General features: G+C 42.3%; 66 protein-coding genes (2 of these 66 cut by a window edge). 59 read left to right on the top strand and 7 right to left on the bottom strand.

Going from position 1 to position 57,350, the window contains the following annotated elements; translation table 11 throughout:
* The 3 genes from MHB79_RS11260 to MHB79_RS11250 form a co-directional block, all read left to right on the top strand.
* Positions 1-469: the 3' portion of a lipoate--protein ligase family protein gene (locus MHB79_RS11260; protein ID WP_003216009.1), read on the top strand. It extends 368 nt beyond the left edge of the window; 469 of the gene's 837 nt are visible here — the last part of the coding sequence; its start codon lies off the left edge, out of view; it ends in the stop codon at positions 467-469.
* Between the two features lie 85 nt (positions 470-554).
* Entirely contained in the window at positions 555-989 is a 435-nt protein-coding gene (gene mntR / locus MHB79_RS11255; protein WP_003215946.1) for a transcriptional regulator MntR, read from the top strand.
* Between the two features lie 103 nt (positions 990-1,092).
* A complete protein-coding gene (locus MHB79_RS11250) occupies positions 1,093-1,968 on the top strand; it encodes a patatin-like phospholipase family protein (RefSeq protein ID WP_003215585.1) in 876 nt (291 codons plus the stop codon).
* On the opposite strand, the gene MHB79_RS11245 is transcribed toward MHB79_RS11250, so the two are convergent.
* Entirely contained in the window at positions 1,965-2,360 is a 396-nt protein-coding gene (locus tag MHB79_RS11245) for an SA1362 family protein (protein ID WP_003215754.1), read from the bottom strand. The two genes, MHB79_RS11250 and MHB79_RS11245, sit on opposite strands and share 4 nt — an antisense overlap.
* Positions 2,361-2,398: 38 nt before the next feature.
* Positions 2,399-3,355 (bottom strand): DUF1385 domain-containing protein, encoded by a 957-nt coding sequence (locus tag MHB79_RS11240; protein WP_003215983.1) that lies wholly within the window; start codon positions 3,353-3,355, stop codon positions 2,399-2,401.
* Between the two features lie 222 nt (positions 3,356-3,577).
* Between MHB79_RS11240 and MHB79_RS11235 the strand changes: the two genes are divergently transcribed.
* From MHB79_RS11235 to MHB79_RS11095, 29 genes are all read left to right on the top strand, one after another.
* Positions 3,578-4,105 carry a YqhR family membrane protein gene (locus tag MHB79_RS11235; protein WP_003215963.1) on the top strand — a complete coding sequence of 176 codons (528 nt, stop codon included), beginning with the start codon at positions 3,578-3,580 and terminating at the stop codon, positions 4,103-4,105.
* Positions 4,106-4,213: 108 nt separating this feature from the next.
* Positions 4,214-4,657 (top strand): type II 3-dehydroquinate dehydratase, encoded by a 444-nt coding sequence (gene aroQ / locus MHB79_RS11230; protein ID WP_003215787.1) that lies wholly within the window; start codon positions 4,214-4,216, stop codon positions 4,655-4,657.
* Positions 4,651-5,715 (top strand): M24 family metallopeptidase, encoded by a 1,065-nt coding sequence (locus tag MHB79_RS11225; protein WP_340990595.1) that lies wholly within the window; start codon positions 4,651-4,653, stop codon positions 5,713-5,715. The genes aroQ and MHB79_RS11225 overlap by 7 nt, the downstream gene beginning before the upstream one ends.
* Positions 5,716-5,740: 25 nt before the next feature.
* Positions 5,741-6,298 carry an elongation factor P gene (gene efp, locus MHB79_RS11220; protein ID WP_003215497.1) on the top strand — a complete coding sequence of 186 codons (558 nt, stop codon included), beginning with the start codon at positions 5,741-5,743 and terminating at the stop codon, positions 6,296-6,298.
* Positions 6,299-6,475: 177 nt separating this feature from the next.
* Complete coding sequence (locus tag MHB79_RS11215; RefSeq protein ID WP_050943774.1) at positions 6,476-6,757, top strand: YqhV family protein; 282 nt, start codon at positions 6,476-6,478, stop codon at positions 6,755-6,757.
* Between the two features lie 66 nt (positions 6,758-6,823).
* Positions 6,824-7,747 (top strand): stage III sporulation protein AA, encoded by a 924-nt coding sequence (gene spoIIIAA / locus MHB79_RS11210; RefSeq protein WP_310426212.1) that lies wholly within the window; start codon positions 6,824-6,826, stop codon positions 7,745-7,747.
* The gene (spoIIIAB, locus tag MHB79_RS11205) at positions 7,741-8,256 is read left to right on the top strand and encodes a stage III sporulation protein SpoIIIAB (RefSeq protein WP_340989774.1); all 516 of its coding nucleotides are present in this window, start codon (positions 7,741-7,743) and stop codon (positions 8,254-8,256) included. Before spoIIIAA ends, spoIIIAB begins: the two co-directional genes overlap by 7 nt.
* A gap of 19 nt (positions 8,257-8,275) precedes the next feature.
* Positions 8,276-8,482 (top strand): stage III sporulation protein AC, encoded by a 207-nt coding sequence (gene spoIIIAC / locus MHB79_RS11200; RefSeq protein ID WP_003153142.1) that lies wholly within the window; start codon positions 8,276-8,278, stop codon positions 8,480-8,482.
* Positions 8,479-8,892, top strand: a complete 414-nt coding sequence (gene spoIIIAD, locus MHB79_RS11195) for a stage III sporulation protein AD (protein ID WP_095117840.1) — start codon at positions 8,479-8,481, stop codon at positions 8,890-8,892. The genes spoIIIAC and spoIIIAD overlap by 4 nt, the downstream gene beginning before the upstream one ends.
* 19 nt (positions 8,893-8,911) lie before the next feature.
* Entirely contained in the window at positions 8,912-10,105 is a 1,194-nt protein-coding gene (gene spoIIIAE / locus MHB79_RS11190; protein WP_003215689.1) for a stage III sporulation protein AE, read from the top strand.
* A 14-nt stretch (positions 10,106-10,119) separates the two neighbouring features.
* Entirely contained in the window at positions 10,120-10,752 is a 633-nt protein-coding gene (gene spoIIIAF / locus MHB79_RS11185; RefSeq protein WP_340989772.1) for a stage III sporulation protein AF, read from the top strand.
* Positions 10,745-11,416, top strand: a complete 672-nt coding sequence (gene spoIIIAG / locus MHB79_RS11180; protein WP_012010535.1) for a stage III sporulation protein AG — start codon at positions 10,745-10,747, stop codon at positions 11,414-11,416. The genes spoIIIAF and spoIIIAG overlap by 8 nt, the downstream gene beginning before the upstream one ends.
* Positions 11,416-12,048: a SpoIIIAH-like family protein gene (locus MHB79_RS11175; protein WP_003216063.1), complete on the top strand. Its 633-nt coding sequence runs from the start codon at positions 11,416-11,418 to the stop codon at positions 12,046-12,048. The genes spoIIIAG and MHB79_RS11175 overlap by 1 nt, the downstream gene beginning before the upstream one ends.
* 196 nt (positions 12,049-12,244) lie before the next feature.
* Positions 12,245-12,721 (top strand): acetyl-CoA carboxylase biotin carboxyl carrier protein, encoded by a 477-nt coding sequence (accB, locus tag MHB79_RS11170; RefSeq protein ID WP_003215926.1) that lies wholly within the window; start codon positions 12,245-12,247, stop codon positions 12,719-12,721.
* A gap of 11 nt (positions 12,722-12,732) precedes the next feature.
* Positions 12,733-14,082, top strand: a complete 1,350-nt coding sequence (gene accC / locus MHB79_RS11165; protein WP_003215702.1) for an acetyl-CoA carboxylase biotin carboxylase subunit — start codon at positions 12,733-12,735, stop codon at positions 14,080-14,082.
* A 25-nt stretch (positions 14,083-14,107) separates the two neighbouring features.
* Positions 14,108-14,515 carry an Asp23/Gls24 family envelope stress response protein gene (locus MHB79_RS11160; protein WP_034620383.1) on the top strand — a complete coding sequence of 136 codons (408 nt, stop codon included), beginning with the start codon at positions 14,108-14,110 and terminating at the stop codon, positions 14,513-14,515.
* A 211-nt stretch (positions 14,516-14,726) separates the two neighbouring features.
* Entirely contained in the window at positions 14,727-15,122 is a 396-nt protein-coding gene (gene nusB / locus MHB79_RS11155) for a transcription antitermination factor NusB (RefSeq protein ID WP_003216031.1), read from the top strand.
* An 11-nt stretch (positions 15,123-15,133) separates the two neighbouring features.
* Positions 15,134-15,985, top strand: coding sequence for a bifunctional methylenetetrahydrofolate dehydrogenase/methenyltetrahydrofolate cyclohydrolase FolD (gene folD / locus MHB79_RS11150; RefSeq protein WP_003215670.1), 852 nt, complete (start codon positions 15,134-15,136; stop codon positions 15,983-15,985).
* Positions 15,986-16,055: 70 nt separating this feature from the next.
* Positions 16,056-17,402 (top strand): exodeoxyribonuclease VII large subunit, encoded by a 1,347-nt coding sequence (xseA, locus tag MHB79_RS11145; protein WP_003215822.1) that lies wholly within the window; start codon positions 16,056-16,058, stop codon positions 17,400-17,402.
* Complete coding sequence (locus MHB79_RS11140) at positions 17,399-17,659, top strand: exodeoxyribonuclease VII small subunit (RefSeq protein WP_310426207.1); 261 nt, start codon at positions 17,399-17,401, stop codon at positions 17,657-17,659. Before xseA ends, MHB79_RS11140 begins: the two co-directional genes overlap by 4 nt.
* On the top strand, positions 17,643-18,539 hold the full coding sequence (locus tag MHB79_RS11135) for a polyprenyl synthetase family protein (protein WP_278254569.1): 897 nt from the start codon (positions 17,643-17,645) through the stop codon (positions 18,537-18,539). Before MHB79_RS11140 ends, MHB79_RS11135 begins: the two co-directional genes overlap by 17 nt.
* Before the next feature lie 150 nt (positions 18,540-18,689).
* The gene (gene dxs, locus MHB79_RS11130) at positions 18,690-20,591 is read left to right on the top strand and encodes a 1-deoxy-D-xylulose-5-phosphate synthase (protein ID WP_340989769.1); all 1,902 of its coding nucleotides are present in this window, start codon (positions 18,690-18,692) and stop codon (positions 20,589-20,591) included.
* The gene (locus tag MHB79_RS11125) at positions 20,588-21,442 is read left to right on the top strand and encodes a TlyA family RNA methyltransferase (RefSeq protein ID WP_106029159.1); all 855 of its coding nucleotides are present in this window, start codon (positions 20,588-20,590) and stop codon (positions 21,440-21,442) included. Before dxs ends, MHB79_RS11125 begins: the two co-directional genes overlap by 4 nt.
* A gap of 159 nt (positions 21,443-21,601) precedes the next feature.
* Entirely contained in the window at positions 21,602-22,051 is a 450-nt protein-coding gene (ahrC, locus tag MHB79_RS11120) for a transcriptional regulator AhrC/ArgR (protein WP_003215836.1), read from the top strand.
* A 33-nt stretch (positions 22,052-22,084) separates the two neighbouring features.
* Positions 22,085-23,821, top strand: a complete 1,737-nt coding sequence (gene recN / locus MHB79_RS11115) for a DNA repair protein RecN (protein ID WP_003215540.1) — start codon at positions 22,085-22,087, stop codon at positions 23,819-23,821.
* 198 nt (positions 23,822-24,019) lie between these two features.
* Positions 24,020-25,297 carry a SpoIVB peptidase gene (gene spoIVB / locus MHB79_RS11110; protein WP_340989767.1) on the top strand — a complete coding sequence of 426 codons (1,278 nt, stop codon included), beginning with the start codon at positions 24,020-24,022 and terminating at the stop codon, positions 25,295-25,297.
* A 285-nt stretch (positions 25,298-25,582) separates the two neighbouring features.
* The gene (gene spo0A, locus MHB79_RS11105; protein WP_003215740.1) at positions 25,583-26,386 is read left to right on the top strand and encodes a sporulation transcription factor Spo0A; all 804 of its coding nucleotides are present in this window, start codon (positions 25,583-25,585) and stop codon (positions 26,384-26,386) included.
* A 456-nt stretch (positions 26,387-26,842) separates the two neighbouring features.
* A complete protein-coding gene (locus tag MHB79_RS11100; protein ID WP_003215741.1) occupies positions 26,843-27,943 on the top strand; it encodes a Rap family tetratricopeptide repeat protein in 1,101 nt (366 codons plus the stop codon).
* A 225-nt stretch (positions 27,944-28,168) separates the two neighbouring features.
* Entirely contained in the window at positions 28,169-28,906 is a 738-nt protein-coding gene (locus MHB79_RS11095) for a glycerophosphodiester phosphodiesterase (protein WP_335349900.1), read from the top strand.
* A 34-nt stretch (positions 28,907-28,940) separates the two neighbouring features.
* On the opposite strand, the gene MHB79_RS11090 is transcribed toward MHB79_RS11095, so the two are convergent.
* A complete protein-coding gene (locus MHB79_RS11090; RefSeq protein ID WP_050943781.1) occupies positions 28,941-29,177 on the bottom strand; it encodes a DUF2627 domain-containing protein in 237 nt (78 codons plus the stop codon).
* Between the two features lie 149 nt (positions 29,178-29,326).
* Between MHB79_RS11090 and MHB79_RS11085 the strand changes: the two genes are divergently transcribed.
* The 9 genes from MHB79_RS11085 (at position 29,327) to MHB79_RS11045 (ending at position 39,748) form a co-directional block, all read left to right on the top strand.
* Positions 29,327-31,399: a sigma-54-dependent Fis family transcriptional regulator gene (locus tag MHB79_RS11085; RefSeq protein ID WP_340989762.1), complete on the top strand. Its 2,073-nt coding sequence runs from the start codon at positions 29,327-29,329 to the stop codon at positions 31,397-31,399.
* A gap of 42 nt (positions 31,400-31,441) precedes the next feature.
* Complete coding sequence (yqiS, locus tag MHB79_RS11080; protein ID WP_223251154.1) at positions 31,442-32,419, top strand: phosphate butyryltransferase; 978 nt, start codon at positions 31,442-31,444, stop codon at positions 32,417-32,419.
* A 25-nt stretch (positions 32,420-32,444) separates the two neighbouring features.
* Positions 32,445-33,539, top strand: coding sequence for a branched-chain amino acid dehydrogenase (bcd, locus tag MHB79_RS11075; protein ID WP_003215658.1), 1,095 nt, complete (start codon positions 32,445-32,447; stop codon positions 33,537-33,539).
* Between the two features lie 33 nt (positions 33,540-33,572).
* Positions 33,573-34,694 carry a butyrate kinase gene (gene buk, locus MHB79_RS11070; RefSeq protein ID WP_003215820.1) on the top strand — a complete coding sequence of 374 codons (1,122 nt, stop codon included), beginning with the start codon at positions 33,573-33,575 and terminating at the stop codon, positions 34,692-34,694.
* A complete protein-coding gene (gene lpdA, locus MHB79_RS11065) occupies positions 34,684-36,108 on the top strand; it encodes a dihydrolipoyl dehydrogenase (RefSeq protein WP_340989760.1) in 1,425 nt (474 codons plus the stop codon). The genes buk and lpdA overlap by 11 nt, the downstream gene beginning before the upstream one ends.
* A 17-nt stretch (positions 36,109-36,125) precedes the next feature.
* On the top strand, positions 36,126-37,118 hold the full coding sequence (locus MHB79_RS11060; protein ID WP_050943786.1) for a thiamine pyrophosphate-dependent dehydrogenase E1 component subunit alpha: 993 nt from the start codon (positions 36,126-36,128) through the stop codon (positions 37,116-37,118).
* Between the two features lie 12 nt (positions 37,119-37,130).
* Positions 37,131-38,114: an alpha-ketoacid dehydrogenase subunit beta gene (locus tag MHB79_RS11055; RefSeq protein ID WP_113767408.1), complete on the top strand. Its 984-nt coding sequence runs from the start codon at positions 37,131-37,133 to the stop codon at positions 38,112-38,114.
* Positions 38,115-38,132: 18 nt separating this feature from the next.
* The gene (locus tag MHB79_RS11050; RefSeq protein WP_340989758.1) at positions 38,133-39,389 is read left to right on the top strand and encodes a dihydrolipoamide acetyltransferase family protein; all 1,257 of its coding nucleotides are present in this window, start codon (positions 38,133-38,135) and stop codon (positions 39,387-39,389) included.
* A 65-nt stretch (positions 39,390-39,454) separates the two neighbouring features.
* On the top strand, positions 39,455-39,748 hold the full coding sequence (locus MHB79_RS11045; RefSeq protein WP_050943788.1) for a YesK-like family protein: 294 nt from the start codon (positions 39,455-39,457) through the stop codon (positions 39,746-39,748).
* 15 nt (positions 39,749-39,763) lie between these two features.
* On the opposite strand, the gene MHB79_RS11040 is transcribed toward MHB79_RS11045, so the two are convergent.
* A complete protein-coding gene (locus MHB79_RS11040) occupies positions 39,764-40,657 on the bottom strand; it encodes a YegS/Rv2252/BmrU family lipid kinase (protein ID WP_340989756.1) in 894 nt (297 codons plus the stop codon).
* Between the two features lie 170 nt (positions 40,658-40,827).
* Here MHB79_RS11040 and MHB79_RS11035 point away from each other — a divergent pair, with 170 nt between their 5' ends.
* The 6 genes from MHB79_RS11035 to MHB79_RS11010 all read left to right on the top strand — a co-directional run bounded on the left by MHB79_RS11035 (position 40,828) and on the right by MHB79_RS11010 (position 45,359).
* Positions 40,828-41,265 carry a BrxA/BrxB family bacilliredoxin gene (locus MHB79_RS11035; protein WP_003215907.1) on the top strand — a complete coding sequence of 146 codons (438 nt, stop codon included), beginning with the start codon at positions 40,828-40,830 and terminating at the stop codon, positions 41,263-41,265.
* A 195-nt stretch (positions 41,266-41,460) separates the two neighbouring features.
* Positions 41,461-42,225 carry a transporter substrate-binding domain-containing protein gene (locus MHB79_RS11030; protein ID WP_340989754.1) on the top strand — a complete coding sequence of 255 codons (765 nt, stop codon included), beginning with the start codon at positions 41,461-41,463 and terminating at the stop codon, positions 42,223-42,225.
* Between the two features lie 126 nt (positions 42,226-42,351).
* Positions 42,352-43,008, top strand: a complete 657-nt coding sequence (locus tag MHB79_RS11025; RefSeq protein WP_284907014.1) for an amino acid ABC transporter permease — start codon at positions 42,352-42,354, stop codon at positions 43,006-43,008.
* Positions 43,001-43,723, top strand: a complete 723-nt coding sequence (locus tag MHB79_RS11020) for an amino acid ABC transporter ATP-binding protein (protein ID WP_003215712.1) — start codon at positions 43,001-43,003, stop codon at positions 43,721-43,723. The genes MHB79_RS11025 and MHB79_RS11020 overlap by 8 nt, the downstream gene beginning before the upstream one ends.
* Before the next feature lie 120 nt (positions 43,724-43,843).
* Positions 43,844-44,797 carry an aromatic acid exporter family protein gene (locus MHB79_RS11015; protein WP_003216109.1) on the top strand — a complete coding sequence of 318 codons (954 nt, stop codon included), beginning with the start codon at positions 43,844-43,846 and terminating at the stop codon, positions 44,795-44,797.
* Positions 44,798-44,849: 52 nt separating this feature from the next.
* Positions 44,850-45,359: a L,D-transpeptidase gene (locus MHB79_RS11010; protein ID WP_340989751.1), complete on the top strand. Its 510-nt coding sequence runs from the start codon at positions 44,850-44,852 to the stop codon at positions 45,357-45,359.
* A 38-nt stretch (positions 45,360-45,397) separates the two neighbouring features.
* On the opposite strand, the gene MHB79_RS11005 is transcribed toward MHB79_RS11010, so the two are convergent.
* Positions 45,398-45,478 carry a hypothetical protein gene (locus MHB79_RS11005; RefSeq protein WP_257736823.1) on the bottom strand — a complete coding sequence of 27 codons (81 nt, stop codon included), beginning with the start codon at positions 45,476-45,478 and terminating at the stop codon, positions 45,398-45,400.
* Between the two features lie 114 nt (positions 45,479-45,592).
* Here MHB79_RS11005 and mce point away from each other — a divergent pair, with 114 nt between their 5' ends.
* From mce to MHB79_RS10985, 4 genes are read left to right on the top strand one after another with little or no spacing between them, the layout of a single operon-like run.
* Entirely contained in the window at positions 45,593-46,012 is a 420-nt protein-coding gene (gene mce / locus MHB79_RS11000) for a methylmalonyl-CoA epimerase (RefSeq protein WP_340989749.1), read from the top strand.
* On the top strand, positions 46,009-47,472 hold the full coding sequence (locus tag MHB79_RS10995) for an acyl-CoA carboxylase subunit beta (RefSeq protein ID WP_340989747.1): 1,464 nt from the start codon (positions 46,009-46,011) through the stop codon (positions 47,470-47,472). Before mce ends, MHB79_RS10995 begins: the two co-directional genes overlap by 4 nt.
* A gap of 16 nt (positions 47,473-47,488) precedes the next feature.
* Positions 47,489-48,610, top strand: a complete 1,122-nt coding sequence (locus tag MHB79_RS10990; protein WP_050943793.1) for a M20/M25/M40 family metallo-hydrolase — start codon at positions 47,489-47,491, stop codon at positions 48,608-48,610.
* 14 nt (positions 48,611-48,624) lie between these two features.
* Complete coding sequence (locus MHB79_RS10985; RefSeq protein ID WP_003215942.1) at positions 48,625-49,089, top strand: chemotaxis protein CheW; 465 nt, start codon at positions 48,625-48,627, stop codon at positions 49,087-49,089.
* Between the two features lie 36 nt (positions 49,090-49,125).
* Here the strand turns inward: MHB79_RS10985 and MHB79_RS10980 are convergent, their stop codons facing one another.
* Positions 49,126-49,947: a membrane protein insertase YidC gene (locus tag MHB79_RS10980; RefSeq protein WP_050943794.1), complete on the bottom strand. Its 822-nt coding sequence runs from the start codon at positions 49,945-49,947 to the stop codon at positions 49,126-49,128.
* A 27-nt stretch (positions 49,948-49,974) separates the two neighbouring features.
* A complete protein-coding gene (locus MHB79_RS10975) occupies positions 49,975-50,256 on the bottom strand; it encodes a hypothetical protein (RefSeq protein WP_003215677.1) in 282 nt (93 codons plus the stop codon).
* Between the two features lie 97 nt (positions 50,257-50,353).
* Between MHB79_RS10975 and MHB79_RS10970 the strand changes: the two genes are divergently transcribed.
* From MHB79_RS10970 to MHB79_RS10935, 8 genes are all read left to right on the top strand, one after another.
* Entirely contained in the window at positions 50,354-51,610 is a 1,257-nt protein-coding gene (locus tag MHB79_RS10970) for a DNA polymerase IV (protein ID WP_340989745.1), read from the top strand.
* Positions 51,611-51,708: 98 nt separating this feature from the next.
* Positions 51,709-53,118, top strand: coding sequence for an NADP-dependent phosphogluconate dehydrogenase (gene gndA, locus MHB79_RS10965; protein ID WP_106029174.1), 1,410 nt, complete (start codon positions 51,709-51,711; stop codon positions 53,116-53,118).
* Positions 53,119-53,290: 172 nt separating this feature from the next.
* Complete coding sequence (locus tag MHB79_RS10960) at positions 53,291-54,139, top strand: GRP family sugar transporter (RefSeq protein WP_170966017.1); 849 nt, start codon at positions 53,291-53,293, stop codon at positions 54,137-54,139.
* 12 nt (positions 54,140-54,151) lie between these two features.
* Positions 54,152-54,937, top strand: a complete 786-nt coding sequence (locus MHB79_RS10955) for an SDR family oxidoreductase (protein WP_003215568.1) — start codon at positions 54,152-54,154, stop codon at positions 54,935-54,937.
* Positions 54,938-55,080: 143 nt separating this feature from the next.
* Positions 55,081-55,392, top strand: a complete 312-nt coding sequence (locus MHB79_RS10950) for a PTS sugar transporter subunit IIB (protein ID WP_003215713.1) — start codon at positions 55,081-55,083, stop codon at positions 55,390-55,392.
* 3 nt (positions 55,393-55,395) lie between these two features.
* Positions 55,396-55,728, top strand: a complete 333-nt coding sequence (locus tag MHB79_RS10945; protein WP_012010488.1) for a PTS lactose/cellobiose transporter subunit IIA — start codon at positions 55,396-55,398, stop codon at positions 55,726-55,728.
* Between the two features lie 25 nt (positions 55,729-55,753).
* Positions 55,754-57,100 carry a PTS cellobiose transporter subunit IIC gene (celB, locus tag MHB79_RS10940; RefSeq protein ID WP_050943798.1) on the top strand — a complete coding sequence of 449 codons (1,347 nt, stop codon included), beginning with the start codon at positions 55,754-55,756 and terminating at the stop codon, positions 57,098-57,100.
* Positions 57,084-57,350, top strand: partial view of a glycoside hydrolase family 1 protein gene (locus tag MHB79_RS10935; RefSeq protein WP_277552007.1) — the 5' portion only. The gene runs 1,140 nt beyond the window's last position; the window shows 267 of its 1,407 coding nt (coding positions 1-267); it begins with the start codon at positions 57,084-57,086; its stop codon lies beyond the right edge, outside the window. The genes celB and MHB79_RS10935 overlap by 17 nt, the downstream gene beginning before the upstream one ends.

Genomic DNA, 57,350 nt, shown 5'->3' with positions numbered 1-57,350 from the left:
ACTGGGACTCGATGCGTATTTTGCCATTCCTCGAACAGATAAAGAAAAAGAAAGCTTAAAAAATCCAAGATCGTCTGTATGCTTTGATGCCCCTTCCTGGTACGAGCTTGTCGTAGAAGGCAGAAAGGTAGCAGGCAGTGCTCAAACGAGACAAAAAGGAGTGATCCTCCAGCACGGCTCCATCTTAATTGACCTTGATGAGGACAAACTGTTCGATTTATTTCTTTATCCAAACGACCGTGTGAGAGAGCGGATGCAGAGAAGCTTTAAAAACAAAGCGGTCGCCATCAATGAAATCTCAGACCGAACTTGTACAATAGACGATGCGCGTGTGGCGTTTAAACGAGGATTTGAAAAAGGATTAAATATTGAGCTTGTGCCTTATGAGCTGACAGATGAAGAGTTAGCATTTGTCCACCATCTTGCCAAAACGAAATATGCCTCAGACGAGTGGAATTACAAGCGTTAGGACAAAGGACACTCCTTGTTTTTTTAAGGGCGATGGTGTAGAATTGTTATGATTATTAAGTAAAGGTGCATTATGGAGGGGTTTTATGACTACACCTAGTATGGAAGATTACATTGAACAAATATATATGCTGATAGAAGAAAAAGGATATGCCAGAGTCTCTGATATTGCAGAAGCACTCGCTGTCCATCCCTCCTCTGTAACAAAAATGGTTCAGAAGCTAGATAAAGATGAATACCTCATTTATGAGAAGTATCGTGGTCTAATTTTAACCCCGAAAGGCAAAAAAATTGGAAAACGTCTCGTATACAGACATGAACTGCTAGAGCAATTTTTAAGAATCATTGGTGTAGACGAAGAGAAAATTTATGATGATGTAGAAGGCATTGAACATCATCTCAGCTGGAACAGCATTGACCGCATCGGCGATCTCGTTCAATTCTTTGAAGAAAACGACGAGCGATCTGTTCAGCTGAAAGCGATTCAAAAGAAAAACGAACAAACAAATCAAGAATCTTAAGAAAAAGGACACCCATGCAGAGGGTGTCCTTTTTGATTAAAGTTCTAATTGAAAGCATATGCTCTTACACTATTAATAGCGTGATATCAAAGGGGGCTCCTTGATGAAGATAGATGGTGTGTTCTCAGGTGGAGGCATTAAAGGGGCAGCACTTGCGGGTGCCTATGAAGCGCTTGAAGCAAGAGGATATCAATTTGTCCGCCTTGCTGGTACAAGTGCTGGAGCGATCATTGCTTCACTCATCGCAGCAGGCTTTACAAGTCAGGAGATTCGGGAGCTTTTAGATGAAATGGATGAACATCACTTGCTTGATAGGAGATGTCAATTCATTCCGTTTAAAATGCTTAGGTGGGTCTCCATTTACTGGCGCCTCGGTCTGTACAAAGGCGACCGGCTGGAAAAATGGCTGACAGATGTGTTGAAACGAAAGGGGGTCACCGTATTTGGGGATCTCAAAAAAGATTCGCTGAAAATTGTTGCCTCTGATTTAACAAATGGGAAAATCCTCGTTCTGCCAGACGACCTTCCTTCATACGGCTTAAATCCAGAGCGCTTTTCTGTTGCAAGGGCAATCCGGATGAGTTGCAGTCTGCCGTATTTTTTCGAGCCTGTCAAACTAAAGTCATCAAAAGGCATTTGTACCATTGTAGATGGAGGCGTGCTTAGCAATTTTCCAATTTGGTTGTTTGCCGAAGAGAAAAAAAGACCATTCGTCGGTGTCACATTAACTCCAAACGAAAAAGAACGCCCTCAACACTCCATCCGCAATGCGTTTGAACTGTTTGGCGCTCTTTTTGAAACGATGCGTGGTGCTCATGACGAAAGACACATTGCTACAAAACACGAACGTCATGTTATTTTTATTCCAGTAGAACACGTCATTGCCACTGATTTTCAGCTGATGACAGAAAAGAAAAAGGCGCTCGTCGATCTAGGCAGACAGAAGGCCGAGCAATTTTTAAAAAGCTGGACATTTTAAAACAAAGCGCGATTCTTCTTTTTGTTTTTCTTGCCTTCAATCACAGTTAACTGTGTTTGGCTTTTCTTTTTGAGAAGGACGGGCTTAGACTTGTGGTCAGTCGGCACGCTTCGCAAATGAGTGACCCGATTTTTCATCTGGCTTTTCGTTTTTGGTTTAGGCTGCTGGTAGCGACGTTTTGATTGTTTGACTGCTTTACGATAAAGATTGCCTTCTGTTCCAGTTCTTCGATTCATCAGCCATCTAAATAGGAAAAACATAACCGCTCCAATGATCACAACTGATAGCAGCATTGTAAAAAGTCTGCCTGGATTCGTTGTGAGTAAATACACAAATCCCAAAACACCTAAAGCGAAAATAATGGTAAAAGCAGGATGTACTCGGCGATTCATAACTGTCCACCTCCGAAGGAATTTACCGGATTTATAAGTTAGATCACTTGATGAGCAGAATCTGACGCTTGTTTCTCAGATGCTTCCTCTAAACGAAGAAGTTCATTAAAACTTGCAATGGCTACCTCGACTTGATCGTCAGAGGGTTCTTTTGTTGTGAGCAATTGCAGCCAAAGGCCAGGATAGCCAAGCGCTTTCAGCACAGGCACTTCTCGGAGTTTGTTCGTCAGCTGAAGCACTTCAAATGAAATGCCGAGAACAACCGGAATGAGCGCCAAGCGATTCAGAACTCTCACCCATAAAGGATCTGTCGGTACGAGTAAATAGACGAACATTCCGACAATGACAGTGAATAAAATAAAGCTGCTACCGCATCGATAATGAAGCCGTGATTGTTTTTGGACATTTTCCACTGTGATGTCAAGATTCTGTTCATAGCAGTTTATGACTTTATGTTCTGCGCCATGATATTGAAATACCCTTTTAATTAAAGGGGTCATGGAAATAAAGTAAATATAGCCTAATAACAGGACCAGTTTAAAGAATGTCTCCACTGCGATTTGTGCGAAATTCCCTGAAAAGACGGGCCGCACAAGTTCAGCTAAAAAGACAGGTACTAGGGTAAAGACAAATTTACTAAAGAGAAGAGAGAGAACTCCGATCACAGCAATGCCGAAAATCATAGATAATTTCGAGCTTTTTTGTTCTTTTTCAAGAGTATGATCTTCTGAAGGATCTAAGTCATAGCGCTCGCTGGAGAAGTTCAAGTGCTTACTGCCATTTGCGCTTGCTTCAACAAGTGCAGCAACACCCCTGACAAAGGGGATTTTCTTGAGAAAGGCGGTTCGTTTATTGGAGGTCCGGGGAAGCTTTAAAAACTCAATGGACTGATCCTTACGCCGAATCGCTGTCACATAGTTCTTTTTACCTCCGAACATGACACCTTCGACAACTGCCTGCCCTCCATATGCTGGAGGTTTTGTTTGATTGGACATATTTCATCAACCTGCCTGTTTCCTGTAATTTACATGCATTTCCTTATACCTTTATTGTACAGGAAATGAGGGGAAATCACTAGCGCACAGGTCGATTATCTACTAGAATTCTATCTACCTCTTTTTAGCCAGTATACCCTGTTATAAAAATTTTACACTCACGGATGGAAATCCTTTTTTTTATGACATTTTGGACATACTACTTGCTGGAGGTGTTCACAAATGAAACGTGATGAAAAGAAAAACCAAGAAGAAAAAAATCAGGCTGTACAAACGTCATCGCTATTGGCAAGAGCAGCTGCGACAGGCTTTGTTGGCGGTGTTTTTTGGGGCTTTATCGGGTTTCTGACCCATATGTTTCATTTCTCAGAGGTGAGTCCCAATATGCTCCTTCAGCCTTTTGTGCTCGGAGAGTGGAAAAAGGGCGGACTTGGTACTTTTATCAGCATTGTGCTTTTAGGGGTTTTATCGATCGGAGCAGCCTTTATTTATTATGGGCTTTTGAAACGGATCAAAGGCTATTGGATGGGGCTGATATATGGCGCGCTTTTATGGCTGCTCGTTTTTTACGTATTTAATCCCATTTTCCCAGATGTAAAGCAAGTCCAGGATTTGCAGCAAAGCACCATCGTCACGACATTTTGCCTATATATTTTATACGGTATGTTTGTCGGATACAGTATTTCGTTTGAATATAATGAATTAACGAGTCAAAAGCTTGCGAGGGCACTCGGGAAAAAGACAGAATAAAGTGTAAATCACCTATTCATATGATAAAATATTTTTGGAAACGAAAGGTTTCTAAGGAAAAAGAAACAGATCTCGATATAGATTGAATTAGGGTGAAGGAGTGGTTGTATGCCTCATTTTCTTGTACTGAATGGGCCCAATTTAAATAGGCTTGGCAAAAGAGAGCCGGCTGTTTACGGAAGTAAGACGCTGACAGATTTAGAGACAGATTTGTTCCAGTTTGCAGAAAGAGCCAATATCCAGTTAACGTTCTTTCAATCAAATCACGAAGGAGATTTGATTGATGCGCTCCACGAAGCAGAAGACCAGTACGATGGAGTCGTGTTTAACCCGGGGGCTTTTACACACTACAGCTATGCCCTGAGAGATGCCATTGCAAGTATTTCTTTATCCGTCGTTGAAGTACATATCTCAAATGTTCATAAGAGAGAGGAATTCCGCCATCATTCTGTACTTGCTCCAGTATGCCAAGGGCAAATCGTTGGTCTTGGTTTAGAAGGGTATAAATTGGCGATTCGTTATTTAGTGAGTGAAGGGGGAGCAGTATCATGAAACTTGAAAAGTTAAGAACACTTTTATCTGAATTAGAGATCGATGGTCTAGTCATTACGAGCAGCTTTAATTTACAGTACATGACCAGCTTTACTGGCTCAGCCGGTCTCGCCGTTGTTTCAAAGGACCGGGCAGCTTTTATCACGGATTTCCGTTATACAGAGCAAGCGAAGGACCAAGTAAAAGCCTTCGACATTATTGAACATAAAGGAAACATCGTAGAAACCGCAGCTCAAACGGCAAAGGAATTTGGGATCAAACGCCTTGGGTTTGAACAAAACCATATGACATTTGCCACTTACCAGCAGTATGCAGGTAAAGCAGGTGATATTGAGCTTGTTCCGGTCTCAGAATCAGTTGAAAAGTTGCGCTTGATTAAGTCTAGTGAAGAGATTAAGATATTAGAGGAAGCTGCGAAGATTGCAGATCACGCCTTTGATCATATTCTCACTTACATCAAGCCGGGCTTGACGGAAATTGCTGTCATGAACGAGCTTGAATTTTTCATGAGAAAAGAAGGCGCTGAAGGATCTTCATTCGATATGATTGTCGCCTCAGGTGTTCGTTCAAGCCTGCCGCACGGAAGAGCGAGTGAAAAGGTGATTGAATCTGGTGATTTAGTCACACTCGATTTCGGTGCTTACTATAAAGGATATTGCTCTGATATGACAAGAACGATCGCTGTTGGCACACCGAGCGATAAGCTAAAGGAAATTTATCATATCGTATTAGAAGCAGAAAACGCTGGTGTGGATAGAATCAAGCCTGGCTTAACAGGAAAAGAAGCTGATCGCATCACACGTGACATCATTGAAAAGTATGGCTATGGTCAATACTTCGGGCATTCAACTGGCCACGGGCTAGGGATGGAAGTGCATGAAGCGCCAGGCCTTTCCTCACGATCAGAGGTCGTCTTAGAAAAAGGAATGGTCGTGACAGTTGAGCCGGGAATTTACTTACCGGATGTCGGCGGCGTGAGAATTGAGGATGATATTGTCCTGACAGCTGACGGCAATAAACGATTGACCCACTCACCGAAAGAACTTATCATATTATGATGGTGAAATGTAGGAGGATGACAAAATGATTTCAGTAAACGATTTTCGTACAGGCCTGACAATTGAAGTGGACGGCGGTATTTGGCGTGTAGTGGATTTCCAACACGTAAAGCCAGGGAAAGGCGCAGCGTTTGTTCGTTCGAAACTGCGTAACCTGCGTACTGGTGCTATTCAAGAAAAAACATTCCGTGCAGGCGAAAAAGTAGCGAAAGCTCAAATCGAAACAAAAACAATGCAATACTTGTATGCAAATGGCGACCAGCATGTCTTCATGGATACAAGTTCTTATGAGCAGCTTGAACTAAGTGAAACACAAATTAAAGATGAGCTGAAATATTTGCTAGAAAATATGTCGGTTCATATTGTGATGTACGGTGCTGAAACACTTGGAGTAGAACTTCCAAACACGGTAGAACTAGAAGTAGTAGAAACAGAGCCTGGTATTAAAGGCGACACAACATCAGGCGGATCAAAACCTGCAAAAACAGAAACTGGTTTAATCGTCAACGTTCCTTTCTTTGTGAACCAAGGAGATAAACTAGTCATTAATACATCAGACGGTTCATACGTGTCAAGAGCGTAATGAACGAAGAAAGACTGTAAACCTCGTGTTTACAGTCTTTTTTTATTGTAAAACATGTAAGACTCCCCAAAAGGCAGGCCTTCTCTCAATTCTCTCATTCATCTCTTTTCCTTCCTGAAAAACAAGACTACTTCCAGCTAGACAAGCATATAGTGTAAAAAAAACTGGAGGTTCTATATGAAACAATTTCTCCCAGGTCTACATCCATCAGTCGCTGCGATGGCAGGCATGAGGTTTTTATCGGCAGCGATTGAACTGACGGCCGCCATCCTCATTTTAGTCACAAATGACGTTCGAAAAGCGGTTGTCATCAATAGTATATTGGCGATCATTGGGCCGCTCATTTTTATTATCACGATGACGATTGGAATCTATCAAATCGCAGGGCAGTTATCCTATGCCAAGCTCGTCTTTATTTTCATTGGTGTCGTATTTATTCTTGTTGGGATCTATAAGTAAAACGGCTTGGCATAATTAACGTCTCCCATCATACATTTTAGAGAAGAAAAAAAGGAGGGGAATTCGTTGCGGAGTTTGTTGGATATTCTCCCGCACTCGATTGGACAAGAACTTAGACTGCTAAAAGAAGCAGAATGGGATCAAATAGAAGAAATCCGCATTCGCACGGATCGTCCTATTGAATTAATGCAAAGAGGAAAACCGCGCTTTCTTTCTTATCGCACAACAGGAGAAGATGCGTCTCAGCTATTAGGCAGGCTGAGCAATTATAGTATGTACACACTTGAAGAAGAGCTAAAGCAAGGATACATCACCATTTCAGGCGGACACCGGGTGGGACTTGCAGGAAAGGTGATCGTTGAAAACGGCATTGTCAAAGGATTAAGAGATATCTCTTCATTTAATATCCGCATCGCAAAAGAAAAAGTCGGGATTGCGCTTCCCTTTCTTCCCTATTTATATGACGAGCACTGGTGCAATACACTGATCATCGGTCCACCGCAAACAGGGAAAACGACATTATTGCGCGATATAGCAAGACTGGCTAGTACAGGTACAAAAGCAATTCCTCCTAAAAAAACAGGCATTATAGATGAGCGTTCAGAAATCGCTGGGTGTATAAGAGGGGTGCCGCAGCACCAGTTTGGACACCGGGTTGACGTGCTCGATGCATGTCCAAAAGCTGAGGGCTTGATGATGATGATTCGGTCTATGAGTCCAGAGGTCATGATCGTCGATGAAATCGGAAAAAGCGAGGATGTGCAGGCACTTTTAGAAGCGATTCATGCTGGGGTCACCATTATCGTTTCCGTTCATGGCTATTCACTTGAAAATGTGTATAAACGTCCATCATTGAAGCCGTTATGGGAGCTTCGAGTGTTTGAACGTTATGTTGAATTAAATCGCAAGGACGGTCCCGGCACGATCGGGCGGATATATGACCAAGGCGGACAAGAGATGAAATGGAGGCGGGGAGTGGACGTATGTTAAAGCTCATTGGCGCTATCTTGATTGTCGCGGCTACGACTTGGGGAGGGTTCGAGTTTGCCAAACGATATAGCGACCGGCCGAAACAAATTCGGCAGCTCCGGTTTGCGCTCCAGTCTCTTGAAGCTGAAATTATGTATGGTCAAACACCGCTAGCGCGTGCAGCAGAGCAAATTGCGTCGCAAGTAGGTCCTCCTGTGAATCGGTTATTTGAACAATTTGCAGAAAAGCTGAAAGTCGGAACCTTTTCCGCGCGGTATGCATGGAATGAGAGTCTTGAGGATGTTTGGAAAAAAACCGTCTTAAAAAAAGGCGAATATGAGGCACTGAAGCACTTTGGAGAAACACTTGGCCAGCATGATGTCACGTCTCAGCAAAAATATATCAAGCTTGCTTTAGGTCATTTGGAATCGGAGGAGAAGGAAGCTGAAATCGCCCAAGCCAAAAATGAAAAAATGGTCAGAAGCCTCGGATTTTTAAGCGGATTACTACTGATTCTTTTATTGATGTGAGAGGAAGGGAGTCGAGAGCATGGGCGTTGATGTAAACGTCATTTTTCAAATTGCGGGAGTAGGCATCGTTGTGGCATTCCTCCATACGATTTTAGATCAAATGGGGAAAAAGGAGTACGCTCAGTGGGTCACGCTGCTTGGGTTTATCTACATTTTGTTTATGGTGGCAACCATTGTAGATGATTTGTTTAAAAAGATTAAAGCCGTATTTCTATTTCAAGGATAGGGGAGGGCTTACAAATCGACATCATACAAATTGTTGGACTTGGTTTAATCGCTACTTTTTTAGCCTTAATCGTCAAAGAACAAAAGCCAACCTTCGCCTTTATGCTTGTTGTATTTACAGGGTGTGTGATCTTTCTTTATTTAATAGATCAAATCTATGCCATTATCTCGATGATAGAAAAAATTGCGGCAAGTGCCGGCGTCAATATGAAGTATGTTGAAACCATTTTAAAAATTATCGGCATTGCCTATATTGCGGAATTCGGCGCCCAGCTGACAAAAGATGCTGGACAAGGCGCCATTGCATCAAAAATAGAGCTTGGCGGCAAAATTCTCATCTTGGTCATGGCAGTCCCCATTTTAACAGTCATCATTGAGACCATCTTAGGTATGATCCCGTCCATGACTTAATTGAAAAGAGGTGATGACAATGAAACGGGTGACAGCTGTTATGGGACTGATGCTTTTCTTCTGGCTGTTCGCTCCGCACGCAGGTGCAGAAGAAAAAGAGCCGTTATCAAATGAAGCACCAGCAGCAGAAGAAGTGGCGACTGGACAGGCTGATGCACTTGAGCTTCATTCCATTAGTGACTTTTGGGAAACCATATTGGACGAGTATGGCGGCTTTCTGCCAGAAAGCCAAAAAGGAACAGTGAAGGAAATGATTGATGGCGATAAAGAGCTGTCTCCCCAGACATGGCTGAAAGCCTTTGTTCATTATCTTTTTCACGAGGTCATCGCAAACGGAAAGCTCCTTGGTACACTGATTTTACTCACCATCTTTTGTTCGCTTTTACAGCTTTTGCAGAATGCATTTGAACAAAGCACTGTCAGTAAAGTCGCATACGCACTTGTTTATATGGTGCTGATCATTATTGCACTCAACAGCTTTCATGTGGCGATTTCTTATGCAACAGAAGCGATTCAAACGATGACCAGTTTTATTCTTGCTCTTATTCCTCTGTTATTAGCACTGATTGCTTCATCAGGCGGGCTTGTCTCAGCCGGATTCTTTCATCCTGTTATCTTATTTTTAATGAATACGAGCGGCGTTTTTATTCAATATGTCGTTCTTCCGCTTATTTTTTTATCAGCGATATTGAGCATTGTCAGTACGCTGACTGAACAATACAAGGTTACCCAGCTTGCCCAGCTGTTAAGAAATGTGGCGATAGGCGGGTTAGCCGTTTTTTTAACTGTCTTTCTTGGCGTCATTTCTGTGCAAGGTGCATCTGCTGCGGTTACGGATGGTATCGCACTTCGTACAGCCAAATTTATTACCGGAAATTTCATCCCCGTCCTTGGCAGAATGTTTACAGATGCGACGGATACCGTCATCAGTGCCTCTGTATTACTTAAAAATACGGTCGGACTTGTTGGCGTTGCTATTCTCATTTCAATTGCCGCTTTCCCTGCGATCAAAGTGCTCTCGCTAGCCCTTATATATAAGCTTGCCGCAGCCATTCTTCAGCCATTAGGAGGCGGACCGATTATCAGCTGCCTTGATGTCATTTCAAAAAGTGTGCTTTATATCTTTGCTGCACTTGCTGTCGTGTCGCTCATGTTCTTTTTAAGCATTACCGTCATTATCACTGCTGGCAACCTGACCATGATGATGAAGTAAGGAGGGGACACCTTTTGAGTTTTCTCACGGAATGGATCACAAGTATTATTCTCTTTATCTTATTTGCGATTGTCATTGATCTTCTGCTTCCCAATTCAAGCATGCAAAGATATGCCAAAATGGTCGTCAGCCTCCTGTTGATTGTGGTGATGCTCAATCCGATTTTTGCTTTATTTCGGGCAGACCCTGACCAAATTTTCTCAGAATTGATGAAGGGAAAGGAAGAAGCACAGTCAGAAGAAATAAAAAATCAGATGAATTTAGAAAAAAAAGAAATACAAGCCTCTCAGCGTGCATATATTTTAAAGCAAATGGCTGTCCAACTAGAAAAAAGCGCAAAGGAGCCACTGGAGAAGGAGAGCTACGAAATGAAACACGTAGAAGTGCTGGCAGATGAAGAGCAGCTGGATCAGAATATGGAGGCGGATCAATTTCGCATCAAAGCAGTTCTTTCCCCGCTCACAGGTGATGCTGTAGAAACGGTGGCAAAGGTGGACATTGATCTCTCCAGGAAAAAGGAGGAAAGCGCTGGATCTTCTAGCAAAGAGATCAAGAGGGTGAAAGAGACGCTTGCTGATGTTTGGAATACGAGTCCTGAGCACATTGCGCTGAACATTGAGGGAGGTGACGCAGCAGATCATGAATAACAAGGACTGGAAACAAAAGCTGAAATCATTCTTGCAGCCGCCTGAAAAAGGTGAAGGGAAACCAAAATTAACGAAGCACCATTACTTGCTGCTTGTATTCATCATCGGCGTATCTTTCATGTTAGTCAGTCAGATCTTGTCACCGCCATCAAGCAAAGAACAAGCTGCTGTTCCTGCTTCTAAAAAAACAACCTCACAAGAGCAGGAGGTATTCAAGCCGGCATCGTCAAGTAAATCAAAGAATTCGATTGAAGATGTGGAGCAAGAATACGAAAATCAGCTGAAAGAAATTTTAGAGACCATTATTGGCGTTGAGGATGTATCGATTGTGGTCAATGTAGACGCAACTTCTTTAAAAGTGTTTGAAAAAAACAAATCCAATAAAAGCACAACGACCGAAGAAACAGATAAAGAAGGCGGCGTGCGAAGTGTCACCGATCAAACAAAAGAAGAAGAAATCGTCATCATCAAAAATGGCAATGAAGAAACGCCAGTCGTGGTGCAAACGAAAAAACCAGATATTCGAGGTGTTCTCGTTGTTGCTCAAGGAGTAGACAACGTTCAAATAAAGAAAACCATCATTGAAGCGGTTACACGAGTGCTTGACGTACCGAGCCATAGAGTGGCTGTTGCCCCTAAAAAAATCAAGGAGGATTCGGAATGATGTTAAAAAAACAAACGGTTTGGCTATTAACGATGCTAAGTTTAGTTGTCGTCTTAAGTGTGTACTATATCATGTCTCCACAAGGTGAAAATGCAGTGACAGTAGAAGAGATGAAATCAAAAGGAACGGAAGAGAAAAAGACTGAACCAGAAAAAGGGATGGACAAAGGAACGGAAAAAGGCGCTGATGAGAAGTCCACTGACAAAGAAACAAATGGTAAACAAGAGGATATCGAAACAAGCGGTGAAGAAGGAAAGGCTGTGTCAGAGCAAACAGACGATGAGCTTTTTACAACATACAGATTAGAGCTTGAAGATAAACGAAGCAAACAGCGTGAAGAGTTCAACGAAATCGTATCCAGTGATGATGCAACAGCACAAGAAAAAAGCGAAGCTTATGACCAAATGACAGCGCTTAGTGAAGCAGAAGGAACGGAGCGTCAGCTCGAAACCTTAATTAAAACAAAAGGTTATAAAGATGCGCTAGTGAGTGCAGAGGGAGATAAAGTGAGCATCACAGTTCGTTCTGACAAAAAATCAAAGTCCCAAGCGGCCGATATTATTGATATGGTCACAAAAGAAATGAGAGGTCTTGATAACGTAGCGGTCACTTTTGAGCCCTCCAATGAATAAAAAATGAACAGGCGCCCTTTGCCGTAAAGGGCGTTTTTTGATGCGGTTTGGTGCCCTCTCCAAGGTGCTCTCACAAAGCGCTTCGCCACAATAGTAGTTGAATTCAATGAAATCCTCCTGTAAGATGGTTATAGTATGTACTTTTAGTACTAGCCTATAAAGAAAAAGATAAATCCATACATAGGGGTGCAAATCCATGTTAAAAATTGAAGAAATTCATGAACTGATTAAATTAATTGACGAATCAACAATTGATGAATTTACGTACGAAAACGAAGGTGCAAAAATCAAACTGAAGAAAAATAAAGAAGTCGTTCAGCAAGTAGCGGCACCAGTGGCTCCTGTCCAAGCAGCTCCAGCTCAACAAGCTCCTAAAGCACAAGCTCCAGCTCAGACCGAAGCCCCTGCACAAGAGGCAGCTGCGTCTGAAAATCTGCATAAAATCACATCCCCAATGGTTGGCACATTTTATGCTTCATCTTCACCAGAAGCAGATCCATATGTGACATCAGGTTCTAAGGTGAAGGAAAACACAGTTGTGTGCATCGTAGAAGCGATGAAACTGTTTAATGAAATCGAAGCAGAAGTAAAAGGTGAAATCGTCGAAGTATTAGCTGAGAACGGTCAGCTTGTAGAATTCGGACAACCCCTCTTTCTAGTGAAAGCAGAGTAAGGAGTACGATCATGATTAAAAAGCTATTAATTGCAAACAGAGGAGAAATCGCAGTTAGAATTATCCGCGCTTGTAAAGAGCTTGGAATTGAAACAGTTGCGGTATTTTCTGAAGCGGATCGCGATGCGCTTCATGTTCAAATGGCTGATGAAGCATATTGCATCGGACCGACTGCTTCAAAAGATAGTTATTTAAATGTCACGAATATTGTTAGTGTAGCCAAATTAACAGGGACAGATGCCATCCATCCAGGATACGGCTTCCTTGCTGAAAATGCAGACTTCGCAGAGCTTTGCGAGGAATGCAATGTCATCTTTGTTGGGCCAACTGCGTCAGCGATTTCCAAAATGGGAACGAAAGATGTCGCAAGGGAAACAATGAAAGATGCTGGCGTTCCGATTGTTCCTGGTTCTCAAGGAATTGTAAAAGATCTTGATGATGCTGTTTCAACAGCAGCAAGTATTGGGTATCCTGTGATTATAAAAGCAACTGCCGGCGGCGGTGGTAAAGGAATCCGTGTAGCTCGTACCGAAGAAGAGCTTATTAACGGTGTCACCATCACGCAGCAGGAAGCAGCGCAAAACTTTGGTAACCCTGGCGTCTATTTAGAAAAGTTCATTGAAGACTTTAGACACGTTGAAATCCAAGTGCTTGCAGATCAGCATGGCAATACCATTCATTTAGGAGAGCGTGATTGCTCGATTCAAAGAAGAATGCAAAAGCTTCTTGAAGAAACGCCATCACCAGCGCTGAATGCAGACATCCGTGAGCAAATGGGTGAAGCAGCCGTAAAAGCTGCAGAAGCTGTTGAATACACTGGTGCTGGAACAGTCGAATTCATTTATGATTATAATGAAGAGAAGTTCTACTTCATGGAAATGAATACCCGTATTCAAGTAGAGCATCCTGTAACAGAAATGGTCACAGGTGTTGACTTGATCAAAGAACAAATTAAAGTCGCATCAGGTGAGAAGCTTTCTCTTACACAAGAGGATGTCGTATATGAAGGATGGGCAATCGAATGCCGTATTAATGCAGAGAACCCAGAGAAAAATTTCATGCCTTCAGCTGGTGAAATTAAAATGTATCTTCCGCCAGGCGGTCTAGGAGTACGTGTTGATTCTGCCGCTTATCCGGGCTATGTGATTCCGCCATATTACGATAGTATGATTGCAAAGGTGATCACATATGGTAAGACGAGAGAAGAAGCGATTGCGAGAATGAAACGCTCGCTTCAAGAATTCGTCATTGAAGGAGTCTACACAACGATCCCATTCCATCTAAGATTGCTTGAGCATGAAACATTTGTGAGTGGTAATTTTAATACGAAGTTTTTAGAAACATACCAAATCATGAAATAATCACAGCTTTCGGAGGTGAATGATCGTGTCAGAAAACAATTTGCTTGAAATGAACCTTGATGAAGATCAATTGGGAAAAGTGCAAATTGCACCAGAAGTGATTGAGGTCATTGCTGGGATCGCCGCTTCAGAAGTCGAAGGCATTGCCGAAATGCGCGGCAATTTCGCTGCTGATGTAGCAGAACGCTTTGGTAAGAAAAATCACCGTAAAGGTGTGAAAGTAGATGTCTCTGATGAAGGCATCACAATCGATGTATATTGTGTGGTTGAATTTGGCCTATCCATTCCAAAGGTATCCACTGCTGTACAAGAAAATATCCGTCAAACTCTTTTGAACATGACTGCTTTAACGATTAATGAAATCAATATTCATGTCGTTGGTATTCAATTTGATACTAAAGCATCTGAGGCTGAAGTAGATCAAGAAATGTAAAAAAAGAGTTCAAGTGAAACCAAGGAGGCATTGCCTCTTTGGTTTTTTAAAGCCCATTTTTGGGTCATTTCCGAATAATAATGATCTCACACGTTGATTGATTCGTTTTTCGTCACAGCTCGCATGGATCTTGGTGCGACCACGGTCAAAATATGTTATGATCTCTGTATGGCTTAACGACAAGCGGATAAAGTGGTTAAAGGAGTAAATAATGAAAAGAAGAACTGCAAGAGAAAAGGCGCTACAAACATTATTTCAAATTGATGTGAGCAATATTGATCCGAAAGAGGCCATTACACATGCGCTGGATGAACAAGAATCAGATCCTTTTTTCGAGGAGCTGGTTTTCGGTGTGCTTGAACAAAAGGACAAGCTCGATGACATGATTTCACAGCATCTAGTGAATTGGAAACTCGATCGTATTGCAAACGTAGACAGAGCCATTTTAAGGCTGTCTGTGTACGAGATGGTGTATCAAGAAGATATCCCGGTTAGTGTCTCAATGAATGAAGCGATTGAACTGGCCAAATTATTCGGTGACGATAAAGCATCGAAATTTGTAAATGGAGTACTTTCAAACATTAAAAACGACCTAAAGCAGCAATAGGAGGATTCGACATGACAGCAACAATCATCGATGGGAAAGAAACAGCAAAAGAAAAGCGTGAGCAATTAGCAAAAGAAGTAGAAGAGCTAAAACAAAAAGGTGTCACACCTGGTCTTGCCGTTATTCTAATCGGTGATGATCCGGCTTCACTTTCTTACGTACGCGGGAAGAAAAAAGCAGCAGAAGCAATGGGGATGCATTTCCAGCTAGATCATTTAGATGCTTCTTTAACAGAAGAAGCATTGCTTCAGCTGATTGATCAGTACAATGCGAACGATCAATTCCACGGGATTCTTGTTCAGCTTCCACTGCCAAAACATATTTCTGAAAAAGCCGTGATTGAACGTATTTCGCCTGAAAAAGATGTTGATGGTTTCCATCCATTGAATATCGGGAAAATGCTCCTTGGGGAAGACACATTCCTTCCATGCACACCAGCAGGCATTGTTGAATTACTAAATAAAACGGGCGTCAGTCTTTCTGGAAAAGAAGTCGTTGTTGTCGGACGTAGCAATATTGTCGGTAAACCAGTAGGACAATTACTGTTAAACGAAAACGCAACGGTTACTTATTGCCATTCAAGAACAGCGAATATTTCAGAACATACGTTGAAAGCGGATATTTTAGTTGTTGCCGTCGGTCGAGCAAACTTTATTAAAGCTGACCAAATTAAAGAAGGCGCTATTGTGATCGATGTAGGAGTCAATCGGTTGGATAATGGAAAGCTTGTTGGAGATGTTGATTTTGAAGAGGCAAAAGAAAAAGCTTCTTATATCACACCAGTCCCTGGCGGAGTCGGTCCAATGACGATTACGATGCTTGCACATAATACGGTTAAATCAGCAAAACGTACATTAGCATAAGCTTTATCCATTCATCCACCTGCATGCTGCTGGTGGATGAATGTGCGTTTTTGAAGAGGAGGAATACGTCATGAGTGAAAAAGCCTTTGTGACGGTCACAGCCCTTACAAAATACATAAAAAGAAAATTTGATGTTGATCCGCATTTAGAAGATATTTGGATCAAAGGTGAGCTATCCAATGTCAAGATTCATTCAAGAGGACATGTGTACTTCACCTTAAAAGACGAAAACGCACGCATGCAAGCTGTCATGTTTCAGCGCTCTGCGGCGAAGCTGCCTTTTTCACCTAAGAGTGGAATGAAGGTGTTTGTACGCGGCGGAATTCAAGTCTATGAACCAAGCGGCAACTATCAATTATATGCAAAAGAAATGCAGCCTGATGGTGTTGGTGCTCTTCATCTCGCTTATGAAGAGCTGAAGAAAAAGCTAGCAAGTGAAGGCTTATTTGATGCGCGCTATAAAAAGCCAATCCCTGAATATCCAGAGGTTGTTGGTGTCATTACGTCTCCAACAGGAGCGGCTGTTCGAGATGTCATTACGACCATTAATCGGCGCTATCAGCAGGCGAAAATCATTGTGCTTCCGGCGCTCGTTCAAGGTGAGCATGCGACCCGTTCCATCGTAGAGCGGATTAAGGAAGCGAATGAAAAACAGCTCTGTGATGTCTTGATTGTCGGAAGAGGAGGCGGTTCGATTGAAGAGCTTTGGGCTTTTAATGAAGAAGCTGTCGCAAGAGCCATCTTCGCATCAGACATTCCAATCATATCTGCAGTTGGACACGAAACAGACTTTACGATCAGTGATTTCACTGCAGATATGAGAGCACCCACACCAACAGGAGCAGCCGAACTTGCTGTTCCAAGCACGACCGATTTAATTGAACGAATCAAATCAATCGATATACGGCTAACAAGAGCGGTAAAGAATCGAACCTCACAAGCGAAGGATCGTCTTGTGGCGCTGCAATCCTCTTATGCCTTCCGTTTTCCAAAACGATTACAGGAGCAAAAAGAGCAGCAATTCGATTTGGTATTTGACCGTTTTCAAAAACAGCTATCGAGGCAAATTGAGCTAAAACGCAGTCAGCTAGACCGCCAGACATACAGGCTGAAGCCGCTTCACCCTAAAGAGCAGCTGCTTCAAGCGAAAAAACGCCACGCCAATGAAACAGAACAGCTCATTCGCAGTATGAATGTGCAAATGAAAACAATTCATTCGCAGTTCCAATCGGTTCTTGGTAAACTAAATGCATTAAATCCACTTCAAGTGATGGAAAGAGGCTATAGCTTAGCCTATAAAGAAGATGAACTAATAAAAAGTGTGAACCAAGTAGAGACGCAGGATCAGCTGACCATCACGATGAAGGATGGACGTCTGATTTGTGAGGTTATTGAGAAGGAGGGGCAATCAACATGACAGAATCCAATAAACAAAAAGAAGAACAAATGACATTTGAAGAGGCGATGAAAGGTCTTGAGAAGATTGTGGGAAAGCTCGAAGAAGGAGATGTACCACTTGAGCAGGCCATTCATTATTTCCAAGAAGGGATGACCCTTTCGAAGCTTTGTCATGAAAAATTACAGCATGTTGAAAAGCAAATGGATTTCATTTTAAAAGAGGACGGTGAGCTAGCTCCCTTCTCAGTGAAGGAGGCCGATGCTGGTGACAAGTAATTTAAATGAATTTTTAACAACACGAAAACAGACCATTGAAGATTATTTATTTACATATGTTCAGGAATTGACGATTCCTGAAGACCTGAAATCTTCTATGCTCTATTCTCTTAAAGCGGGCGGGAAAAGGCTTCGACCTGTTCTCGTTCTTGCTCTTCTAAATGCCTACGGTAAAAACGAAGAAGACGGTATACCTGTCGGCTGTGCGGTTGAGATGATTCATACGTATTCATTGATACATGATGACCTTCCTTGCATGGACGACGATGACCTTCGCAGAGGAAAACCGACAAATCATAAAGTGTACGGAGAAGCAACAGCGGTTCTCGCAGGTGATGCCCTTTTAACAGAAAGCTTCCGCCTGATTACATCTCAGCTGTCTAGCAGCGTCTCTGCTGACAAAAAGCTCAGAATTGTGGATGAGCTTGTAAAGTCAGCAGGTGCTCTAGGAATGGTTGGCGGTCAATTTGACGACATGGAAGCAGAGCAAAAGCAAGTATCGCTTGCTGAACTAGAATCCATTCACGCCCGTAAAACAGGAAAACTCCTTACGTTCAGCGTCGCAGCAGGTGCAATGCTAGCAGGAGCATCAGATGACGATATCGAAAAGCTAAGGGAATTTAGCTATCATATTGGCATTGCGTTTCAAATCCGTGATGATATTTTAGATCTCGAAGGAAGCGAAGAAAAAATCGGAAAACGGGTCGGCTCTGATACAGCAAATGAAAAGTCGACATATCCTTCTTTATTAACGCTTTCAGGAGCAAAAGAAAAGCTGCATGAGCACATCACACGTGCAAAAGAAATTGTCTCAAATCTTCAATTAGAGCAGCAATTGTTGCATGATTTATGTGATCTAATTGCCTCAAGAGATCATTAAAAACAGCCTAGATTTGAGGGTCCTCGAGCAATTGTGGTAAACTGTAAACAGTTTATTATGATGAGACAACTCTTATTCCCTATTGGTTTTCAAAGGAATGAGGCATTATAGATGTATATAGAAATTTTGTTGAAAGCGAGTTGATCCTAATTGGATCTTTTATCAATAAAAAATCCAACGTTTCTAAAAGGAATGTCAAATGCAGAATTAGAGGAGCTTAGCGCTGACATTCGCATGTTTTTAATTGAGTCCTTAGCTAACTCTGGTGGGCATATCGGTCCGAACCTAGGAGTCGTTGAACTGACTGTTGCGCTTCATAAAGTATTTGACAGCCCAAAAGACAAATTCCTCTGGGATGTTGGACATCAGTCTTACGTTCATAAGCTGTTAACGGGAAGAGGGGCGGAGTTTGATACACTTCGTCAATATAAAGGGCTTTGCGGTTTTCCTAAACGAAATGAAAGCGAGCATGATGTGTGGGAGACAGGTCACAGTTCAACCTCGTTATCTGGCGCGATGGGTATGGCGGCAGCGCGTGATATCAAAGGGACAGATGAATATATCCTGCCGATAATCGGAGACGGTGCACTAACCGGAGGTATGGCGCTAGAAGCTTTGAATCATATCGGTGATGAAAAGAAAGATATGATTGTCATATTAAACGACAATGAAATGAGTATTGCACCAAACGTCGGTGCGATTCACACAATGCTTGGCAGATTACGTACAGCTGGCAAATACCAATGGGTAAAGGACGAGCTTGAATATTTATTCAAGCGCATTCCAGCTGTAGGTGGAAAGCTTGCTGCCACAGCAGAGCGTATCAAAGACAGCCTCAAATATCTACTTGTATCTGGCATGTTCTTTGAGGAAATGGGATTTACCTACTTAGGTCCTGTCGATGGACATTCGTATGAAGATCTTTTTGAAAATCTTGAATATGCAAAGAAAACAAAAGGTCCGGTTCTTCTGCATGTCATCACGAAAAAAGGAAAAGGCTATCAGCCGGCAGAATCCGATAAAATCGGGACTTGGCACGGTACAGGTCCATACAAAATTGATACAGGTGATTTTGTAAAACCGGCAGCAGCAGCTCCTTCTTGGAGTGGTCTCGTTAGTGAAACGGTCAGAAAGCTGGCGCGGGAAGATGAGCGGATTGTTGCGATCACGCCTGCGATGCCTGTTGGTTCAAAGCTTGAAGGCTTTGCGAAGGAATTTCCAGAGCGGATGTTTGATGTAGGAATTGCCGAGCAGCATGCAGCCACAATGGCAGCTGGGCTTGCGACGCAGGACATGAAGCCATTTTTAGCGATTTATTCAACGTTCCTGCAAAGAGCCTATGACCAAGTGCTACACGATATTTGCCGTCAGAACCTTAATGTATTTATTGGCATTGACCGTGCGGGACTTGTCGGTGCAGATGGAGAAACCCATCAAGGTGTGTTTGATATTGCCTTTATACGTCATATGCCGAATATGGTGCTCATGATGCCAAAAGATGAAAATGAAGGACAGCACATGGTCAATACAGCCATTCAGTATGATGACGGTCCTATTGCTATGCGCTTCCCGCGCGGTAATGGGCTAGGTGTCAAAATGGATGATCAGCTGAAAACCATTCCGATTGGGTCCTGGGAGGTTCTTCGTCCAGGGAAGGATGCTGTGATTTTAACATTTGGTACGACAATTAAAATGGCGCTCCAAGCTGCAGAAGAACTTCAAAAAGAAGGGAAATCGGTTCGTGTTGTCAATGCTCGTTTTATTAAGCCTCTTGATGAAGCGATGTTAAATGACATTTTTTCTGAAGGTATTCCAATTTTAACGATTGAAGAAGCTGTGCTCCAAGGCGGATTTGGCAGCAGCGTCTTAGAATATATACACGATAAGAAAGCATGTCATATAAAAGTAGAACGTATGGGCATTCCAGATGAATTTATTGAGCATGGAAGTGTTGATGCCCTGCTTGAAGAAATTGGTTTGACGAAAGCACAGGTTGCTGACACTTTACGTGACCTGCTTCCCGCAGCACCAAGAAAAGGAATTGGATCATGACATCAAAGAAAGAACGACTTGACGTTTTATTAGTCGAACAAGGACTAATGGAAACGAGAGAGAAAGCAAAGCGTGCCATTATGGCAGGGATCGTTTACTCAAATGAAAACCGTTTGGATAAACCAGGAGAGAAAATCGCTCGTGATACACCGCTCACTGTGAAAGGGAACCCTCTGAAATATGTGAGCCGCGGCGGATTAAAGCTGGAAAAAGCGCTAAAAGAATTCGACTTAACCGTTGAAGGGAAATTGCTAATTGATATTGGTTCATCAACAGGTGGATTTACAGATTGTGCGCTTCAAAATGGAGCAGTCAAATCATATGCTGTTGATGTTGGCTACAATCAGCTTGCGTGGAAATTAAGGCAGGATGACAGGGTAATCGTCATGGAGCGCACCAATTTCCGTCATTCCGTCCCAGCAGATTTTACTGAAGGATTGCCAGAAGTAGCGTCAATTGATGTCTCTTTTATTTCACTTAAACTCATCCTTCCGGCTTTAAAGCACATTCTTGTCCCGGGCGGAGACTGTATTGCACTCGTCAAGCCTCAATTTGAAGCAGGCAGAGAGCTTGTTGGGAAAAAAGGCATCGTGCGAGATCCATCGGTCCACCTTGGTGTACTCGAAGAGATGAATGAATTTGCTGCAAAAGAAGGCTATGATGTGAAGGATGTATCATTTTCGCCTATTACTGGCGGAGACGGGAATATTGAGTTCCTTCTCCATTTAGTGCTTCATCCCGATCAAGAAGAGAATGCGGCACTTCCGGTTTCAGAGCTTGAAAAGATCGTCAAGGAAGCCCATTCTGTATTGAAAGAAAAGAAAAACAGTCCTGAGCCGGCTGACACATGAGGTTGAAACAAAAGGAATAATAGCTCGCTATTATTCCTTTTTACATGGCCAAAAGATGAGAGTTGACCGTTTCTCACGTAACGCTTGTTTTTTGAACTGTGGTTCATATAACATAGAACGTAAAGACAAACTGAGATCAAACGCCTAGGGGGGTCAAAAATGAATAAAGGTCAAAGGCATATCAAGATTAGAGAAATCATCGCGAGCCAAGAGATTGAAACACAAGATGAACTAGTCGATATTTTAAAATCCGATGGATATAACATTACACAAGCGACCGTTTCAAGAGATATTAAAGAATTGCATTTAGTGAAAGTGCCAACGAACAATGGAACATATAAATACAGCCTTCCAGCGGATCAGCGGTTTAATCCGCTGTCTAAACTAAAGCGATCCTTAATGGATGCATTTATTAAAATGGATGCTGCCAGTCATTTAATCGTCCTCAAAACCATGCCGGGTAATGCACAGGCTATTGGGGCTTTAATGGATAATTTAGATTGGGAAGAAATCATGGGAACCATTTGCGGAGATGACACCATTTTGATCATTTGCCGCACTCCAGATGATACGGAAACAGTTTCAAGCAAAATTTTAGAGCTTCTATAAAGAATCAGGTTTACAAAAAGAGGTGTCAAATGAGTGTTAGCAGAACTAACCATTAAAAACTTTGCAATCATTGAAGAGTTAACAGTTTCATTTGAAAAAGGACTCACAGTCCTAACAGGGGAAACAGGTGCAGGGAAATCCATCATGATTGATGCTGTCTCACTTCTTGTGGGAGGTAGAGGGTCGTCTGAATTTGTTCGTTATGGTGAGAAAAAGGCTGAGTTGGAGGGGCTTTTTCTTGTACCAGCAGCTGACCACCCTGTATTTGCTTTATGCGAAGAGCATGGAATTGACGCAACGGATGAAATGATGATTCTTCGCCGTGATATGAACAATAACGGGAAAAGCATATGCCGCATTAATGGCAAGCTCGTTACAATCTCACTTTTACGCGAAGTAGGACGCCTTTTGCTCGATATACATGGACAGCACGATAACCAGTTATTGATGGAGGATGAAAATCATCTGCATTTACTCGATCAATTTGGAGCAGAAGAAATTGCACCTGCTCTGTCACAATATCAAGAAGCATATGAGCAATATACAAAGACAGCCCAAAAGCTAAAACAGCTCTCTGAGAATGAGCAGGAAATGGTGCACCGGTTAGATTTACTGCAATTTCAGCTAGAAGAGATTGAAGCGGCACAATTAGAGCCGGGAGAAGATGAGAAGCTTCAAGAAGAGCGCCATCAGATCAGCAACTACGAAAAAATCTTTTCCTCACTCCAAAACGCCTATAATGCCTTGCGCAATGAGCAGGGGGGACTTGATTGGGTTGGCATGTCATCGAGCGAGCTCGAGCAGGTTTCTGAGATCAACGACGATCTGAAAAAGCTATCAGAACAAGTGTCGAACTCTTACTATTTATTAGAGGATTCGACGTTCCAAATGCGAAGCATGCTGGATCAATTAGAGTTCGACCCAGCACGTCTTGATTTAATTGAGTCTAGGCTGAATGAAATGAAGCAGTTAAAACGAAAGTACGGGACAACGGTTGAGGAAATTTTGGAGTATGCGGCGAAGATTGAAGAAGAAATCGATCAAATTCAAAATCGAGACAGTCACCTGCAGACGCTTAAAAACAAACTGGATGCAATGAGCCGTGACGCCCTGCTTGAAGCACTTAACGTTTCGGAGCTTCGTAAAAAATGGGCCAAAAAGCTAGCGAAGCAAATTCAAACAGAACTAAAGGATTTGTATATGGAAAAATCAACGTTTGATACATCCTTTTCCATTCGGTATGCGCCTTTTAGCAGCACGGATAATCCGCTGCTAGATGGAAAGCCCGTCCAGCTTGGAAAAAACGGAATCGACCAAGCTCAATTTGTGATTTCTACTAATCCTGGCGAACCGATGAAATCTTTATCAAAAGTTGCCTCGGGTGGAGAAATTTCACGTGTTATGCTCGCCGTGAAAAGTATCTTCTCGGCCAAACAAGAAGTCACTTCCATTATTTTCGATGAGGTCGATACGGGCGTAAGCGGCAGAGTTGCACAGGCGATTGCCGAAAAAATTTACAAAGTGGCGGCTGGCTCACAAGTGCTCTGCATTACGCACCTCCCGCAAGTAGCAGCAATGGCTGACACGCACCTCTTCATTTCTAAACGCTCTAAAGCAGGCAGAACACTGACAAGCGTCAAACCATTAAGTCATGAAGAAAAAGTGAGTGAAATTGGCAGGATGATTGCGGGTGTGGAAGTCACTGAACTGACAAAACAGCACGCAAAAGAATTGCTGCATCAAGCAAATGATGTCAAAACAACAGGGTAGCTGAAAAACCAGCTGCCTTTTTTATATTGTGTCAAAATCGCTGTATATACGCACGAAATCGTCTTTTTCTTTTATCAATTTATCCAATCATTTTCTATAGCTGCCGGTTATAAATCAAAGCGAAGAAGGCAAAAGTAAAGATGTAGCCAAAACATGAGTGTTCTGGTGTGGGTAAGGAGCGAGGAGAGTGAAAAATGAATGCCCGAAAAGATGAGAAAAGCCATTGGTGTGATTCTCCTTGTTTCTTTAATAAGTACAGGGTTTATGAGCATAGTGAAGGAATACATCAGCATTCCAACAAATGTTGCTGTATTTGAAAAACAGAAGCACTCAATTGACACATCAATAGAAGCGTCAGCCAATGCTTCTTCACAAGCCTTTAGTCTTTCAGAGAAAAAGAATCAGCTTGAAGTAACAGGACAAAAGGCGGGAAAAGCCGAAATTGTTTATGATTTTAAAGGATTTCCTATTAAGAAAACAAAAGTCGACGTTCTCCCTGAATTAAAAGTCGTTCCTGGAGGACAATCCATTGGCGTCAAGCTCCACTCTGTAGGAGTTCTCGTTGTAGGTTTTCATCAAATCACAACAGTAGACGGCAAAAAATCACCAGGCGAAGCCGCAGGCATTCAATCAGGGGATATGATCATTGAAATCAATGGTCAAAAGATGGAGAAAATGAATGACCTCACCCCATTTATCCAGAAAGCAGGGAAAACAGGTGAAACGCTTCGTTTACTCTTAAAAAGAGACCATAAAACTTTTCAAACAACATTAACACCCGCAAAAGATGCAAGTGAAGGCACCTATCGAATTGGTCTTTACATTCGAGATTCCGCAGCAGGAATCGGCACGATGACCTTCTTTGAACCATCTTCTAAAAAATATGGTGCCCTAGGGCATGTCATTTCTGACATGGATACAAAAAAACCAATTGTTGTCGACAATGGTGAAATTGTCAGATCAACCGTAACATCGATTGAAAAAGGCACAGGAGGCAATCCTGGAGAAAAATTGGCAAGATTCTCTTCCGAACGAAAAACGATAGGGGATATATCCCGCAACAGCCCATTTGGTATCTTTGGTAAGTTAACCGAAAAGCTTGAAAATCATGTATCAGATAAACCGCTTCCAGTCGCTTTATCAAATGAAGTAAAAGAAGGTCCAGCAGAAATTTTAACCGTTGTGGATCATGATAAAGTGGAGAAGTTTGATATTAAAATCGTCAGCACGACTCCGCAGAAATTCCCGGCAACAAAAGGGATGGTATTGAAGGTAACAGATGAGCGTCTTTTAAGTAAAACGGGCGGTATCGTCCAAGGCATGAGCGGAAGCCCTATCATCCAAAACGGAAAAGTCATCGGGGCGGTCACACACGTTTTCGTCAATGACCCGACAAGCGGCTACGGCGTACACATTGAATGGATGTTGTCAGAAGCAGGCATCGATCTTTATCAAAAAAACAAAAAAGCAAGCTGATCATCAAACTGCCGCGAATCTTCCGGCAGTTTTTTTCTTCCCTTTCTTTCTCTGCCATCATGTTATAAAATAAGGAAAAAGAGATTTTTCGACAAAATGGAAAATGGTATGTTGTCAAATTGCAATAATCGTCGATTCGTTAAGAAAAACGTAGAAAAAGCTAGATAATGCTCTATTATTCGGAAAATTAAAGTTTTTTAAAGGGGATGGCATGGTTTTGTCGAATTGAACACTCAGAAGAGAAATGCAAAAGACTAAAGGAATCGACATTGGGGAGGAAAGAACGTGGAGAAAATTAAAGTGTGTGTAGCTGATGACAATCGAGAGCTTGTTGGCCTTTTGACAGAGTATATTGAGGGACAGGAAGATATGGAAGTACTTGGCGTGGCGTATAATGGTCAGGAATGTCTAACATTATTTAAAGATAAAGAGCCCGACGTTCTCCTCTTAGATATTATCATGCCTCATTTAGACGGTCTTGCTGTACTGGAACGCCTCCGTGAAAACAATGACATGACCAAACAGCCAAGTGTGATTATGCTAACGGCGTTTGGACAAGAAGATGTCACGAAAAAAGCAGTTGATCTAGGCGCATCTTATTTCATCTTAAAGCCATTTGATATGGAAAACCTAGTCGGTCATATTCGTCAAGTCAGTGGAAACGGCACACAAGTCACCCATCGATCTTCATCTATCCAAAACAGTGTCCTTCGAAACAAACCTGAACCGAAACGCAGAAACTTAGATGCGAGCATTACAACGATTATTCATGAGATTGGCGTCCCGGCTCATATTAAAGGTTACTTATACTTAAGAGAAGCCATTTCGATGGTGTACAATGACATCGAGCTTCTCGGAAGCATCACAAAAGTGTTGTATCCAGACATCGCGAAGAAATTTAACACGACCGCGAGCAGAGTAGAACGAGCGATTCGTCATGCGATTGAAGTGGCTTGGAGCAGAGGAAACATTGATTCCATTTCCTCACTCTTTGGTTATACAGTCAGCATGTCTAAAGCAAAACCAACCAATTCTGAATTTATCGCAATGGTGGCTGATCGTCTGCGCTTAGAGCATAGAGCAAGCTAGTTCATTTTCATAAAAAAACGTTTCTTCAAAGAGACGTTTTTTTATTTTGAAAAATATTGTCAAAAATTGGTTGTATTGATACAATCATCTTATTGTCTCATTTAAACAACTCAGCTTGATTTATTTTCAGAATAAAATGAACAATAAAGCATGAAAGAAATGGGTATGACATAAATTAGTGGTAATCAGCTACGCCAATCAATTGTTTGGTCTTCAAAATAGAAGAAAGAAACGCTCATTCTTAAGAAAAAAGATGAGAGGAAAAGGTCTGATGGATTTGGTAAATAAAGCAAATGAGATCGAAAGTTCTATTTCTATTGACCTGATTGGTTGGCGTTTTAAAGTCACTGGCTTCTTAGAGATTGTGCCATTTGAACTGAATATTCCCATTGTCGAATTTAATAATTTTCACATTCTTTTACTATGCTATAATAATGAAAAGAAGAGGGTGAGGTTATGGGAAAGCTGAAAATCCACTCTGCTGAGGTAGCGAACGAAATTAGCAAGTGGACGAGGGTCATTTCTCAAAATGACCTAGAAAAATCTGCTATCTATAAAGAGAAAATTCAGAATTTGCTAAAAAATACAGATGAAGACCGCGAAGTTCTCCTGTATTATCAGCTTGTGAATGGCCGACATGAAATGTTGCTTGGAAATATTGAAAAAGCCAATCACATTATGAAGAGTGTCGGAACGCTCGATGAGAAAGCAGATGACATTATTAATTTTTATTTTTACTTTTACAAAGGCCAATATGCTGCATATGTGAAAAAGTATGATGAAGCCATCAGCTTTTACAAAATTGCAGAACAGCGTCTAAAGCGTGTGAATGAGGACCTTGAAGTAGGGACTTTTCATCATAAGGTTGCTTCAATCTATTACGAACTGAAACAAAATTTCATATCCATTAATCATATTAAAAAAGCCATCGATACGTTCAAAGCGCATGAAGAATATACAGCGCAGGCGATTGACAGCTTGATTTTACATGCAAGTAATTGTATCGATTTGATCCAATTTGACGAAGCGGAGGAAAAATACCAAGAAGCACTTGAGAAAAGTAAGCGCATTAACAATGAAGTGCTGATTGGGAAATGCTATCATAATTTAGCCGTTCTTTATTATGCGAAGCATGATTACGAAAAAAGCGCACAATATGCCAAAAAAGGGATGGGCATTCAAATGCACCGTGACAATAGCCATTATTACATCCAATCTTTATATGTTCTGGCAAATGCCTTGGTTCATCTAGGAGATCAAGTGGCGAAAGAATATATTAAAGAGGGCATTCAGTATAGCTGCGATATCCAAAATAATGAATATATAGTAAAATTTGAAATTTTAGATTTAATGTGCGAAAATAGTGGAGCAGCAGACGTATTCTCTGAAAAATTAGACTACATAGAAAAAAATAGATTATATGTGGAGCTTGAGGATTTGTCTGAACAAATATCGAAATACTTCAAGGAACGAAATGATTATCAAAACGCCATTCGTTTTCTTGAAAAGAAATTCGATGCACAAATACTTCAAAAGAAAGTGGAGGTTATCTTATGAAAAAGTTGTTGTTAGGTTTAACCGTCGTTACAGCAGTCGCAGTTGTTTCTTCCCTTTTTGCTCTTGACGCAGAGACGACAGAGCAAGCCATCAGAGCGATTACGTGATCGAATTTATACAGAACCTCTTCGTACGAATCAGAAGAGGTTTTTTTATGTGCTTAAACTGGAAAAACGAAAAGAGACACGTCATAATGAAAGGAAGCATCATACTTAGAGGTGACCTATGACGAAAATTTTTGCACACAGAGGTTTTAAAGGAATCTACCCTGAAAATACCATGATAGCCTTTGAGCATGCACTCCATTCTGGAGCTGACGGAATTGAGCTGGATGTTCAGCTGACGAAAGATGGCAGGCTTGCTGTCATTCACGATGAGAAGCTGAATAGAACAACGAATATGAAAGGCTTAGTGAAAGACTATACATATGAAGAGTTAAAAGCAGGAGATGCGAGTCATTCTTTTTATGAAGAAACCGGTGCTGTATCCATTCCTCTTTTGGAGGAAGTATTGGAGCTCGTCACGCAGCAATCATCACTCATCATCAATATTGAACTGAAAAACTCTATTTATCGATATCCTGGTATTGAAGAGAAGGTAAAGGAGCAAATTGAACACTTTCAAATAGAAGATCGTGTACTTGTCTCATCGTTTCATCACGGCAGTTTAGCTCTTTTTCACAAGCTGATGCCGCAAGTTGAGCTTGCTGTTCTCACAATGGATGTCATTCATCAGCCAGAGATGTATATAAAAACAGTACCTGCAAGAGGTTATCACCCGAATATAAAGGGCGCAGGGGTAACAAAAGAAGTCGTATCGGCTCTCCATGCCGCCCAGCAAGTGATCAGACCATTTACAGTAAACAGTGAAAAGCAAATGAAAAGCATGTTTTCCTTAGGTGTCGACGGAATTTTCACTGATTTTCCTGATAGAGCCGTCAAAATAAGAGAAGAAATGAAATAAAGACCTGCGATCAACAGCGGGTCTTTTTTCATGTTTATCTCTGTTTAAAGCGGGTGGTCACTTTATTTCGTTTGCGGTCTCTATATAAAATAAAGCCAGCGACTACGTAAAGACCTCCTCCTAAAAAAAACAACCCTGCAATTCCTTGCAGCCATAAAAATGGAAATGGTGCAATGATGATACCGAAAACAGTGTCACGCAAAAGCTTAATCCCAAGTGCAGCAAGCGCCCCAGGTATTAAAATAATCACTAATGCAAGTATTCTCCCCATCAAATGTCCCCTTAAACGTCATTTACTTCCATTGTCTAATTCAAAAAATATTTTGTCAAGAAAGGAAAACGTGGTAATATAAGAGTTGTGCAATTTTTTGCAACGGAAAAATATGGTGTGCAAATTTTTTCATATAAAGGGGTAACGGGATGCAGAGAGTCTTGATTGTCGGTGCAGGACAGGGTGGATCAGCTTTGCTTGAAACATTGCTGAAAACAAATATGATTCAAATCGTTGCAATCGCCGACCTTGATCTTGAGGCACCGGGGATGGTAGAAGCGAAAAAGAATGGAATTGATACGACAACGGATTGGAAAGAATACATAAAAGATGACATTGATATCATCATTGAAACAACGGGCAGTTCAGCTGTGCTGAAAGAACTGATGGAAGAAAAAGCAGAGCAGTCTGTCATTGTTCCAAGTTCGATGGCATACGTCATATCAGAATTAATGTCAGAAAAGCATCAGCTTATACAAATATTAAAGGAACAAACCTATAAACATGACCGCATTTTTAATGCAACGAACGATGGCATGATTTTTATTAATATGGATGAAGAAGTCGTTCTGTTTAATCGATCGGCTGCCAAAATGGTTGGACGTTCGCAAAAAGATGCGATTGGCCGGCACATACGTGAAGTGATCCCGAATACAAAACTCCCCGATATTTTAAGATCGAGGGAGCCAGAATTTCATCAAAAACAATTTCTGAATCAGCAAATACAAATTGTCACAACGCGTTTACCGATTATTGATGACGCAGGAAGAATGCTAGGCGCTCTATCCATTTTTAAAGATATTACAGATGCAGTGGAGCTTGCGGAAGAAGTCACAAACCTGAAAGAAGTGCGCACAATGCTTGAGGCCATCATTCAATCATCAGATGAAGCGATATCCGTCGTAGATGAGCAAGGGAAAGGAATTTTAATCAACCGAGCTTACACGAAAATGACGGGGTTAACAGACAAAGAGGTTGTGGGCAAACCAGCAGGTGCGGATATTTCTGAAGGGGAAAGCATGCATTTGAAGGTGCTTGAAACAAGAAGGCCGGTTCGAGGCGTCAGAATGAAAGTCGGACCTAATAAGAAGGATGTGATCGTCAACGTAGCGCCAGTGATCGTTGATGGTATTTTAAAAGGCAGCGTCGGCGTCATTCATGACGTATCAGAAATTCAATCACTCACGAATGAATTAAATAAAGCAAGACAGCTCATCCGGACACTTGAAGCAAAGTACACTTTTGAAGACATTATTGGAGAAAGTGAGCAAATGCTTGTGGCGCTTGAGCAGGCAAAGCTAGGGGCTAAAACCCCAGCCACCATTTTACTCAGGGGAGAATCAGGTACTGGGAAAGAGCTATTTGCACACGCTATACACAATGAAAGTGACCGGAAATATAATCGCTTTGTAAGAGTCAACTGTGCTGCCTTATCAGAAACTCTTTTAGAGTCAGAGCTTTTTGGCTATGAGGAAGGCGCATTTTCTGGTGCGAGGCGCGGCGGGAAGAAAGGGCTGTTTGAAGAAGCGAATCACGGCAGCATCTTTTTAGATGAAATTGGTGAAATGACGCCAAGTACACAAGCGAAATTATTACGCGTGATGCAGGAGAAAGAAATTGTTAGAGTAGGCGGAACAAAAGCGATACCAGTTGATGTGCGTGTGATTACCGCAACAAATGTCAATATTGAAAAAGCGATGGCAGAAGGGAAGTTCAGAGAGGACTTATATTATCGGATGAACAGATATCCGATTTCGATTCCGCCACTAAGGCAGCGACTTGAAGATATTGACTCCTTAAGTAAACGCCTTATTCAGAAAATCAATTTAGACTATGGTCGAAATGTGAGCGGCTTAACGGAAGGGGCGCTCGATAGACTTCGATCCTACAGCTGGCCTGGGAACGTAAGAGAACTGGAAAATGTCCTTGGACGAGCCATGATCTTTTTGAATCCGCAAGAAGAATGGATCGATGAAGATCATATTTCCTTCATGGAATCAGAAGAGCAGGAAGAAAAAGAGCAGCAGGAACTGTCTGTCAGTCAATTTGAGGGAGAGACCCTTTCGGATGCTGTTGAAGCGTTTGAAGCGCAGCTCATTAAACAAACCCTTGAAAAGCATCAATTCAACCGCACGAAAACAGCGAAAACGTTAGGGATTAGCATTCGGAATCTTTACTATAAAATGGATAAATATCAACTTGCAAAAGATAGCATGCAATAAAATGCACGTTACCTGCAAAAAGCTGCATGTATTTCATGCGAAATGCCTTATTTCGCTGCGTTTCAAGCTGGCATAGAACTTGCATATAAAAACCATGAACCCGAGCATAAGGAAAGGTGGGCATATATGAAGCTTGACGATCTGATTATGAAAGCCGCCCAGTTGCAGAATAAAACTGCTGCTGTGGCTCATGCAGAAGACGAAGAAGTGCTTCATGCCATCAAGATGGCAATTGAACGAAAGGTCGCTCGCTTCCTGCTGGTTGGGAACAAGCGCAACCTGAAGGAGCTGGTGAAACAGCATGAGATCAATGAAGACTGGATAGATATTATTCATTCGGATTCTCCTGAAGAATCAGCCAAAATTGCCGTGCAGGCAGTGAGTGAGAAGCATGCAGATATATTGATGAAGGGGCATGTCACGACAGCCGTTCTATTAAAAGCGGTGCTGAATAAAGAGTACGGGCTGCGGACGGCGAGTGTACTATCACATGTCGCGGCATTCGAAGTGCCGGGCTTTGATCGGTTTATTTATGTCACAGATTCTGGGATGAACATCGCGCCCGATTTAAACATGTTCAAAGAGATTACGATCAATGCTGTTCAAGTAGCGCAAGCTGTTGGAAATGACATGCCAAAGGTGGCCGTGTTATCTGCGGTAGAGGTCGTGAACCCGGCAATGGATTCCACTTTGACAGCGGCAAGCCTGGCGCAAATGAATAAGCGAGGTCAAATTTCTGGCTGCCTCATTGACGGGCCTCTGGCATTAGACAATGCCATTTCTCAAACAGCAGCTTCTCATAAAAATATTACGAGTGATGTCGCCGGTCATGCAGATATTTTGCTTGTGCCAACGATTGAAGCAGGGAACATTCTTTATAAATCTCTCATCTACTTTGCACATGCAAAGGTGGGAGCTGTGGTGGCAGGAGCGAAGGCACCGATTGCTTTAACAAGCCGGTCGGATACAGCCGAAAGTAAGCTTTATTCAATTGCACTTGCCATCTGTACATCAAATTAAGCGAAAGTTATAGGAGGAATAAACAATGGAACTTTTTAAATATATGGAACGATACGATTATGAGCAGCTTGTATTTTGTCAGGATGAACAATCTGGCTTAAAAGCGATTATTGCCATTCATGATACAACACTTGGCCCAGCACTAGGCGGGACAAGAATGTGGACGTATGAAAACGAAGAAGCAGCAATCGAAGATGCACTTCGTCTAGCAAGAGGCATGACTTATAAAAACGCAGCAGCAGGCCTGAATCTTGGCGGCGGGAAAACAGTCATCATCGGTGACCCGAGAAAAGATAAAAATGAAGAAATGTTCCGTGCGTTTGGACGCTACATACAAGGATTAAATGGCCGCTATATCACAGCGGAGGATGTCGGTACAACGGTAGAAGACATGGATCTGATTCATGAAGAAACAGACTTTGTGACAGGTATTTCTCCTGCATTTGGTTCATCCGGAAACCCGTCTCCTGTTACGGCTTACGGTGTATATAAAGGGATGAAAGCTGCTGCCAAAGCTGCATTTGGAACCGACTCACTAGAAGGAAAAACGATTGCAGTCCAAGGTGTTGGGAATGTCGCCTACAATTTGTGTAAACATCTGCACGAAGAAGGCGCACAGCTAATTGTCACAGATATCAACAAAGACTCTGTAAAACGAGCTGTAGAAGACTTTGGTGCAAAAGCTGTAGATCCTGACGATATTTATGATCAAGCATGTGATATTTATGCCCCTTGTGCACTTGGTGCAACGATTAATGATGTAACGATTCCTAAGTTGAAAGCAAAGGTCATCGCAGGTGCAGCGAATAACCAGCTGAGAGAAACGCATCACGGCGATCTGATTCATGAAATGGGTATTGTGTATGCACCTGATTATGTGATCAATGCAGGCGGTGTGATTAACGTTGCTGATGAGCTTTATGGCTATAATGCAGATCGTGCGATGAAAAAGGTAGAAGGTATTTACCAAAATATTGAACGCGTGATTGAAATTTCAAACCGTGATGCCATTCCAACTTATAAAGCGGCAGACCGATTGGCGGAGGAGCGAATTGAAAGAATGCGCAAATCAAGAAGTCAATTCCTGCAAAATGGCCAACATATTTTAAGTCGTCGCTAATTTGAAGAATGAGTTGAAACGGAGGTTTTGTTTTTGCTGACAAAAGAATGGCGTATTCTCACAATTAATCCTGGCTCTACTTCAACAAAAATTGGTGTGTTTCACAATGAACGATCTATTTTTGAAACGACACTCAGACATACAGATGAGGAATTAAAGCAGTTTCCTCATATCATTGATCAGTTTTCATTTCGTCAAGAAACAATCCTGAAGACGCTGCATGAACAAGGGATGAACATCTCAAAGTTTGATGCAGTTTGTGCGCGCGGCGGTCTTCTTCGTCCGATTGAAGGTGGCACATATGAAGTCAATGAGCAAATGGTGCAAGACTTGAAAGAAGGATATGCTGGCCAGCATGCATCAAATCTGGGCGGTATCATTGCACGAGAAATTGCACTTGGTTTGAACATCCCAGCTTTTATTGTCGATCCAGTTGTAGTGGATGAGCTAAAGCCAATTGCTCGTATTTCAGGGCTGCCAACGATTGAAAGAAAAAGCATCTTCCATGCATTAAATCAAAAAGCAGTCGCAAGAAAAACAGCTGCATCCTTTGGGAAGCGCTACGAAGATTTGAATATGATTATTACACATATGGGCGGCGGCATCACCATTGGTGTCCATGAAAAAGGTAAAGTCATTGATGTCAATAACGGACTGCATGGCGAAGGACCTTTCAGTCCGGAGCGAGCGGGGACCCTGCCAACAGGTGACCTCGTCAATCTTTGCTTTTCTGGTCAGTACAGCCAAGAGGAAATGCTGAAACGCATTATTGGTGAAGGTGGTCTTGCGGGCTACCTTGGTACGACAGATGCTGTGAAAGTTGAGCGCATGATTGAAGCAGGCGATGAACGGGCGGCGCTGATTTATGAAGCGATGTGCTATCAAATTGCCAAGGAAATCGGTGCGGCTAGTGCTGTCTTAAAAGGCGCAGTTGACGTCATTGTGTTAACAGGCGGACTTGCGTACAGCAAACAAATTACATCAAGTATTAGAGGTCACATTGACTGGATTTCAGATGTTGTCGTGTATCCAGGCGAAAATGAACTGCAATCCTTAGCAGAAGGTGCACTTCGTATTTTAAAAGAAGAAGAATCTCCGAAAGAATACCCAAATGATCAACGGATGAAGAAAGGAGTGACTAGTCATGGCAACTGAATATGACCTCGTCATTCTTGGTGGAGGCACAGGCGGCTATGTAGCGGCCATTCGTGCCTCACAGCTTGGATTGAAAACAGCAGTTGTAGAAAAAGAAAAGCTTGGCGGAACTTGTCTGCATAAAGGATGCATTCCGTCTAAAGCGCTGCTTAGAAGTGCTGAAGTCTATCAAACCGTCAAACGTGCTGCTGATTTTGGTGTTGAGGCAAATGGCATCGCCTTGCAGTTTGCCATTGTGCAGAAAAGAAAAGCAGAGATTGTAGAGAAACTAGCAGGCGGCGTCAAACATTTAATGAAACAAGGGAAAATTGATGTTTATGAAGGGATCGGCCGTATTCTTGGTCCATCTATCTTTTCGCCAATGCCAGGAACCATCTCCGTAGAAATGGCAAATGGAGATGAAAATGAAATGCTTATTCCAAAGCAGGTTATCATTGCGACAGGTTCAAGACCGCGTGTGCTGCCTGGACTTGAAGCAGATGGGACGCATATTCTTACATCAGATGATGCACTTGAACTGCCAGAGCTTCCGCAGTCGATGCTCATTGTCGGCGGCGGGGTGATCGGAATCGAGTGGGCTTCCATGCTCAACGATTTCGGTGTGAAAGTGACTGTGATTGAATTTGCAGACCGCATATTGCCAACAGAGGATCATGACATTTCTAAAGAAATGGAAAAGCTTTTATCTAAAAAAGGCATCACCTTTGTGACAAATGCGAAAGTACTGCCAGATACCGTTAAAAAGCTGGAGAATCTCGTGACGATTCAAGCAGAAAAGGATGGAGACATTCAGACGTTTGAAGCGGAAAAACTTCTTCTATCAGTCGGCAGAGTACCAAATATTGAAGGCATTGGTCTTGAAAACACGGAGATCCAAACAGAAAAACAAGGCATTGTCGTGAATGAACATTATCAAACGAAAGAATCGCATATTTATGCAATAGGAGATGTCATTGGTGGGCTTCAGCTGGCACATGTGGCTTCACACGAAGGCATGATTGCTGTGGAGCATATGGCTGGTCAAGATCCAAAGCCGCTCGATGAAACACTCGTTTCTAAATGTGTTTACTCTCACCCGGAAACCGCGAGTGTTGGACTCACTGAACAGGCGGCAAAAGAGCAAGGCTTCGAGGTCAAAATGGGGAAATTCCCATTTATGGCGATCGGAAAAGCACTTGTGTACGGGGAGTCAGATGGATTCGTCAAAATCATTGCTGATCAAAAGACAGATGATATTTTAGGGATTCATATGATTGGTCCTCATGTCACAGATATGATATCTGAAGCTGGATTAGCCAAAGTACTTGATGCAACGCCGTGGGAAGTCGGGCAAACAATTCACCCGCACCCAACCTTATCAGAGGCGATTGGCGAGGCTGCCCTTGCTGTTGACGGGAAAGCGATCCATTTTTAATCAAGGAGGGAAATAAGATGAGTAACATGCGTCATCATGAATTAGGATTATCTGATGAACAAGCAATTGATATATATAGAACAATGCTTCTAGCAAGAAAAATTGATGAACGGATGTGGCTTTTAAACCGTTCAGGTAAAATTCCATTCGTCATTTCTTGTCAAGGGCAGGAAGCGCAGCAAGTCGGTGCTGCTTTCGCTCTCAATAGAGAAGAGGATTACGTCTTACCTTACTACCGTGATATGGGGGTTGTCCTCGCATTTGGAATGACAGCAAAAGATTTAATGATGTCAGGTTTCGCAAAACAAGACGATCCAAACTCAGGCGGAAGACAGATGCCAGGGCATTTTGGACAGAAATCAAATCGAATTGTGACAGGATCTTCACCTGTTACAACGCAGGTTCCTCATGCAGTGGGGATTGCACTTGCTGGACGACTAGATCAGAAAAACTTTGTCAGCTTTGTCACGTTCGGTGAGGGCTCTTCAAACCAAGGTGATTTCCACGAAGGCGCTAACTTTGCTGCTGTGCATAAGCTGCCTGTTATTTTCATGTGTGAAAACAATAAGTACGCGATTTCCGTGCCGTATGACAAACAAGTAGCATGTGAACGCATTTCAGATCGTGCGATTGGGTACGGAATGCCTGGTGTAACCGTTGATGGCAATGATCCGCTTGAAGTATATGCCGCTGTCAAAGAAGCGAGAGACCGTGCAGCAAGAGGCGAAGGACCAACGTTGATTGAAACGATCTCTTACCGTTTAACTGCGCATTCAAGTGATGACGATGATTCAAGCTATCGAGAAAAAGAAGAAGTGCTCGAAGCGAGAAAGAAAGATCCGCTCATCCAATATGAAACGTATTTAACCGAAGGAAACGTCATGACTTCAGAAATGAAAGAAGAGATGACAAAAGAAATCATGCAAATCGTAAACGAAGCTACTGATGAAGCGGAAAACGCTGCTTATGCTGATGCTGAAAGCGCACTTCGTTACGTGTATGCGGAGTAAGGGGGAAGAAAAATGCCTGTTATGTCATATATAGACGCCATTACACTGGCGATGAAAGAAGAAATGGAGCGAGATCCGAAAGTGTTTGTGCTCGGAGAGGATGTCGGGAAAAAGGGCGGCGTATTTAAAGCGACAGCGGGTCTCTATGAGCAATTCGGAGAAGCGCGCGTCATGGATACACCTCTTGCAGAATCAGCTATTGCTGGTGTAGGGATTGGAGCAGCGATGTATGGAATGCGCCCAATTGCTGAGATGCAATTTGCGGATTTTATCATGCCTGCTATTAACCAAATCATTTCAGAGGCTGCGAAAATTAGATACCGCTCAAATAACGATTGGAGCTGTCCAATGGTCATCCGCGCACCTTATGGGGGCGGAGTTCACGGGGCGCTTTATCATTCACAATCAGTTGAAGCGATTTTTGCCAACCAGCCTGGTTTGAAGATTGTCATGCCTTCTACGCCTTATGATGTAAAAGGTCTTTTAAAAGCTGCGGTGCGTGATCCAGATCCTGTATTGTTCTTTGAACACAAACGTGCCTACCGTCTCATTAAAGGAGAAGTACCTGAAGATGATTACACACTCCCTATTGGAAAAGCAGATGTGAAACGTGAAGGCGATGATATCACGGTCATTACATATGGCCTCTGCGTCCATTTTGCGTTGCAAGCAGCAGACCGCCTTGCAAAAGATGGCATTTCTGCGCATATTCTCGATTTGAGAACAGTGTACCCGCTTGATCAGGAAGCCATTATTGAAGCGGCATCAAAAACAGGCAAAGTGCTTCTTTTAACGGAAGATACAAAAGAGGGCAGCATCATGAGTGAGGTAGCGGCGATCATATCAGAGCATTGCTTATTTGATTTAGACGCACCAATCAAACGTCTAGCCGGACCAGAAATCCCGGCAATGCCTTATGCACCGACGATGGAAAAATTCTTCATGGTCAACCCAGATAAGGTTGAAGCTGAAATGAGAGAGCTAGCGGCGTTTTAAGAAAGAGGAGGGTTTCAAGTGGCAATTGAACAAATGAAAATGCCTCAGTTAGGTGAAAGTGTAACAGAAGGAACCATCAGCAAATGGCTCGTTTCACCTGGCGATCATGTGAATAAATACGATCCTATTGCGGAAGTTATGACGGATAAAGTGAACGCAGAAGTCCCGTCATCTTTTACAGGAACGATTACAAAGCTATCGGCTGAAGAAGGCGATACACTGCAAGTAGGAGAAGTGTTCTGTGAAATTGAAGTAGAAGGTAGCTCACAGCAGAGTGCGAAAGAAGAAGCGGCACCTGAGCAAAGTGAAGCACCTGAAGCAGATCAAACAAGAGAGAATCAAAGTCAAAAGAAACGCTACTCTCCAGCAGTCCTTCGGTTAGCAGATGAGCACAGCATTGATTTAGCGGCAGTGCAAGGAACGGGAGCAGGCGGACGAATCACAAGAAAAGATTTACTTCAGCTCATTGAAAACGGCGGCATGCAAGAGAAGACAGCACCTGGCAATGAACAGGCGGTCAAGCCAGAGCCTGTGCAGCCATCAAAACCAAAAGCGGCGCCTTCCATCTCTACAATGCCTGGTGATGTTGAAGTGCCAGTCACGCCAATCAGACAGGCGATTGCGGCAAATATGCTGAGAAGCAAACATGAAATTCCGCATGCATGGACGATGATGGAAGTTGATGTGACAAACCTTGTGACTAGAAGAAATCAGCTCAAGGACCAATTTAAAGCAAAAGAAGGCTTTAATTTGACGTTCTTTGCGTTCTTTGTCAAAGCAGTGGCTCAGAGCTTAAAGGAATTCCCAGAAATGAACAGCATGTGGGCTGGAGATAAAATTGTGCAAAAGAAAGCGATCAATGTCTCGATTGCTGTTGCGACTGATGACGCTCTTTTTGTTCCAGTTATTAAGGATGCAGATGAAAAAACGATTAAAGGCATCGCCAAGGAAATTCATGAGCTTGCTTCCAAGGTGAGACAAGGTACGCTGAAGCAAAGTGACATGGAAGGCGGCACCTTCACTGTAAACAACACGGGATCATTTGGTTCTGTACAATCTATGGGAATCATCAATTATCCGCAAGCGGCGATTTTACAAGTAGAATCGATCGTGAAGCGTCCGGTGATTGTAAATGGTATGATTGCAGCAAGAGACATGGTCAACCTTTGTCTCTCATTAGATCACAGAGTTCTTGATGGTCTTGTATGCGGCAGATTCCTTCAACGGATTAAACAAATCCTTGAAGGCATTGATGAGCAAACATCTGTTTACTAAAACAAGAATGTCCCCCTCCCGCTAAGGAGAGGGGGATTTCCACATGATGAGAAAGGAGCGATGGTATGTCTGGACTAGACTTTTTTGCGTTTTTAACGATTGGACTCATGTTTATCACAGCAATTGCGTTCGCTTTTCTTCGATATATTTCTAAATCACGCAATCATCCTGAAAGATTACTACTGATCATATCAATCGTTTCAATTATTCAAGTTTTGTATTGCTTGCTGATTGTCGGTGGATTTAAAGGAGCAGCGAATAGCCTCTTAGGAATTTCTCTTCTTGCCGGGACGCTGCTTGGCTATGCACTTGAATATTTATACAGACGCTATATCAAAAAAACGCCCGAAAAAGAATGATCTCGGGCGTTTTCTTTATTCTGCTGGAACAATAAAGGTCAAATGTTGTTTTAACACTTCTAAAGAAGCAGGGGCTGTCATGTACACTTCGCCATCTGTATCAGCATCCATTTCCTCTTTTGTGTGAATCTGAATATTGGATGCTTGAATGAGAGACAGATCGCCGGTGAAATCCTCCAGCTCTTCCCGGTTCATAGAAAAGATTTCTTTTAGAGCAGAGAAGCTCGTATTTCTGCAAATTAAGATTTCTGCTTTCCCATCATCAATCGCTGCACTCGGCAAATCAATTTTATTTGTCCCGATGAAATGTCCATTCATGACAAGAACGATGACAGCGTCCTCTTCCCAGCTTTCCTCCTCTGTTTCAATTCGTACGTGAAAAGGATCTGTTTGCTGTAAGGTGCGCAAGGCACTTGTGAAGTAGCTAATTTTGCCGAGTACAGCTTTTTCCTTGTCATTAATATTGTTGGATGTGTCTGCAATCAGCCCGATGCCCCAAAAGTTTAACAAGTATCGATCTCCTGCTTTGATTAAGTCGACTTTTTTTTCTACGCCGTCTACAATCATTTGAGCGGCTTTCTGCATTTGTTGCGGAATACCAAGCGTTCTAGAAAAGTCATTGCATGTCCCGCCTGGTAAAATCGCTACAGCTGGCCTTTTTTCTAAACCACCGATGCCATTCATGCATTCATGCACGGTTCCATCTCCGCCTAATATGATAAGCAATTCTATCGTCTCATCAATTGTGCGACAGAATTCATAAGCATGATTTGGCTGCTTTGTTGGTTTAAGAATGAGTTCATCAATATGTAGAGAAAGAAGAGGTACTGTTTGACCGAGAACTTTTTCCATGTTTTTTTGTCCAGCATTTCCATTATAAATGAGCATCGCTTTTTTGAATTGTGCCATCACGCAGTTCTCCCTTTCATCTCTTTATCATCACTTTTCCCCAATTTCGCGGCGTATAAACGATGTTCAGAAAAAGTGGGGAATGAAAAGACAACACATTTGCCCGCAGGCGTTTTCCTTGATATGATGTTGTTAAAATGGTTTTGGCATGCTAAAGGAGTGGACGGACAATGAATATTGATTTTAATTTATTTATGAATGATATTGTGAAACAAGCGAGAGAAGAGATCAAACAGGCTGGCTATAATGAGCTTACATCAGCTGAAGAAGTGGATGAAGCCCTGTCTAAAGAAGGCACGGCACTTGTGATGGTGAATTCAGTATGCGGATGTGCTGGTGGTATTGCAAGACCAGCTGCAGGCTATTCTGTTCATTACGATAAGCGTCCAGATCAATTGCTGACAGTGTTTGCTGGACAAGACAAAGAGGCAACCGCAAGAGCCCGTGAATACTTTGAAGGCTTCCCGCCATCTTCACCATCCTTTGCATTATTAAAAGATGGAAAAATCATTAAAATGGTCGAACGTCATGAAATTGAAGGGCACGAACCAATGGAAGTCGTGTCAAAGCTTCAAGCTGCATTCGATGAGCATTGCAAAGAAATTTAACATGTGACGTTTGAATGATGACATATAAAGCAGCCCGGTCTTTAGATCGGTCTGCTTTTTGTTATATAAGACCATTGAATCAAAATAATTTTAGCGAAATACTATTGCATCTTAAAAAGAAAGTGTTTAAAATACATTATAGTGAATAAATATTCAAAACAATACATGATTTTAAATACTAGGAGGCACTATCTTATGAAAAAGTGGTTATTATTACTTATGACAGCTGGTCTTGCAGCTGCACTCGCAGCTTGCGGAACTTCTTCTAATAATTCAAACGCATCAGGAGATGACAAAACACTCGTTATGGCGACATCAGCAGATTATCCGCCATTTGAATCAAAAGACGGAGATGAAATTGTCGGTTTTGATGTTGATCTTGCAACAGCACTAGCGAAAAAGAACGGCTACAAGCTAGAAATTCAAGATATGGATTTCGCAAGCCTTGTATCCGCCCTTAAAACAAACAAAGCTGATATTGTCCTAGCAGGCATGACCCCTACAGAAAAACGCAAAAAACAATTAGATTTCTCTGATGTTTATTACAATGCAAAAAACTTAGTTGTTTCAAAGAAATCTAACGGGATGAAAACAGAGAAAGACTTAAAAGATAAAACAGTCGGCGTTCAATTAGGTTCAATCCAGCAGGATGAAGCAAACGGTTTGCAAAAGAAATATAACTTAAAAGTGGAAGACCGTAATAAAATCTCAGATATCATTCAAGAAATCAAAGCAGGTCGTTTTGATGCAGCCATTATTGAAGATAAAGTAGCTGCTGGTTATTTGAAAAAAGAAAAAGACTTCCAAGCATTTGGATTGAATAGTTCAAATGAAGGTTCAGCCATTGCATTCAAGAAAAATAGCGACTTAACAGCTAAATTTAATAAATCATTAAAAGAAATGCAAGACAATGGCGAACTTGATAAATTAATTAAAAAATGGTTTGCTGATGAAAAATAAGTCAGGAAAAGGATCAGCGTCATTCACGAAAATTCAGTAGAAAGCGCTGAAAAGTTCAACTCATGTTGAACTTTTTTCCTGTTTTATTTTTTGATTTCGTATGAAGGCATAAAAAAGGAGACTGTCATGTTAGATTTTAAAGATGTAATACCTCAGATGCCCTTTATTTTAGAAGGGCTTAAGGTCACACTTTCTATTGTAGTGGTATCACTTTTTCTTGGATTTATTTTAGGGATTTTATTAACGCTTTGCAAAATTAGTGTATTTAAGCCGCTCATTTGGCTTGCAGATTTTTATACATCCATCTTCCGAGGCACACCGCTTGTGCTTCAATTGCTCATTATTTATTTCGGTCTGCCTCAGCTTCTTGGGTTTCAAATCGATCAATACTGGGCTGCTGTAGCGGCATTTTCACTAAACTCTGCGGCTTACGTATCTGAAATTATTCGCGCTGGTATTAATGCCATTGATAAAGGTCAAAAAGAAGCAGCCGTTGCTTTAGGCATCCCTTATGCTAAAATGATGAAGGACTTATTGCTTCCGCAGGCATTTAAAAATATTTCACCTGCACTTGTGAACGAAACGATTACACTGACAAAAGAATCTGCTATTGTGACAGTCATTGGACTGGGAGATGTCATGAGACGAGCCTATCAAGCAGGTGCCGTCACGTATAATTATCTTGAACCGCTTATTTTTGCGGGTCTCATCTATTATATCATCGTGCTTGTTCTCACCTTTGTCGGCAAGTCGGTGGAAAGGAAGTTAAAATCAAATGATTAACATAGAGAAACTCACAAAATCTTTTGGCAAAAATGAAGTATTAAAAGGGATCGACACCACCATTAAAGAAGGGGAAGTTGTCGCAGTCATTGGACCATCTGGTTCAGGAAAATCGACGTTTCTTCGCTGCATCAACTTGCTCGAAAAGCCGACTTCTGGTGTCATTACGATTCAGGATACCGAAATCACAAACCCAAAAACCAATGCACTCAAAGTGCGTGAGAACATCGGAATGGTGTTTCAGCATTTTCACCTGTTCCCGCATAAAACGGTGCTGGAAAATATCACATATGCGCCAATGAATGTGAAGAATCAATCGAAGGAAGACAGCATCAAACAAGCTGAAGATCTGCTGAAAAAAGTAGGGCTTTTAGAGAAAAAAGATGATTTTCCGAATCGCTTGTCAGGTGGTCAAAAGCAGCGTGTCGCAATTGCACGTGCGCTTGCAATGACACCAGACATCATGCTGTTTGACGAGCCAACGTCTGCACTAGATCCAGAAATGGTCAAGGAAGTGCTAGAGGTCATGAAAGAGCTGGCTCAATCTGGTATGACACTTGTGATCGTCACACATGAAATGGGCTTTGCAAAAGAAGTGGCTGACCGCGTGATCTTTATGGACGATGGGAAAATTGTAGAGGATGCAAACCCTGTGCAATTCTTTGAATCACCGTCATCACAGCGCGCGAAAGACTTCTTACAAAAAATATTATAAAGAAAAAAGAGAGGGAGACTTAACATCTCCTTCTTTTTTTGATTATAATGGGGAAAGTAAAAAAGTTCACCATTTCACAATAAGTGAATAGAAACAAGACAGAAAAGAGTGACTCATATCATGTTTAAAATCGGCTACCGAACGCTGAAAACAGCATTAGGAACAGCGATCGCCATTTATATTGCGCAACTGCTTGGCCTTCAAAATTATTCCGCTGCCGGGATTATTACGATTCTGTGTATTCAGGTGACAAAGAAACGGTCGCTTCTTGCATCAGGCGCCCGCTTTGCCGCATGCAGTCTTGCCATTTTATTTTCTTATCTATTTTTCGATCTGATTGGGTATCATCCTTTTGTGATTGGTCTGATGCTGCTTGTCTTTATTCCGACAACCGTATTGCTCCGCATTAAAGAAGGGATTGTCACAAGTTCAGTCATCATCCTCCATTTATACATGTCGGGCGGGATTACCCTTCACCTCATCTGGAATGAGCTGCTGCTGATTACGATTGGTGTTGGCGTGGCACTAATCATGAACCTGTATATGCCAAGTGTCGATAAAAAGCTCAAACGCTACAGCGAACAGATTGAAGACAACTTTGCAAAAATTTTTGAAGAAATCGAGCAATACTTAATGACAGGGAAACAAGACTGGACAGGCAAAGAAATACCAGAGACACATCAATTGATTAAAGAAGCGAAAGCTCTCGCATATCGTGATGTTGAAAACCATGTCTTAAGACATGAAAACCTGTATTATCATTATTTCAATATGAGGCAAAAGCAGTTCGAAATCATCGAGCGTGTGCTTCCGAAGATCACGTCCATTTCCATTACAACAGAGCATGGACAAATCATTGCAGAATACATTAGAGACTTACGCGAACATATTCACCCAGGGAACACGGCGCATAAGTTTTTAAGGCGCCTCATTGATATGAAAGAAGAGTTCGATAAGCTACCGCTGCCGCAAACAAGAGAAGAGTTTGAGGCAAGAGCTGCACTGTTTCATTTCCTCGGAGAAATGGAACAATATTTAGTATTGAAAAGCTATTTTAAAGGGATGAAAGAATAGAGACGCATGAGTTCCTCCTTCATTGGTCAATCTAATGAAAAAGGAGGAGCCTATGCGTCTTTTATTTTATACCGTATTGACCATGTCCCTTTCACCTATCTGGCCGCTCGGACAAAACCCGCTTCCAGGAGACCCTTATGTCATTATTAATAAACAAACAAATGAACTTGCCTATATTGATCAAGGACAAATCCAAAAAATATATCCTGCTTCTACAGGGAAAACGTCCGATTTAACGCCAGAAGGGGAATTTACCATTATGATCAAAGCGAAAGATCCCTATTACAGAAAAAAGAATATCGAAGGCGGTGCGAAGAATAACCCTCTTGGCAGAAGATGGATTGGATTTGATGCACGAGGAACAGATGGTAGAACATACGGAATTCATGGGACGAGTGACGAAACATCGATAGGGAAATTTATCACGGCAGGCTGTGTGAGACTTCATAATCAAGATGTAGAGCTTCTATTTGACCAGCTTTCGGTTGGGACAAAAGTGTGGATTACAACATCAACCGATTCATTTGAAAAGCTTGCCAAAGACAAACAGGCCATTCGTTGATTGAACGAATCACCTGCTTGTCTGCTTTTATTGAAACCTTATAAAAAGGTTGCGGCTCCTGCTAAAAGTGAAGATATTAGCAGCAGGCTAATCATGAGCAATACCATGAATTTCATCATTTTCTGAGACATATCGCACCCCTATAACCGAAGATTTTTTGCGACGAACGCACTTTTCTTTATTTTAGCTCGTTTTTTCAAATGCGACAAGTGATCAACAAAGGAAGTGAACGGATGAATCAAATCGACCATATTGCCATTGCGGTCTTTTCTATAAAAAACACATCTCGAATTCTTCAACAGCTGTTTAACTGGCATTTTTCAGACATACAAGAAATTCCTGAGCAGGAGATTAAAGCGTCCTTCGCTTCACTTGATCATGTGCACATTGAATTAATTGAACCGATGTCCGGTAGCAGCGAACTACATACCTTTTTAACAAAAAGAGGAGAGGGACTCCATCATATTGCGCTAAAGTCAGGTGACATACAGGCGGACCTTAACCGTCTTGATCATCTTGGCGTGGAGCTTCTCCAACAATCAGCACAGATAGGCGCGAGCGGGAAGCGGATTGCTTTTATTTCACCGAAAGAAACGTCCGGTGTGTTATTCGAATTGTGCGAGCCCTTGAAAGGAGAGGAACATTTGCAATGAATGAATCGTTCAATGACTTGGCTACATGGCGCGAAAAAGCATTCATGGGCGGCGGCGTGAAACGTGCAGCTGCGCACCGGAACAAAGGAAAACTAACGGTTCGTCAGCGGCTGCATGAACTTCTTGACGGGGGCAGTTTCATGGAAATTCAAGGATTTGCAACAGGCCGCATGTCAGAGCATGTCGGTGATGGTGTCGTCACTGGAACTGGACTCATTCATGGAAAGCCGGTATGTGTTTATGCACAAGATGCAACAGTGCATGGAGGGTCTTTAGGCGAAATACATGCCAAAAAAATTGCTTCTCTAATGGATCTCGCAGCTAAAAATCAGATGGCGGTCATCGGTCTAAAAGACTCAGGTGGTGCGAGAATTCAAGAGGGTGTGGTATCATTAGAAGGATACGGACAGATTTTTAAACGGAATGTGCTGTACTCTGGTCAAATCCCGCAAATATCCGTTATTTTAGGCTCTTGTGCTGGAGGAGCAGTCTATTCTCCTGCCTTGACTGATTTTGTGTTCATGACAGAACAGACAGCTCATATGTTTTTAACAGGTCCGAAAGTCATAGAAAAGGCAACAGGAGAAACGGTCTGTCCTGACCGTCTTGGCGGTGCAAGTGTTCAGCATCAGACAAGCGGGAATGTGCACTATACTGGCAAAGATGAGAAAGACGTGTTAAAAGCGGTTCGAACACTTTTAACGTACATACCAACGAAACAACAGACTGTCATGGACGCTGAAACGAGTAAGCAAGACGCAGCTGATCCAGGCAACATCTTGCCGAAGGATCCATCACGCACCTATGATGTCAAACAAGTGGTGACAGCGATCATCGATTCAGGCTCATTCTTTGAGACACAACCTTGTTTCTCAAAAAATATCGTCACAGGGTTTGCCAGATTACAAGGGGCTTCAATTGGTATAGTTGCCAATCAGCCAAAGGTGCTGGCAGGAAGCCTTGACCTTGATGCTGCTGATAAAGCGGCCAGGTTTATTCGATTTTGCGATGCGTTTCATATTCCGCTCTTAACACTTGTAGACGTCCCTGGTTTTTTACCAGGTGAGAAAGCCGAGCATGCGGGAATTATCCGTCACGGCGCAAAGCTTTTATATGCGTACGCTGAAGCGACCGTTCCAAAAATCACGGTGATTTTAAGAAAGGCGTATGGCGGTGCGTATGTCGCAATGAATAGCAAGGGATTAGGCGCTGACTTTGTTTATGCATGGCCAGCGGCAGAAATTGATGTCATGGGGAAAACGTTCGCTGACGAAATCGTTCATCCTGCTTCGCGCAAGGTTGAAACGGAGCCAAGTGTATTCAAAGCGGCTCAGGCAGGGCTGATAGACGATATTTTCATGCCGTCTGAAACGAGAGAACGATTGATTCGCTCATTTGATTTGCTACGCAGGAAGGAAGAAGATAGACCGTTAAAAAAGCATGGCAACATGCCGCTATAAGAGGAGGAGCATCATCATGATCAATGAAAAACGTTTACTAGACGAATTTTTAGAACTAGTTCAGATTGATTCGGAAACAAAACACGAAGAGAAAATTGTGGAAGTCTTAAAAGAAAAATTCTCGCAGCTTGGACTAAAAGTGGTGGAAGACGACTCAAAAGCGAAAACAGGCCACGGTGCAGGCAACCTCATCTGTACGCTGGAAGGCACTCAAGAGGCTGATACCATCTATTTCACGTCTCATATGGACACAGTTGTTCCGGGCAATGGCGTAAAACCAGTCATTGAAGACGGCTATGTGAAAACAGATGGAACAACCATTCTTGGTGCTGACGATAAGACAGGACTTGCGGCAATGTTTGAAGCGATCCGTGTGCTGAAAGAGAAGAATTTACCGCATGGAACGATTGAATTTGTCATCACAGCAGGTGAGGAATCAGGACTTGTCGGAGCAAAAGCGTTAGATCCGAAGTTGATGACAGCGGCATATGGCTATGCCCTTGATTCAGATGGCAAGGTCGGAACCATTATCGTTGCAGCGCCAACACAGGCAAAAGTACGCGCAACCATTTACGGGAAAACAGCTCACGCAGGTGTCGCGCCTGAAAAAGGTGTGTCTGCGATTACCATTGCATCAAAAGCCATTGCTAGTATGCCGCTTGGCCGAATTGATGAAGAAACAACGGCGAATATCGGTCGTTTTGAAGGCGGAACGCAAACGAATATTGTGTGCGATCAAGTCGATATCCTTGCGGAAGCACGCTCTTTAGAACCTGCAAAAATGGAAGCTCAAGTAGCGAAGATGAAAGAAGCCTTTGAAAAAACCGCTAAAGAAATGGGCGGAAGTGCCGATGTACACATTGACATCATGTATCCAGGCTTCAAATTCTCTCACGGCGATCAAGTCGTAGAAGTGGCGAAAAAAGCGGCTGCGAAAATTGGCCGTCCATCAGAACTACAGACGAGCGGCGGAGGCAGTGATGCAAACGTCATTGCAGGAAACGGCGTCCCAACTGTCAACCTAGCTGTTGGATATGAAGATATTCATACGAAAAATGAGAAAATGCCGATTGAAGAATTAGTCAAAACAGCTGAAATGGTTCTCGCCATTATCGAAGAAACGACAAATCCATCGTAAAGGCAGGAGACTCTGTGAGCACGCAAAAAATCATTATTTTCCAAGTGGGGCAAGAGGATTTTGGCATCAGTGTAGAGCATATTCGTTCGATTGAGAAGGTCCCTTATTTACAAGAAGTATCGAACCTTCCTAAAGAAATAAAAGGACTCATGTCTTTAAGGGGAGAGGTCATTCCTGTCAGTGACACAGGCGTGATGCTTCACGGAAAGCCTCTTGATGTGAACGAACAATCCAAGGTGTTGCTATTTGAATTAAACGGACAAATGGTAGGCTGTCTTGTCTCGGATGCAAAAGATATTATTGATATCGAGCTAAGCGAGATCAAGCCATTTCATATGAACACGAAAGCCTCTGAATATTTTTTCGGCGTTGTGGAGAGAGAGAACAAGATGATTTTACAAGTGGACCCGAATAAGTTCCTTGGGAGAATTGAGGATCTCGATCAATTGCCAGAACGGTTAAAAGAAGAATTGGCATAAAGATAATCCCCTTATCAAATGATAAGGGGATTATTTTTATTCAGCAGCTGGGCTAGCTTGGTCGTTTGCCTCAGCTTTTTTTGATTTTGATTTTTGGTACATGACATTTAAAATAATCGTTTGGATTGTGAGTAATAATCCGCTTGTCATCCAGTATAAAGGAAGGGCAGCGGGTGCATTGATTGAAATAAACAGCATCATGATTGGGAAAATCATGCCCATCACTTTGGCTTGCTTCAGCGCAGCCTCTGTCTGGGTGCCTGATTGCTTCGCAAACCTTTGCGTAACATAAAATTGCAAGAAATACATAGCGCCTGCAAAGATCGCGACCAATAGATCGGTTTGTCCTAAGTTAAACCATAGGAACGAATGTGTTGCGATCTCAGGTGTTGAGCGGATCGCTGAGTAAAAGCCAAGAACAATTGGAATTTGAATCAGCATAGGCAGACAGCCCATTGCCAGCGGGTTCACATTGTTCTCTTTGTATACTTTCATCATTTCCATTTGTAGTTCTTTTTGTTTTTCAGGTTCTTTCGTTTTCTTCAATTTGTTTTGAATTTCGTCAATTTGAGGCTTCACTAGTGCCATTTTCTCCTGCATGACTCTTTGCTTCTTAAATTGGTTCGCAAAAAGAGGGAAAATCAGTAGGCGGACGATCAAGGTCACGAACATAATCGATAAACCATAATCATCATGGAAGAAGTTCGCAAGCCAAATGATCAGCTCAGAAAAAGGCTGGACAAAATAATGATGGAAAAACCCATCAGAGCTCGTATTCGTTTGCCCACTCGCTGCAAAAGCAGGTGAGGCAATCATCATTAAACATAAAGTCGTACAAATCGTTAATAAACGTTTCAATTCGTTTCCTCCTCATTTTTAAAAAAATTAATTAGAGAGAGGAAGCGAATGGTCTTCATCATCGTTTGATGATCGTTTCATTCGAATGACTTTACTAATCCAAGTTGTAATGCGATCATATATGATAAACAGAAAGTCTGTTCGATTCAATAAAGATGCGTCCAACTCTTCCAAACGATGTCCACCGAGGTGTTCGTTCATACGGCAGTCTTTTAATAAAAAAGCAATGCCGATGGCCGTCAGCGCTGGAAGAATAATCGTAAAGAATTCAACAAGGAAAAAGACTTCATTGAATGTATCAATAATCATGATTATCACATCCATTTCATTACTCACAGTGTACTATACACCATATGAAATGTCTATTGGAACAAACATCAAGTCGATAGATTTAGGAGGCAGGCAAATGGCTGATTCTCAAAGGAAGGGTCGAATCATTTTTCATATTGATATGAATAGTTTTTATGCATCAGTCGAGATGGCGTATGATCCTTCTTTGAGAGGGAAACCTTTAGCCATTAGCGGAAATGCGAAAGAGCGTAAAGGGATTGTGGTCACGTGCAGCTACGAGGCAAGAGCGCTAGGTGTAAAGCCCCCGATGCCGTTATGGGAAGCGAAGCGGCTTTGTCCGGGGCTGATTGTCCGTACACCAAACTTTGACCGGTACCGAAGCTCCTCACAAGAGATGTTTACGATACTAAGAGAATACAGCGATTTAGTCGAACCCGTATCCATTGACGAGGGCTATATTGATTTAACGCATACGCCATATGCCGAGCATGCGGTGAAAACGGCTCATGATATTCAAACGAGGCTTGTAGAGGAGCTCATGCTTCCTTCAAGTATTGGCATTGCACCGAATAAATTTTTAGCGAAAATGGCGTCTAATTGGAAAAAACCAATGGGCATCACCATTTTGCGTAAACGAGATGTACCCCAAATGCTATGGCCGCTGCCAGCGGGTGACATGCACGGAGTTGGACAAAAAACGGCTGATAAATTGAAAACGATTGGCATTCATACCATTAAAGACTTAGCGAAAGCAAATGAGTATACACTAAAGGAATTACTGGGTATCAATGGACCGAGATTAAAGCAAAAGGCGAATGGTGAACATGACGGCATCGTGGACCCAGAAAGGATATACGAATTTAAATCCGTCGGTAATTCATCAACCCTTCCTCATGATTCTGACGATCCAGATGAACTTGTCGCGTTAATTGATAAGCTGTCACAATCTGTGAGTGCAAGGTTAAGGAGAAAAGAAGTGATGGCCAATCGGCTGCTCATCATGATTCGGTACGCAAGCTGGAAAAATATCACGCGAAGTGTCACCCTCACGAATCCGACCGATCGGAAGGAAGACTTATTTGAGGCAGCAAGGCAGTTATTCCTTAAACATTGGAATGATCAGCCTGTGAGACTCTTAGGTGTGACGGGGACAGACCTTGTAGAACGAAAAGCAGCCGTTAAACAGCTTGATTTATTTTCCTATACAGAAGATGCAAAAGAAGAGCCTCTTCAAACCATTTTAGAAGGACTGAAAGAAAAGTATGGAAAATCACTCGTTCAAAGAGGGATGACCATCAAGGAAAAAGAGAGTAAAACAAGTGGAACAAGTTTTAATAAAGACTTTTTTCAGGACGAAAAAGGAAATGACTAGCCTGAAAACTTGATAAAAGAGGTGGTGTTGTGGTAATTTCAAAGGGTACATCATTTCAGCAGTAATCAATATAGTGTGTTAGAAGGGACGTCAGAATTATGTCAAAACAACAAATCGGTGTGGTTGGACTAGCCGTTATGGGGAAAAACCTTGCCCTTAATATTGAAAGCCGCGGGTTCTCCGTGTCCGTTTATAACAGATCTAGCAGCAAAACGGAAGAATTTCTTCAAGAATCAAAAGGGAAAAACGTTGTAGGCACATACAGCATCGAAGAATTTGTTCAGTCGCTTGAAACACCGCGTAAAATTCTTTTAATGGTAAAAGCTGGTGCAGCAACGGATGCAACCATTCAATCATTACTTCCTCACCTAGAGAAAGGTGACATCTTAATTGATGGTGGAAATACATATTACAAGGATACGCAAAGACGTAATCAAGAGCTTGCGGAAAGTGGTATCCACTTCATTGGTACAGGTGTTTCTGGCGGTGAAGAAGGTGCACTAAAAGGTCCATCGATCATGCCTGGCGGTCAAAAAGAAGCGCATGAGCTAGTGAAACCAATTTTAGAAGCGATCTCTGCGAAAGTAGATGGCGAGCCATGTACAACGTATATCGGCCCAGATGGAGCAGGACATTATGTCAAAATGGTCCATAACGGCATCGAGTACGGAGACATGCAATTGATTTCTGAATCATACTTTATCTTGAAGCATGTGGCTGGATTGTCAGCAGAGGAGCTTCATGAAGTATTCTCAGAATGGAATAAAGGCGAGCTTGACAGCTATTTAATCGAAATTACAGCTGATATTTTCACAAAAGTGGATGAAGAAACAAACCAGCCGCTTGTGGATGTCATCTTAGATAAAGCTGGGCAAAAAGGAACTGGAAAATGGACGAGCCAAAGTTCTCTTGATCTAGGTGTTCCGCTTCCAATCATTACTGAGTCTGTTTTCGCGCGCTACATTTCAGCAATGAAAGATGAGCGTGTTGAAGCAAGCCAATTAATCGAAGGTCCTAAGCCAGCGCAATCAGCAGAGAATAAAAAAGAGCTGATCGAAGCGGTTAGAAAAGCCCTATTCATGAGTAAAATTTGCTCATATGCACAAGGTTTTGCGCAAATGAAAGCAGCATCTGATGAGTATAACTGGGATTTAAAATATGGTGAAATTGCAATGATCTTCCGTGGTGGATGTATCATTCGTGCAGCCTTCTTACAACAAATTAAAGAAGCATATGACCGTAACCCAGAACTGAAAAACCTATTGCTTGATCCTTACTTTAAGGATATTGCTCAAAGCTATCAATCATCTCTTCGTAAAGTCATTTCACTTGCAGTGGAGCAAGGAGTTCCTGTTCCTTCATTGTCAAGTGCACTTGCTTACTTCGATAGCTATCGCACAGCCGTCCTGCCAGCGAACTTAATTCAAGCGCAGCGTGACTATTTCGGTGCACATACGTATGAGCGCACAGATAAAGAAGGCATCTTCCATACAGAATGGATGAAATAAATATAGAACGACTGAAAAGAAGACAAAAGGCTAAAATTAAGAACACTTTAGCCCTTTGTCAACAATCTGAAACCTTACCCTTTGGTAAGGTTTTTTTGTGTTTGCATCTTTTCGGCTAAAAATGCGAAAAAGAGGGATGCTATGTAAAAAAGAAAAGAAAGTAGGGGTCGAAGTGGGCATTTTATATGCACTTCTCCCAGCGATATTTTGGGGAAGTATTGTTCTCATCAGTGTCAAACTTGGCGGGAATGCATACCAGCAAACCCTCGGTATAACGCTTGGCGCATTTCTCTTTTCAATTGCAGCCTTCTTTATCAAAATGCCAGAGCTGACACCGCTTATTTTTGCGGTTTCTGTCATTTCAGGCATCTTTTGGAGCATTGGACAAATGAATCAGCTTTCAAGTGTTGCGTTTCTCGGAGTCTCGAAGGCGGTTCCTTTATCAACGGGCATGCAGCTTGTGAGCACTACTTTATTTGGCGTCATAGTCTTCAAAGAATGGCAAACGATGACGGTCATACTCATTGGTTCTTGTGCCATTTTACTGATTATTGCAGGTGTTGTGCTGACATCGCTCGGTCAAAAAAAGAATGGCGGCGGGAACGGTGGAGGCAATTTCAAAAAAGGGATCATGATTCTGCTCATCTCAACCGTTGGCTATGTCGGATATGTTGTTATTTTGAGATGGTTTCATATTGATGGCTGGTCTGCCCTCGTTCCGCAATCGGTCGGCATGCTGCTTTCATCCTTGGCGATTAGTCTCAAGCAGCACCCGTTTAGTAAATATACGTTTAGAAATATCATTGCCGGCCTTGTTTGGTCGACAGGAAATCTCGGACTTCTTTTAGCTATTCCGCTCATTGGTGTCGCCGTAAGTTTTTCGATGTCGCAGACAGGGATCGTTATCTCGACATTAGGCGGCATTTACTTATTAAAAGAGAAAGCATCCAGAACAAGCTTTGTCATTGCAGGCTGCTTGATGATCATTGCAGGCGGAGTGCTGCTAGGTTTTACAAAATAGGAGGGTAAACGAATGTATCCAGATTTAGAAGGGAAAACAGTCCTGATTACAGGAGCTGGTACAGGAATAGGTCAAGCGATGGCGCGCCGGTTTGGACAAGAAAAAGCCAATGTGGTGATCAATTATTTCTCAGATCAAGAAAGTCCAGATGAGACCATTGCGGATATTCAAAAAAATGGCGGACAGGCTGTGAAAATCAAGGGAGATGTCTCAAAGGAAGAGGATATGCAGGCGATGATTGATAAAGCCGTTGATACATTTGGCAGTCTTGATGTCATGATCAATAACGCAGGCATTGAAAATGAAGTGCCTTCTACCGAAATGACGCTAGATAATTGGAACAAAGTCATGTCGACCAATTTAACAGGTATGTTTCTCGGCTGCCGCGATGCACTGAAGTATATGACAGATCACGGAATAGAAGGATCAATCATCAATATGTCGTCTGTTCACCAGCAAATCCCTTGGCCTCATTTCGTGCATTATGCAGCAAGTAAAGGAGGCGCCAAGCTGCTGACAGAAACACTGGCACTAGAATATGCCCCTAAAAAAATTCGTGTAAACAGTATTGCACCAGGCGCCATCGATACCCCGATCAATGCGGAAAAATTCGATGATCCCGCATTGAAAAAAGGTGTGATCGAGCTGATCCCCATTGGTTATATTGGAAAGCCTGAAGAAGTGGCAGCATGTGCTGTCTGGCTGGCGTCAAAAGAGGCAAGCTACGTCACAGGCTTGACACTCTATGTGGACGGCGGCATGACAAAATATCCTGGCTTCCAAGCAGGAAAAGGATAAGAAGAAACAAAAAGAGCGTACACACACATACGCTCTTTTTTATATAAAATACAGACAAATGATTCTAAATGTCTAGACATTTAAAAATAAAAATATATAATATTAACTGGAAGCGCTTTTATTACAACAATGGGGTGAGAGAAATGAAACGTATTTTATTAGCATGCAGTTCAGGAATGTCTACGAGTTTACTAGTTACAAAGATGAAGGCTCATGCCGACTCAATAGGGGACGAGGCAGAAATTTGGGCAGTTGGGCAAGATCAAGCGAGAAAAGAAATGGCGAATGCGGATGTTGTGTTAATTGGACCGCAAATGAGCTTTTTAAAAGGGGATCTTCAAAAAGAAGCAACAAAATACGGGATTGCAGTAGAGGTCATCGATATGCAGGCGTACGGGCTTGCCGATGGACAAAAAGCGTATGAACAAGCCGTTACATTGATGGAGGAATCGTAAAGAATGGAAAAGAAAACACTTGAAGGGCTCACGGAGGAACAAGTCAGTTTTCAATTGATCTTACACAGCGGTAATGCACGCAGCAAATTGCTTCAATCTCTTAAACAATTTCGAGAAGGTCAAGAAGATGAGGCATTTGGTCTTATGAAAGAAGCAGAAGAAGATTTACGTCATGCACATGGCATCCATTTTCAACTCGTGCAGCAAGAGGCAGGCGGGGAGAAAACACCTTTCTCCTTATTGCTCATGCATGCCGAAGACCACTTAATGTCGACTATGACGATCAAGGAGCTTGTGGGAGAGCTCCTGCCGATTTTCCAATCACTTAAACAATAAAGGGTGTAAACAAGGGGGGAAACCAATGTTTGATAAAATAAGTGCTATTTTGGTTCCAATTGCTGGGAGACTGAACAACAACCGCTATTTAGGTGTATTACGGGATGCCTTTATGCTTGCGTTCCCGCTTACTATTTTTGGTTCCATTATGGTTGTGCTAATGAATTTGCCATTTTTAGATAAAATCATGAGTCAAACCGCACTGGAAGGCGTCCAGTCTGCACTGAATATCGCGCCAAGTGCGACCATCAGCATTATGAGTGTGTTTGTTGTATTTGGGATTGGCTACTATTTATCGAAAAGCTATGATGTGGAAGCAGTATTTGGCGGAGTGATTGCATTAGCCTCTTTCCTACTTCTGACACCATTTTTACTAGAACAAGAAGGCGGTGCATCTATTGCAGGCGTGATTCCAGTCGATCGTTTAGGAGCAAAGGGGATGTTCCTTGGCATGATCACAGGCTTTTTGTCTGCTGAAATTTATCGTTATTTTGTCCAAAAGAAATTTGTCATCAATATGCCGCAGGGGGTTCCGCCAGCTGTTGCTAAGTCTTTTGCTGCACTGATCCCGGCTACTTTGACACTCACAACCTTTTTACTGATCAATATCATCATTACACAAGGCTTCAAAACAAACATGCATGACCTGATTTATCATGCGATCCAGGCACCGCTTGTCGGACTTGGAAGCGGTATCATTCCGACCTTGATCGCTGTTTTCTTTATACAAATTCTTTGGTTCTTTGGGCTTCACGGCCAAATTATTATCAACTCTGTCATGGACCCCATTTGGAATACGTTGTCCATTCAAAACCTAGAGAGCTATACAAAAACTGGTGAGGTTCCAAATATCATCAGCAAGCAGTTTATCGAAATTTATACGGTTGGCATGGGCGGAACCGGTATGACGCTAGCTGTTGTGTTTACGATTTTAATTTTCCTGAAAAGTAAGCAATTAAAACAGGTAGCAAAGCTCGGCCTAGGACCAGGATTATTTAACGTCAATGAACCGATTATCTTCGGTTTACCGATTGTCATGAACCCGCTTATTCTCATTCCCTGGATTTTGGCACCAATGGTTATTACATGTATTTCTTATTTTGCGATGGCATCAGGCATTGTACCACCGCCGACTGGCGTGAATATTCCCTGGACCGTGCCGATCTTTATAAGCGGAATAATGGCAACCAATTCACTGGCGGGTGGTCTGCTTCAGCTGTTTAATCTGATGATCGTGTTTGTCATTTGGTTCCCGTTCCTGAAGTTTATTGACCGTATGAATGTGAAAAATGAAAAAATAACCACAACGGAAAAAACGAAGACAACCAACATCAAAGGTGAAGGAGACTCAATACATGTCGATGGAAAATAACAAGCAATCATATACATTCCCAGAAGGTTTCTGGTGGGGATCTTCTGCCTCTGCCACGCAAACAGAAGGCAGCGTCCCTGGTGATGGAAAAGGACCGAATATTTGGGATCATTGGTTTGAGCAAGAGCCGACTCGTTTTTTTGATGGCGTAGGACCGAACGTGACATCTCAATTTTACCGAAAATATAAAGAGGATATTCGTCTGATGAAAGAAATTGGGCACAATTCATTCCGGTTGTCCATTTCATGG

It is taken from the genome of Bacillus sp. FSL M7-0558 (genome assembly GCF_038003245.1).
Classification (GTDB): Bacteria; Bacillota; Bacilli; order Bacillales; family Bacillaceae; genus Bacillus; species Bacillus pumilus.
Note: the sequence above shows the minus strand (reverse complement) of the source record. Positions and strands in the feature narration are given on the sequence as shown.

Coding starts and splice junctions, on each gene's coding strand:
- MHB79_RS11085 (WP_340989762.1), top strand. CDS start 29,327: ATGCAGAGAGTCTTGATTGTCGGTGCAGGACAGGGTGGATCAGCTTTG.
- mce (WP_340989749.1), top strand. CDS start 45,593: ATGAATCAAATCGACCATATTGCCATTGCGGTCTTTTCTATAAAAAAC.
- MHB79_RS11015 (WP_003216109.1), top strand. CDS start 43,844: ATGTTTAAAATCGGCTACCGAACGCTGAAAACAGCATTAGGAACAGCG.
- MHB79_RS11245 (WP_003215754.1), bottom strand. CDS start 2,360: ATGAATCGCCGAGTACATCCTGCTTTTACCATTATTTTCGCTTTAGGT.
- accC (WP_003215702.1), top strand. CDS start 12,733: ATGATTAAAAAGCTATTAATTGCAAACAGAGGAGAAATCGCAGTTAGA.
- MHB79_RS11100 (WP_003215741.1), top strand. CDS start 26,843: ATGGGAAAGCTGAAAATCCACTCTGCTGAGGTAGCGAACGAAATTAGC.
- lpdA (WP_340989760.1), top strand. CDS start 34,684: ATGGCAACTGAATATGACCTCGTCATTCTTGGTGGAGGCACAGGCGGC.
- nusB (WP_003216031.1), top strand. CDS start 14,727: ATGAAAAGAAGAACTGCAAGAGAAAAGGCGCTACAAACATTATTTCAA.
- MHB79_RS11215 (WP_050943774.1), top strand. CDS start 6,476: ATGAAACAATTTCTCCCAGGTCTACATCCATCAGTCGCTGCGATGGCA.
- MHB79_RS11030 (WP_340989754.1), top strand. CDS start 41,461: ATGAAAAAGTGGTTATTATTACTTATGACAGCTGGTCTTGCAGCTGCA.
- folD (WP_003215670.1), top strand. CDS start 15,134: ATGACAGCAACAATCATCGATGGGAAAGAAACAGCAAAAGAAAAGCGT.
- MHB79_RS10945 (WP_012010488.1), top strand. CDS start 55,396: ATGGAAAAGAAAACACTTGAAGGGCTCACGGAGGAACAAGTCAGTTTT.
- MHB79_RS11125 (WP_106029159.1), top strand. CDS start 20,588: ATGACATCAAAGAAAGAACGACTTGACGTTTTATTAGTCGAACAAGGA.
- accB (WP_003215926.1), top strand. CDS start 12,245: ATGTTAAAAATTGAAGAAATTCATGAACTGATTAAATTAATTGACGAA.
- MHB79_RS10975 (WP_003215677.1), bottom strand. CDS start 50,256: ATGATTATTGATACATTCAATGAAGTCTTTTTCCTTGTTGAATTCTTT.
- aroQ (WP_003215787.1), top strand. CDS start 4,214: ATGCCTCATTTTCTTGTACTGAATGGGCCCAATTTAAATAGGCTTGGC.
- MHB79_RS11035 (WP_003215907.1), top strand. CDS start 40,828: ATGAATATTGATTTTAATTTATTTATGAATGATATTGTGAAACAAGCG.
- spoIIIAG (WP_012010535.1), top strand. CDS start 10,745: ATGAATAACAAGGACTGGAAACAAAAGCTGAAATCATTCTTGCAGCCG.
- MHB79_RS11010 (WP_340989751.1), top strand. CDS start 44,850: ATGCGTCTTTTATTTTATACCGTATTGACCATGTCCCTTTCACCTATC.
- spoIIIAB (WP_340989774.1), top strand. CDS start 7,741: ATGTTAAAGCTCATTGGCGCTATCTTGATTGTCGCGGCTACGACTTGG.
- MHB79_RS11140 (WP_310426207.1), top strand. CDS start 17,399: ATGACAGAATCCAATAAACAAAAAGAAGAACAAATGACATTTGAAGAG.
- gndA (WP_106029174.1), top strand. CDS start 51,709: ATGTCAAAACAACAAATCGGTGTGGTTGGACTAGCCGTTATGGGGAAA.
- MHB79_RS11175 (WP_003216063.1), top strand. CDS start 11,416: ATGTTAAAAAAACAAACGGTTTGGCTATTAACGATGCTAAGTTTAGTT.
- MHB79_RS11020 (WP_003215712.1), top strand. CDS start 43,001: ATGATTAACATAGAGAAACTCACAAAATCTTTTGGCAAAAATGAAGTA.
- xseA (WP_003215822.1), top strand. CDS start 16,056: ATGAGTGAAAAAGCCTTTGTGACGGTCACAGCCCTTACAAAATACATA.
- MHB79_RS11135 (WP_278254569.1), top strand. CDS start 17,643: ATGCTGGTGACAAGTAATTTAAATGAATTTTTAACAACACGAAAACAG.
- MHB79_RS11025 (WP_284907014.1), top strand. CDS start 42,352: ATGTTAGATTTTAAAGATGTAATACCTCAGATGCCCTTTATTTTAGAA.
- MHB79_RS10990 (WP_050943793.1), top strand. CDS start 47,489: ATGATCAATGAAAAACGTTTACTAGACGAATTTTTAGAACTAGTTCAG.
- bcd (WP_003215658.1), top strand. CDS start 32,445: ATGGAACTTTTTAAATATATGGAACGATACGATTATGAGCAGCTTGTA.
- efp (WP_003215497.1), top strand. CDS start 5,741: ATGATTTCAGTAAACGATTTTCGTACAGGCCTGACAATTGAAGTGGAC.
- MHB79_RS11040 (WP_340989756.1), bottom strand. CDS start 40,657: ATGGCACAATTCAAAAAAGCGATGCTCATTTATAATGGAAATGCTGGA.
- MHB79_RS11095 (WP_335349900.1), top strand. CDS start 28,169: ATGACGAAAATTTTTGCACACAGAGGTTTTAAAGGAATCTACCCTGAA.
- celB (WP_050943798.1), top strand. CDS start 55,754: ATGTTTGATAAAATAAGTGCTATTTTGGTTCCAATTGCTGGGAGACTG.
- MHB79_RS11240 (WP_003215983.1), bottom strand. CDS start 3,355: ATGTCCAATCAAACAAAACCTCCAGCATATGGAGGGCAGGCAGTTGTC.
- spoIIIAE (WP_003215689.1), top strand. CDS start 8,912: ATGAAACGGGTGACAGCTGTTATGGGACTGATGCTTTTCTTCTGGCTG.
- MHB79_RS10950 (WP_003215713.1), top strand. CDS start 55,081: ATGAAACGTATTTTATTAGCATGCAGTTCAGGAATGTCTACGAGTTTA.
- MHB79_RS10955 (WP_003215568.1), top strand. CDS start 54,152: ATGTATCCAGATTTAGAAGGGAAAACAGTCCTGATTACAGGAGCTGGT.
- MHB79_RS11060 (WP_050943786.1), top strand. CDS start 36,126: ATGAGTAACATGCGTCATCATGAATTAGGATTATCTGATGAACAAGCA.
- spoIIIAC (WP_003153142.1), top strand. CDS start 8,276: ATGGGCGTTGATGTAAACGTCATTTTTCAAATTGCGGGAGTAGGCATC.
- MHB79_RS11005 (WP_257736823.1), bottom strand. CDS start 45,478: ATGATGAAATTCATGGTATTGCTCATGATTAGCCTGCTGCTAATATCT.
- MHB79_RS10995 (WP_340989747.1), top strand. CDS start 46,009: ATGAATGAATCGTTCAATGACTTGGCTACATGGCGCGAAAAAGCATTC.
- MHB79_RS10970 (WP_340989745.1), top strand. CDS start 50,354: ATGGCTGATTCTCAAAGGAAGGGTCGAATCATTTTTCATATTGATATG.
- MHB79_RS11045 (WP_050943788.1), top strand. CDS start 39,455: ATGTCTGGACTAGACTTTTTTGCGTTTTTAACGATTGGACTCATGTTT.
- MHB79_RS11055 (WP_113767408.1), top strand. CDS start 37,131: ATGCCTGTTATGTCATATATAGACGCCATTACACTGGCGATGAAAGAA.
- MHB79_RS11250 (WP_003215585.1), top strand. CDS start 1,093: ATGAAGATAGATGGTGTGTTCTCAGGTGGAGGCATTAAAGGGGCAGCA.
- ahrC (WP_003215836.1), top strand. CDS start 21,602: ATGAATAAAGGTCAAAGGCATATCAAGATTAGAGAAATCATCGCGAGC.
- yqiS (WP_223251154.1), top strand. CDS start 31,442: ATGCCTTATTTCGCTGCGTTTCAAGCTGGCATAGAACTTGCATATAAA.
- MHB79_RS11235 (WP_003215963.1), top strand. CDS start 3,578: ATGAAACGTGATGAAAAGAAAAACCAAGAAGAAAAAAATCAGGCTGTA.
- MHB79_RS11090 (WP_050943781.1), bottom strand. CDS start 29,177: ATGGGGAGAATACTTGCATTAGTGATTATTTTAATACCTGGGGCGCTT.
- spoIVB (WP_340989767.1), top strand. CDS start 24,020: ATGCCCGAAAAGATGAGAAAAGCCATTGGTGTGATTCTCCTTGTTTCT.
- mntR (WP_003215946.1), top strand. CDS start 555: ATGACTACACCTAGTATGGAAGATTACATTGAACAAATATATATGCTG.